Annotated in this window: 50 protein-coding genes, 4 tRNA genes and 1 riboswitch (1 of these 55 running past the window's edge); of the genes, 33 read left to right on the top strand and 21 right to left on the bottom strand. The window is 54.3% G+C overall.

Translation table 11 applies throughout. The features are described from left to right. The first annotated feature begins 363 nt into the window (after window positions 1-363). Window positions 364-855 carry an RNA recognition motif domain-containing protein gene (locus G5367_RS16365; RefSeq protein ID WP_204482057.1) on the top strand — a complete coding sequence of 164 codons (492 nt, stop codon included), beginning with the start codon at window positions 364-366 and terminating at the stop codon, window positions 853-855. Window positions 856-862: 7 nt separating this feature from the next. Here G5367_RS16365 and murI read toward each other — a convergent pair whose 3' ends face one another. The 3 genes from murI to G5367_RS16380 form a co-directional block, all read right to left on the bottom strand. Beyond that, window positions 863-1666, bottom strand: coding sequence for a glutamate racemase (gene murI / locus G5367_RS16370; protein ID WP_421244791.1), 804 nt, complete (start codon window positions 1664-1666; stop codon window positions 863-865). Window positions 1667-1776: 110 nt separating this feature from the next. Continuing rightward, on the bottom strand, window positions 1777-3591 hold the full coding sequence (locus tag G5367_RS16375) for a TonB-dependent receptor domain-containing protein (protein ID WP_421244790.1): 1815 nt from the start codon (window positions 3589-3591) through the stop codon (window positions 1777-1779). Window positions 3592-3642: 51 nt separating this feature from the next. Beyond that, a riboswitch (cobalamin riboswitch) is annotated at window positions 3643-3821 on the bottom strand. 35 nt (window positions 3822-3856) lie between these two features. After that, the gene (locus G5367_RS16380; RefSeq protein ID WP_421244789.1) at window positions 3857-4759 is read right to left on the bottom strand and encodes a LysR family transcriptional regulator; all 903 of its coding nucleotides are present in this window, start codon (window positions 4757-4759) and stop codon (window positions 3857-3859) included. A gap of 109 nt (window positions 4760-4868) precedes the next feature. On the opposite strand from G5367_RS16380, the gene G5367_RS16385 reads away from it, so the two are divergent. The 5 genes from G5367_RS16385 (at window position 4869) to G5367_RS16405 (ending at window position 8637) form a co-directional block, all read left to right on the top strand. Further along, entirely contained in the window at window positions 4869-5795 is a 927-nt protein-coding gene (locus G5367_RS16385; protein ID WP_421244788.1) for a sodium-dependent bicarbonate transport family permease, read from the top strand. 4 nt (window positions 5796-5799) lie between these two features. After that, on the top strand, window positions 5800-6102 hold the full coding sequence (locus G5367_RS16390) for a P-II family nitrogen regulator (protein ID WP_033138869.1): 303 nt from the start codon (window positions 5800-5802) through the stop codon (window positions 6100-6102). A 63-nt stretch (window positions 6103-6165) separates the two neighbouring features. After that, the gene (gene purE, locus G5367_RS16395; RefSeq protein ID WP_421244787.1) at window positions 6166-6675 is read left to right on the top strand and encodes a 5-(carboxyamino)imidazole ribonucleotide mutase; all 510 of its coding nucleotides are present in this window, start codon (window positions 6166-6168) and stop codon (window positions 6673-6675) included. Further along, on the top strand, window positions 6672-7799 hold the full coding sequence (locus G5367_RS16400) for a 5-(carboxyamino)imidazole ribonucleotide synthase (protein ID WP_421244786.1): 1128 nt from the start codon (window positions 6672-6674) through the stop codon (window positions 7797-7799). Before purE ends, G5367_RS16400 begins: the two co-directional genes overlap by 4 nt. A gap of 397 nt (window positions 7800-8196) precedes the next feature. After that, entirely contained in the window at window positions 8197-8637 is a 441-nt protein-coding gene (locus G5367_RS16405; protein ID WP_005342112.1) for a hypothetical protein, read from the top strand. A 35-nt stretch (window positions 8638-8672) separates the two neighbouring features. Here the strand turns inward: G5367_RS16405 and G5367_RS16410 are convergent, their stop codons facing one another. Further along, window positions 8673-12260: an ATP-binding protein gene (locus G5367_RS16410; RefSeq protein WP_421294691.1), complete on the bottom strand. Its 3588-nt coding sequence runs from the start codon at window positions 12258-12260 to the stop codon at window positions 8673-8675. 2 nt (window positions 12261-12262) lie between these two features. Next, window positions 12263-12886, bottom strand: coding sequence for a response regulator transcription factor (locus tag G5367_RS16415; RefSeq protein ID WP_005342116.1), 624 nt, complete (start codon window positions 12884-12886; stop codon window positions 12263-12265). A 595-nt stretch (window positions 12887-13481) separates the two neighbouring features. Here G5367_RS16415 and ecpA point away from each other — a divergent pair. The 5 genes from ecpA to G5367_RS16440 all read left to right on the top strand — a co-directional run bounded on the left by ecpA (window position 13482) and on the right by G5367_RS16440 (window position 19623). Next, a complete protein-coding gene (ecpA, locus tag G5367_RS16420; protein WP_216979768.1) occupies window positions 13482-14066 on the top strand; it encodes a common pilus major fimbrillin subunit EcpA in 585 nt (194 codons plus the stop codon). Between the two features lie 59 nt (window positions 14067-14125). Next, entirely contained in the window at window positions 14126-14791 is a 666-nt protein-coding gene (locus G5367_RS16425) for a hypothetical protein (protein WP_005342120.1), read from the top strand. An 82-nt stretch (window positions 14792-14873) separates the two neighbouring features. Beyond that, window positions 14874-17321 carry a TcfC E-set like domain-containing protein gene (locus tag G5367_RS16430; RefSeq protein WP_421244785.1) on the top strand — a complete coding sequence of 816 codons (2448 nt, stop codon included), beginning with the start codon at window positions 14874-14876 and terminating at the stop codon, window positions 17319-17321. Window positions 17322-17323: 2 nt separating this feature from the next. Beyond that, a complete protein-coding gene (locus G5367_RS16435) occupies window positions 17324-18940 on the top strand; it encodes a hypothetical protein (protein WP_254204533.1) in 1617 nt (538 codons plus the stop codon). Window positions 18941-18954: 14 nt separating this feature from the next. Continuing rightward, window positions 18955-19623: a fimbria/pilus periplasmic chaperone gene (locus tag G5367_RS16440; protein ID WP_421244784.1), complete on the top strand. Its 669-nt coding sequence runs from the start codon at window positions 18955-18957 to the stop codon at window positions 19621-19623. A gap of 547 nt (window positions 19624-20170) precedes the next feature. Here G5367_RS16440 and G5367_RS16445 read toward each other — a convergent pair. The 3 genes from G5367_RS16445 to G5367_RS16455 form a co-directional block, all read right to left on the bottom strand. After that, window positions 20171-21361 carry an MFS transporter gene (locus G5367_RS16445; RefSeq protein WP_421244783.1) on the bottom strand — a complete coding sequence of 397 codons (1191 nt, stop codon included), beginning with the start codon at window positions 21359-21361 and terminating at the stop codon, window positions 20171-20173. Between the two features lie 109 nt (window positions 21362-21470). Continuing rightward, window positions 21471-22202, bottom strand: coding sequence for a LytR/AlgR family response regulator transcription factor (locus G5367_RS16450; RefSeq protein WP_421244782.1), 732 nt, complete (start codon window positions 22200-22202; stop codon window positions 21471-21473). Window positions 22203-22248: 46 nt separating this feature from the next. Next, window positions 22249-23922 carry a sensor histidine kinase gene (locus G5367_RS16455; RefSeq protein WP_162895420.1) on the bottom strand — a complete coding sequence of 558 codons (1674 nt, stop codon included), beginning with the start codon at window positions 23920-23922 and terminating at the stop codon, window positions 22249-22251. Window positions 23923-25006: 1084 nt separating this feature from the next. Here G5367_RS16455 and G5367_RS16460 point away from each other — a divergent pair. The 5 genes from G5367_RS16460 (at window position 25007) to G5367_RS16480 (ending at window position 30560) form a co-directional block, all read left to right on the top strand. Next, on the top strand, window positions 25007-25561 hold the full coding sequence (locus tag G5367_RS16460) for a fimbrial protein (RefSeq protein WP_421244781.1): 555 nt from the start codon (window positions 25007-25009) through the stop codon (window positions 25559-25561). A gap of 84 nt (window positions 25562-25645) precedes the next feature. Further along, the gene (locus tag G5367_RS16465; RefSeq protein ID WP_421244780.1) at window positions 25646-28111 is read left to right on the top strand and encodes a fimbria/pilus outer membrane usher protein; all 2466 of its coding nucleotides are present in this window, start codon (window positions 25646-25648) and stop codon (window positions 28109-28111) included. A gap of 34 nt (window positions 28112-28145) precedes the next feature. Further along, window positions 28146-28889 carry a fimbria/pilus periplasmic chaperone gene (locus G5367_RS16470; RefSeq protein ID WP_421244779.1) on the top strand — a complete coding sequence of 248 codons (744 nt, stop codon included), beginning with the start codon at window positions 28146-28148 and terminating at the stop codon, window positions 28887-28889. 130 nt (window positions 28890-29019) lie between these two features. Next, window positions 29020-29466, top strand: a complete 447-nt coding sequence (locus G5367_RS16475; protein WP_421244794.1) for a fimbrial protein — start codon at window positions 29020-29022, stop codon at window positions 29464-29466. 185 nt (window positions 29467-29651) lie between these two features. Continuing rightward, on the top strand, window positions 29652-30560 hold the full coding sequence (locus tag G5367_RS16480) for a hypothetical protein (RefSeq protein ID WP_421244778.1): 909 nt from the start codon (window positions 29652-29654) through the stop codon (window positions 30558-30560). Window positions 30561-30844: 284 nt separating this feature from the next. On the opposite strand, the gene G5367_RS16485 is transcribed toward G5367_RS16480, so the two are convergent. The 4 genes from G5367_RS16485 to fabV all read right to left on the bottom strand — a co-directional run bounded on the left by G5367_RS16485 (window position 30845) and on the right by fabV (window position 35448). Next, the gene (locus G5367_RS16485) at window positions 30845-32092 is read right to left on the bottom strand and encodes a winged helix-turn-helix domain-containing protein (protein ID WP_216979779.1); all 1248 of its coding nucleotides are present in this window, start codon (window positions 32090-32092) and stop codon (window positions 30845-30847) included. Window positions 32093-32308: 216 nt separating this feature from the next. Further along, a complete protein-coding gene (locus G5367_RS16490; protein WP_421244793.1) occupies window positions 32309-33493 on the bottom strand; it encodes an NAD(P)/FAD-dependent oxidoreductase in 1185 nt (394 codons plus the stop codon). 150 nt (window positions 33494-33643) lie between these two features. Then, window positions 33644-34168, bottom strand: coding sequence for a non-heme ferritin (ftnA, locus tag G5367_RS16495; RefSeq protein ID WP_005339225.1), 525 nt, complete (start codon window positions 34166-34168; stop codon window positions 33644-33646). A 92-nt stretch (window positions 34169-34260) separates the two neighbouring features. Next, complete coding sequence (fabV, locus tag G5367_RS16500; protein ID WP_421244776.1) at window positions 34261-35448, bottom strand: enoyl-ACP reductase FabV; 1188 nt, start codon at window positions 35446-35448, stop codon at window positions 34261-34263. Window positions 35449-35859: 411 nt separating this feature from the next. On the opposite strand from fabV, the gene G5367_RS16505 reads away from it, so the two are divergent. Together G5367_RS16505 and trpS are read left to right on the top strand one after the other, a co-directional pair. Next, window positions 35860-36297: a universal stress protein gene (locus tag G5367_RS16505; protein ID WP_005339229.1), complete on the top strand. Its 438-nt coding sequence runs from the start codon at window positions 35860-35862 to the stop codon at window positions 36295-36297. Window positions 36298-36489: 192 nt separating this feature from the next. Next, a complete protein-coding gene (gene trpS / locus G5367_RS16510) occupies window positions 36490-37503 on the top strand; it encodes a tryptophan--tRNA ligase (RefSeq protein WP_421244775.1) in 1014 nt (337 codons plus the stop codon). On the opposite strand, the gene G5367_RS16515 is transcribed toward trpS, so the two are convergent. Further along, window positions 37482-38441, bottom strand: a complete 960-nt coding sequence (locus G5367_RS16515; RefSeq protein WP_159157892.1) for a LysR family transcriptional regulator — start codon at window positions 38439-38441, stop codon at window positions 37482-37484. The two genes, trpS and G5367_RS16515, sit on opposite strands and share 22 nt — an antisense overlap. 91 nt (window positions 38442-38532) lie before the next feature. Here G5367_RS16515 and G5367_RS16520 point away from each other — a divergent pair, with 91 nt between their 5' ends. Next, window positions 38533-39432 (top strand): DMT family transporter, encoded by a 900-nt coding sequence (locus G5367_RS16520; protein ID WP_005357113.1) that lies wholly within the window; start codon window positions 38533-38535, stop codon window positions 39430-39432. Then, the gene (locus G5367_RS16525) at window positions 39417-39578 is read left to right on the top strand and encodes a hypothetical protein (RefSeq protein WP_421244774.1); all 162 of its coding nucleotides are present in this window, start codon (window positions 39417-39419) and stop codon (window positions 39576-39578) included. The genes G5367_RS16520 and G5367_RS16525 overlap by 16 nt, the downstream gene beginning before the upstream one ends. 124 nt (window positions 39579-39702) lie before the next feature. On the opposite strand, the gene G5367_RS16530 is transcribed toward G5367_RS16525, so the two are convergent. Next, window positions 39703-40164, bottom strand: coding sequence for a DUF6314 family protein (locus G5367_RS16530; RefSeq protein WP_421244773.1), 462 nt, complete (start codon window positions 40162-40164; stop codon window positions 39703-39705). Window positions 40165-40203: 39 nt separating this feature from the next. Here G5367_RS16530 and G5367_RS16535 point away from each other — a divergent pair, with 39 nt between their 5' ends. After that, the gene (locus tag G5367_RS16535; RefSeq protein WP_421244772.1) at window positions 40204-41058 is read left to right on the top strand and encodes a carboxylate/amino acid/amine transporter; all 855 of its coding nucleotides are present in this window, start codon (window positions 40204-40206) and stop codon (window positions 41056-41058) included. 6 nt (window positions 41059-41064) lie between these two features. Here the strand turns inward: G5367_RS16535 and G5367_RS16540 are convergent, their stop codons facing one another. Then, window positions 41065-41928 (bottom strand): GGDEF domain-containing protein, encoded by an 864-nt coding sequence (locus tag G5367_RS16540; protein WP_005342263.1) that lies wholly within the window; start codon window positions 41926-41928, stop codon window positions 41065-41067. A gap of 70 nt (window positions 41929-41998) precedes the next feature. After that, entirely contained in the window at window positions 41999-42712 is a 714-nt protein-coding gene (locus G5367_RS16545) for a 3-deoxy-D-manno-octulosonic acid kinase (protein ID WP_421244771.1), read from the bottom strand. A 203-nt stretch (window positions 42713-42915) separates the two neighbouring features. On the opposite strand from G5367_RS16545, the gene G5367_RS16550 reads away from it, so the two are divergent. The 8 genes from G5367_RS16550 to G5367_RS16585 all read left to right on the top strand — a co-directional run bounded on the left by G5367_RS16550 (window position 42916) and on the right by G5367_RS16585 (window position 50888). After that, a complete protein-coding gene (locus G5367_RS16550; protein ID WP_421244770.1) occupies window positions 42916-43971 on the top strand; it encodes a glycosyltransferase family 9 protein in 1056 nt (351 codons plus the stop codon). A gap of 300 nt (window positions 43972-44271) precedes the next feature. Beyond that, on the top strand, window positions 44272-44898 hold the full coding sequence (gmk, locus tag G5367_RS16555; protein ID WP_421244769.1) for a guanylate kinase: 627 nt from the start codon (window positions 44272-44274) through the stop codon (window positions 44896-44898). Window positions 44899-44978: 80 nt separating this feature from the next. Then, window positions 44979-45254 (top strand): DNA-directed RNA polymerase subunit omega, encoded by a 276-nt coding sequence (gene rpoZ / locus G5367_RS16560; RefSeq protein WP_026456240.1) that lies wholly within the window; start codon window positions 44979-44981, stop codon window positions 45252-45254. A 136-nt stretch (window positions 45255-45390) separates the two neighbouring features. Further along, entirely contained in the window at window positions 45391-47508 is a 2118-nt protein-coding gene (spoT, locus tag G5367_RS16565; protein ID WP_216979783.1) for a bifunctional GTP diphosphokinase/guanosine-3',5'-bis pyrophosphate 3'-pyrophosphohydrolase, read from the top strand. A gap of 44 nt (window positions 47509-47552) precedes the next feature. Further along, window positions 47553-48284: a tRNA (guanosine(18)-2'-O)-methyltransferase TrmH gene (gene trmH / locus G5367_RS16570; protein ID WP_421244768.1), complete on the top strand. Its 732-nt coding sequence runs from the start codon at window positions 47553-47555 to the stop codon at window positions 48282-48284. Then, complete coding sequence (locus tag G5367_RS16575; RefSeq protein ID WP_337073429.1) at window positions 48284-48943, top strand: CatB-related O-acetyltransferase; 660 nt, start codon at window positions 48284-48286, stop codon at window positions 48941-48943. The genes trmH and G5367_RS16575 overlap by 1 nt, the downstream gene beginning before the upstream one ends. Further along, complete coding sequence (locus tag G5367_RS16580; protein ID WP_337073430.1) at window positions 48943-49983, top strand: alpha/beta fold hydrolase; 1041 nt, start codon at window positions 48943-48945, stop codon at window positions 49981-49983. The genes G5367_RS16575 and G5367_RS16580 overlap by 1 nt, the downstream gene beginning before the upstream one ends. 89 nt (window positions 49984-50072) lie before the next feature. Continuing rightward, window positions 50073-50888 carry a Cof-type HAD-IIB family hydrolase gene (locus G5367_RS16585; protein ID WP_005339262.1) on the top strand — a complete coding sequence of 272 codons (816 nt, stop codon included), beginning with the start codon at window positions 50073-50075 and terminating at the stop codon, window positions 50886-50888. Between the two features lie 34 nt (window positions 50889-50922). Here G5367_RS16585 and G5367_RS16590 read toward each other — a convergent pair whose 3' ends face one another. From G5367_RS16590 to G5367_RS16610, 5 genes are all read right to left on the bottom strand, one after another. Continuing rightward, complete coding sequence (locus G5367_RS16590) at window positions 50923-51438, bottom strand: ricin-type beta-trefoil lectin domain protein (protein WP_216979787.1); 516 nt, start codon at window positions 51436-51438, stop codon at window positions 50923-50925. A 178-nt stretch (window positions 51439-51616) separates the two neighbouring features. Further along, window positions 51617-51693 (bottom strand) — tRNA-Pro (locus G5367_RS16595). Between the two features lie 76 nt (window positions 51694-51769). Beyond that, window positions 51770-51855, bottom strand: a tRNA-Leu gene (locus tag G5367_RS16600). Window positions 51856-51875: 20 nt separating this feature from the next. After that, window positions 51876-51951 (bottom strand) — tRNA-His (locus G5367_RS16605). 51 nt (window positions 51952-52002) lie between these two features. Continuing rightward, window positions 52003-52079 (bottom strand) — tRNA-Arg (locus tag G5367_RS16610). A 232-nt stretch (window positions 52080-52311) separates the two neighbouring features. On the opposite strand from G5367_RS16610, the gene G5367_RS16615 reads away from it, so the two are divergent. The 4 genes from G5367_RS16615 to G5367_RS16630 form a co-directional block, all read left to right on the top strand. Continuing rightward, on the top strand, window positions 52312-52908 hold the full coding sequence (locus G5367_RS16615; protein WP_005339267.1) for a TetR/AcrR family transcriptional regulator: 597 nt from the start codon (window positions 52312-52314) through the stop codon (window positions 52906-52908). Then, a complete protein-coding gene (locus G5367_RS16620) occupies window positions 52905-54038 on the top strand; it encodes an efflux RND transporter periplasmic adaptor subunit (protein ID WP_005355753.1) in 1134 nt (377 codons plus the stop codon). Before G5367_RS16615 ends, G5367_RS16620 begins: the two co-directional genes overlap by 4 nt. A 15-nt stretch (window positions 54039-54053) precedes the next feature. After that, on the top strand, window positions 54054-57134 hold the full coding sequence (locus G5367_RS16625) for a multidrug efflux RND transporter permease subunit (RefSeq protein WP_216952542.1): 3081 nt from the start codon (window positions 54054-54056) through the stop codon (window positions 57132-57134). 118 nt (window positions 57135-57252) lie between these two features. Continuing rightward, window positions 57253-57671 carry the 5' portion of an ATP-binding protein gene (locus tag G5367_RS16630; RefSeq protein WP_421244767.1) on the top strand. Its footprint extends 1549 nt past the window's final position, so the window shows 419 of its 1968 coding nt (coding positions 1-419); the start codon lies at window positions 57253-57255; the stop codon falls past the right edge of the window.

The following is a 57671-nucleotide window of genomic DNA, read 5'->3' on the forward strand; positions in this document are numbered from 1 at the left end:
GGCGCCCACTTCGCTAGGAAGCTGGCTCATCAGTTCGGCGTGTTCCGCCGTGCTGGTAGGGGCGCATTATAGGGAGCGGCGCTGCGATGACAAGACTTTTTTTGAAGAAAATCACGAAAATTTCAAATTATTCAATTAGAAACAGCTTATTCAGTGTATATATACAATGTTATCCACAATCCGGTTATTTCACTCCCATTTTAGCGTCATTTATGTCGCCTTCAGTGACCTTGGGAATGCCATACTGGAGCCGATAACCTCTCCCGAGTGGTCCATGGTAGCGCCAATCAGGAAAGCTGGTTACCATGGAGGTGAATATAGTGTTGCACCTTTTTTGCTTTCATTTACAAAAGGTCTTTTAAGATGAATTTATCCAAGTTTCCCGTATATATGCAGGCCGCAATCCTTGCTCTGGTATTGGCAGTGGTTGGCTACCTGGTTGCCCAGGCCCTGCAGTTCTCTTTGAAAGCGGAAGTGATTTTTGCAGCAGGTCTGGCCATCGGCGGTTTCGTAGTACCGCTGTTCCTGAAGCGAACCTCGGCTAATGTCGCTGAGTCGATCGCCAATCAGGAGACTTGCACCTTATATGTAGGCAACCTGCCCTATCGCGCCAATGAGATTGCTGTGCGCGAGTTGTTTGCCGAACAGGGCCAGGTCATTTCCGTGCGGTTGATGAAAGACAAAGCAACTGGCAAGCGCAGAGGTTTCGGTTTCGTGGAGATGCCTGCCGCCGATGCCGCCAAGGCGATTGCCGCGTTGAATGACAAAGAGTACCAGCAGCGCACCCTCAAGGTACGTGAAGCGAATGACAAACGTGATAAAGAGGAGAGGGAAGGTAGCGAAGCTGACGCCTAACTGCTCGTCAGTACCTTACCTCTTCCAGTGATGACAGCCCCCATGCTTGCAAGGGGGCTGTCAGTTTTTGAGCCTCCCCATCCAGCCGGGTACAGTAAGCCCTGGCAATCACCTCTTCTATATGTACAGGCTGCACGGCAGAATGCCCGCCATTACTCAGCAACCAGGCCACCCGTTTGGCAACGGCACTGCCCGAGTCAACAAGCTGGCATTGCGGCATCAGTTGCCCAATCTCTTCATTGAGTAGCGGGAAGTGAGTGCAACCAAGCACCAGCGTGTCCGGCTTCTCTTCCCCCTCCAGCCAGTCGGCCAATACCTCGCGCAGCAGCGCCATATTGACCGGTAGGCCCGCCAGCTTGTGTTCGGCTTCTATGACCAGCTCGGTGGTGCCCTTGAGCAGCACCCGCTTGCCGGGAGCAAACTGGGCGATCAGTTCATGGGTATAGTCGCGGCTGACGGTGCCTGGAGTGGCCAGCAGACCGATACAACCGTTGCGAGTCTGTGCAGCGGCGGGCTTGATGGCTGGCACCACCCCCACCACGGGAATATCCAGAGCCTCACGCAAGGCCGGCAGCGTTATGGTGCTGGCCGTGTTGCAGGCAATCACCACCAGATCGATATGATGACGGGCCACCATGGTGGTCACCAAGCGGGTGCAGGCAGCAATCAGGGCGGGCTCGCTCAATTCACCATAGGGGAAGTTGGCGTTGTCGAAGCAGTAGAAATAGTTGTGTGCCGGCAGAACACGGCGGATCTCGCGGTAGATGGTCAGGCCACCCATACCGGAATCAAACACGAGAATATTGGCCACTTGAGCTCCCCTTTGGTGCAAGGCGGCGATCATACTCCCGCCTGCCGCCAATAGAAAAGGCCCTGCCAATGGCAGGGCCTCGGTTTTTCAAGGATGAACTGGAGAAAGCATCAGAAGCGGTAGTCGGCAGTTACTTTGAACTCGGTACCTGGTGATGCATAGCCTTTAGCGACTTCATAATTGCGATCAAACAAATTATCGATACGACCGCCCAATGTCAGCTGATTAGTAGCGGCGTAGGTAGCACCCAAGTTCACAAGGGTATACGGGCTCAACTCAACATTGCCTACATCGAGTCTTTCACCAACATATAGCACCTCTGTACTCCAGGTCATTTGACCTGTCGTGAAACTGGTCAGCCAGGTACCTTTGTGTTTCGCTCGACGCAAGAGTTGCTGATCATTCGTATTTTTGTCCTTGGCGCGTGTGTAGTCATAGTTGAAGTCATGATGTACAAGCCAAGTATCCAAACCAAGGGCCAACTCGATGCCTTCAATCTCGGCATCAGTATTGCCCTTGGTACAGGTGATATAACCTTTTTGGCACTGAATCAGGTTTTGGATTTGGTTACGATAGAAGTTTGCTGACCAGTCCCAACCGGTGTAACGACCGGAGAAATCCAGCTCCAAATTCTTGCTTTCTTCTGGTTGCAATGCCGGATTCTCATAACCCGGGTAGTAAAGATCCATAAAGGTAGGCGCTTTGAAGCCAGTACCGTAGCTCAGCCGTACATTGTGGTTCTCATCAAAATCCAGCCCACTTGCCGCAGACCAGGTATTGTGACGACCATATTGCTGGTTATCATCAGTGCGGCCGGAAAGTTCCCACAGCAGCGCCTGCCAACGGTAGCTTCCCACGGCAAACAATCCTTTATTGTCACGATCGGGGGCATTAAAGTTTTTGCCATAGCTCCGAGAGTCTGACTTCATCTCCTCACGCTGCCAATCTGCACCGCCTGTCAGGCTGACCCCTTCAATACCACTCCAGCTGTTGATCCAGGATAAACGTGTCAGACCTGTATGAATGGGTTGGCCAGTTTCTTCCCCATTACTCTCCAGCCAGTTCTTCAGCTTGTTTTCACCGTAACTGACTTCAAGTCGACTGATCAGATCCTTACCCTGGAACTTGAGACCACCGTCATATTGGAAAGCCTGTACTCGGCTCTGATCCGCAGACAGATAGGGGTCGTCCGTTTCTGTCAGATTGTCATAACCCTGAGCATTAAAATCAGCGCTCCATGCATCATTAAAAGCGTGGTTCAAACCGATTTGGCCATTGCGGCCGGAGAACCCATCCCGGTCAGGCTGCTGAGCATTGGCTACGACATCAAAACCGTCAGTACGCTCGTAGCCAATCAGCATGTTCATATCGGTTTTTTGGCCAAATGACTGAACTGTTCTTAGCTCGCCCTGACCATAGCCATTGCTGCCAGCACCACCTTTCAGATGTGTCTCGCTGCCATTCTTGGCGGATGTTTTGGTGATGAGGTTGATAACACCGCCGATGGCATCAGAACCATACACCGCAGCGCGCGGGCCACGGATATACTCGATGCGCTCGATATTGCCGAGGGGGATCTGGCTGAGATCCGGCGTACCGGCCACCATGGCCGCGATGGGACGCCCATTCATCAGCACCAGTGAATGGTTGGAGTTGGTACCACGTATGAACAGGCTGCTCATGTGACCTCTGCCACCCAGGGTAGTGATCTGCACGCCGGGCAGCGTCTTCAGCAACGCTGGCAAACTCTGCACCTGACGAGATTCGATCTCGGCGCGATCGATCACCACAACGGGCGCCAGCACCGAGCTAACCGGTTGTTCCACGCGGTTGGCCGTAATGACCAGAGTCGGATTGATAGGGATGGTGGTTTGGGCAAACGCCGCCGTCGGCAACAGGGCAGCCGCCAGAAATTTCTTCGACATGAGAGATCCTTAAGTTCGCGTAAGTATCTACTTCGTGGCCGGTTTCTCTCGGCCCGAAATACGAACTCTGGCAGGTCTTCGGGCTCGGGGGCTGATAGCCTACGGCGACGGCTTCCCGCCTGATGGCAGTGCCCTGATGTCGCTTCGTTCCCCCTTACCGCTGCGCGCCAGCTCCGGATTTTCACCGGATTCCCTATTAAGCATGATGCGCCAAAGCGGGAGGATTATAGGCAGAGCCAAGCTGGATGTATAGCCATCCAGATTTCTATTTCTTGCCAGCCAGCGCCGCCAGCCGCTGCTGGGCCCCCTCCATCACCGCCTGTACCCCGGGGTGGGAGAGATGGCGCCCTGCCGAGACCAGATAATAAGAGAGGGTAACGTCGGTGAGGGCCGCAATTCGCTCCACCCCGTAGAGGCGACCAATTTCGTCAGCCATCGCCAGCGGCGCCGGGAAGATCCCCATCCCCGCCTTGCCGAACGACTTCATCAGAGTGGAGTCATCAAACTGCCCCACCAGATGGGGATGAATGCCCTGCTGGCGATACCAGGCCAGCAGCCGATCGTGGGTAGCCGATTTCTCTCCGGGAATAAGCAACGGCAACCCCTCCAGCGAGGCGGGAAAGCCATCCCGCGCCCGCGCCGCCAGCTCGGGGCTGGCAAACAGCGCCAGCGGGCTGCGCCCCAGCTCGTGGTTGTAGCCGCGCACGCCACTGTCGGGGGGAAGCGGGCGATCGATCAGCACCATATCCAGCTTGTGGCGGGCCAGTTCACTGAACAGCTGCTCGGCCCGCTCCTCGTGACACACCAGGCGCAGCGGGGTCGCCAGCGCCATGGCGGGAGCCAGCAGCTCGAACGCCAGAGTACGGGGTACCGAATCGGCGATCCCCACCTGCATGGTCAGTTCCTGACTGGCGTGGCGCAGGGTGTGCTCCAGCTCGGCACCGAGCGAGAAAATCGTCCCCGCCTGTTCCTGCGCCTGCCGCCCGGCAGCAGTCAGCACCAGACGCCTACCCACCCGGTTGAACAGCGCCACCCCGAGGGACTGCTCCAGCTCGGCGACCTGACCGCTGATGGTCTGCGGCGTGAGGTGCAGCTGTTCGGCAGCTTGTGTCACGCTGCCACTGCGCGCCACATGCCAGAAATAGTAGAGCTGTTTGTAGTTGAGCATGCCGTTCCCTATCAGTTTTTACCGAACAACCATCAGCGAGAATCTGATTTTATCGAAACATTGCGGGCTCTAGCATGCAACCATTATCTGAACTGCCCTGCGAGCCATCATGCTGGACGTCGTTGTTCTCTTCTTTCTGTTTGGTCTGCTGGCCGGTCTGGTGCGCTCCGAGCTCAAACTGCCGCCTGCCCTCTACGATACCCTCTCCCTCTTTTTGCTGCTGGCCATCGGCCTCAAGGGCGGCGTCGGTCTGGCCCAGCAATCCTTGCTGCCCCTGCTGCCGCAACTTGCGCTGGTGATCCTGCTCGGCGTGGTGCAGACCCTGCTCGGCTTTGCTGTGCTGCGCTTCAAGATGAACCGGGTGGATGCAGCCGCCACCGCCGCCCACTACGGCTCGGTCAGCGTCGCCACCTTCGCGGTCGGAGTGAACTGGCTCACCGAGCGGGGCATCAGCTTTGAATCCCAGCTTTCGATCTTCCTCGCGGTGATGGAGATCCCCGCCATTCTGGTGGGCATAGTGCTGGCCCGCGGCATCAGCCGAGAGACCCGCTGGCGCATGCTGGCCCACGAGACCTTCCTCGGCAAAGGGGTGACCCTGCTGCTGGGCGGCATGGCCATCGGCTATCTGGCCGGGCCGGACGGAATTGCCCCGCTCAAACCGTTGTTTGTCGACCTGTTCAAGGGAGCGCTGGCGCTGTTCCTGCTGGAGATGGGCCTCATCGTCGCCCGTCAGTGTCAGGATCTGCGCCACCACGGCCTGTTCCTGCTCGGCTTCGCCCTGTTGATGCCGCTCGCTTCCGCGGGACTGGGATTGGCAGCTGGCCAGCTGATGGGCCTCTCTCTCGGCGGCCTGACCCTGCTGGCCACCCTGGCGGCGAGCGCCTCCTATATTGCCGTGCCGGCCACCATGCGCATCGCCGTGCCTCAGGCCAACCCGGGGCTGTCCCTCAGCGCCGTGCTGGGGGTCACCTTCCCGTTCAACATCATGCTGGGGATCCCGCTCTACCACAGCTGGGCCCGCCACTTCACGGAGTAGCCACATGCAGACCGAGACCCGCACCCTGCTGACCATCATTACGGAAGCCAATCTGGAGCCGACCCTGCTGCGCACCCTCACCCGGGAGGGGCTGCGCGGCTACACCATCACAGATGCCCGCGGCCGGGGGGATCATGGCGAGCGCAACGCCAGCTGGAGCGAGAGCGGCAACATCAGGCTGGAGGCTATCTGCAGCCGGGAGCAGGCGGAGCGGCTGCTGGCCCACCTGCAGAGTCGCTACTACCCCGACTACGCCATGATCGCCTTTCTGCAACCGGTCGAAATAGTGCGACCCGAGAAATTCTGAGCCGGCTTGCCGGCTCTTTTTGTTCACCAAAAGCAAACGTTTAACAACAAGGAACCAATACACATGAACACCCCTCCGTTGATCGGCCTGGTAATGGGCTCCGACTCCGACTGGCCCGTGCTGCAGACCGCCGCCCGCATCCTCAAGGAGCACGGTGTGCCCTACGAGGCACAGGTGGTATCGGCCCATCGCACCCCGGACCTGCTGTTCGAGTATGCCGCCACTGCCCGCGAGCGCGGCCTGCGCGCCATCATCGCCGGAGCCGGTGGCGCCGCTCACCTGCCGGGTATGGTCGCCGCCAAGACCACATTGCCGGTGCTGGGGGTGCCCATCCCCTCCCGCCATCTCAAGGGAATGGACTCCCTACTCTCCATCGTGCAGATGCCCAAGGGGGTGCCGGTCGCCACCTTCGCCATCGGCGAAGCGGGGGCTGCCAACGCCGCCCTGTTCGCGGTCTCCCTGCTCTCGGTCGCCCGGGATGACGACGCCCCCCGTTACCGGCAGCAGCTCGACGACTTCCGCACCCGCGAGCGCGACCGGGTGCTGGCCCTCACGCTGGAGGAATCGACATGATACTGCCACCCGCCACCCTCGGCATGCTGGGGGGCGGCCAGCTCGGCCGCTACTTCGTGATGGCCGCCCACCGCCTCGGCTACAAGGTGGTGGTACTGGATCCCGACCCGGCCAGCATCGCCGGTGCCGCAGCCGATCACCATATTGTCGCCCCCTATGACGACACCGCAGCCCTGCACGAACTGGCCAGCCGCTGCGAGGCCATCAGCTGCGAGTTCGAAAATGTGCCCGCCGCCACCCTGGCACTGCTCGAAAAACAAAAGCCGGTACGCCCGGGCGCCAGCGCGGTGCGCATCTGTCAGGATCGCCGTGAAGAGAAAGCCTTTCTGCGCGGAGCTGACATCACGGTCGCCCCCTATCTGGCGCTACTGCCGGAAGAGCCCATCCCCGCACAGGCCAGCGAACTCTTGCCCGCCATTCTCAAGACGGCCCGCGAGGGGTACGACGGCAAGGGGCAATGGCAAGTGAGCGGTCTGGATGAGCTGGCAACGGTGTTGGCAGCCAGTGGTGTGCCCTGCGTGCTGGAAAAACGGCTGGCGCTGGAGGGGGAGTTTGCCCTGACCCTGGCGCGCAGCCCGAGCGGTGCCATCAGCGCCCTGCCTCTGGTGCAGAACTGGCACAGCGGCGGCATTCTGGACCAGACCCGCTCCCCGGCCAATGTGCCAACGCTGGAGAGCGAAGCCAAAGCAATAACCGAACGGCTGATAGCAGCTCTCGATTACGTTGGGGTACTGACGGTGGAGTTCTTTCTGGTGGAAGGTAGACTGCTGGTCAACGAGCTGGCGCCCCGCCCCCACAACTCGGGTCACCCCAGCATCGACAACGCTGCATGCAGCCAGTTCGAGTTGCAGGTGCGCGCCCTGTGCGATCTGCCGCTGCCGGATCAGATCGCCGTGCGTCCCGCCCTGTTAATCAACCTGCTGGGTGATCTCTGGCAGAACGGCACACCCGACTGGGCTGCCCTGCTGGCGCTGCCCGGCCTGCATCTGCACCTCTACGGCAAGGGCGAACCACGCCCCGGCCGCAAGATGGGCCATATCACGGTAACCGGTGACGACTGGTCAACGGTGGAGGAGACCTGCAGCAAGGCTCGTCAGCTGCTGGGACTCGCACCACCACGATAAATCGTATGAGATATGGCTGACGATCGCGACATCCACCGTATGGGGTTCGGCCAGCAGCAAGATAAGTTACATGACCAACCCCTCATCCGCCATCCTTGCCGTAGTGCGGTAGGTTCTAGAGCCGCAAGTTGCAACAGCGCTGGTGTAACAAGGTAGCGAGTACACTGCCAACGTATCAGGGAAGCCAGATGTCGTTACCAAACACCACAAACAACATCATCTAATTTCCGAGCAAAACAAGAATTCTATATCTATGACTAAAAGGAGAGAACACTGGGTCATATCCCGTGTCAGCGTATTCCGAACAGTGGGGCCCTGATTAAACTTTACAATTATCAGGTCGATAGATAAGAGCTCCCCGGCAGCGGGGTAACTTCGATATCCAGGAGATAATCATATGTCTCAGAAAGGAGTTCTGGTGGCACTACTGACTGTTTGCTACACGATGTCGGCTCAGGCCGACAAGCTAACCTCTCAGATCGCCTGGCCAGCCACCGCCAGCAAAAGTACCGGGATGGAAATCTCACTCACCCACCCGGGTCAACAACAGGTCAATTCCTCGTTCACATCCAGCCCAGTCCAGACCGAGGCCATCAACGTCAGCAACTCGGATTTCAATACCACCTATCAATTGCAGGCCCGCACCCTGTATGCCAGTTTGCCCGAGCAGGCCGATACCGACTTCAAGCTATCTCTCAACGGCCAGCCACTGCCACGACACCATGCCCTGCCACTAACCCAAGCCACCCGTTACTTCCTCAGCTACCAGGCCTCAACCGCCAAACCGGATCAAACCGGCGAAGCGGCCTATGAACTACTGGTCTATTGGCACGGCTGAGCATCCATGAAGGCATGTCCAACATGCCTTCATTTTCATGCCAGTTCTGGCTGCATTCTCATTATCGCTTGCCTGACAATCCCATATGAATACTGCAATTGCTGCAATGCCCCAAGCAATTCCTGTGGCTCAAGCCCGGCCGATTCCGCCTCACTACACACCGCCACCAGTTTCATTGCTCCCATGATCCTGGCCCCGCCTTTCAGGCGATGCACATAATCAAGAAACCGGGCTACCTCACCGTCATCGGCAGCCTGCCGTAGGCACAGCAGATCATCATCACTCGCTCGTGCAAACTCGTTCAACAAAGGCAACATGAGTGCAGGCTGATGACCGGTCAAAGGTCCCAGACACAACTTAATCTCCTGCATGCAATGCTCGATCTCCCTCTGTTCTTCATGTCGCATGTGGCGGCCCAGACAGCACTCCAGCTCCTCCAGTCCCACTGGTTTGAACAGGCAATCGTCCATGCCAGCCGCCAGCCCCTCGCTCACCTGCTCCTGACGGGCATCAGCCGTCAACCCCAAGATAAGGCAACGATGAGCCCCCCTATCCAATTCCAGAGCTCTATATTGGCGAGTCAATTCAAAACCACTCATGCCGGGCATATTGAAGTCGGTGATTATTACGTCAAAGGGCACTTTAACAAGAAGATCCAACGCATCGGCACCCGACTCAACAGCCGTTGCATCATGCCCGAGATACGCCAACTGCTGACTGACCAGCAGCCGGTTAGTAGGGTGATCATCCACGATCATGACCCGTAGCTGACGGGTATAGCCCGTCATCGTGCCCAATGCCACTGGCGATGCAGGCTCGACTGCGCTGGCCAACGGCAACTTCATCTCGATACTGACACAAGTGCCGCGTCCGAGTTCACTCTCAAGCAACAGAGCCCCTCCCATCAACTCACAGAGCGAGCGGGAGATCATCAGACCGAGACCCGTGCCAGAACGCTGGATGTGCTCAGGCTGCCTCGCCTGACCAAAAGGCTGGAACAGCCTGGCTTGATCAGCGGGAGCAATGCCTATGCCCGTATCCCGAATAGCCAGCTGCAAAGTACACCAGCCGTCACTGGCTTTTGATTGCAACTCGACCCGCACCGATCCCTTATCCGTGTACTTTATGGCATTGCTGATAAGATTGGAGAGGATTTGTTTGTAGCAGATACTATCGACCAGAACCCAGCGAGGCTCACTGGCTGCGAGCTCCAGTTGCAAGTTCTTTTGTCTGGCCAGAGCGGTAAATACAGTGACGACCGAAGCCGTCAGCGCCACGATGTCATGGGATTCCGGCCTTAGTTCGAGCCGACCGGACTCTATCTTGGAAATATCCAGAATATCGCCAATCAGGCTCAACAGATCCTTGGCCGAACCATGGGCGATGGAGAGTGAGGCCTTGTCCTCTTCATGCAGTCGAGCACGGCGCAAGGTCAGTTCCAGCAACCCAATAATTGCATTCATGGGTGTACGAATCTCATGGCTCATGGTCGCCAAAAAAGTCGACTTGGCACGATTGGCGTCCTGAGCATCCTGGCTGGCCAGGGCCAGCTCTTCTAACAAACGCAGCCGCTCGCTCACATCGATCCAGCCCCCAATGACCCCTTGAACACTCCCCTCAAGATCAAAGTAAGGTTGAACCCAGTGATAAACATCGACAACGCCTGTTGTCATTGACAAGCGATGATCACCTTGCCTGACACACCGCACTGTACGTGCCATGCTGAAATCCTCTAGCAAGGGAGCCAGGAAAGGCCAGCGCCGTATATCTTCCTCCATGGTAGTGCCCAGCAGACTATCTTTCTCCTCACCAAAAAAACCAGCATAGGAGCTGTTACACAGCACCAGTCTATCCTCCTGATCCCGGGCATAAATGGGATGAGGTGTGCCATCAACCAGATCTTCGATGAACTTGAGCTGCGTGCTCAAGGCCACTTCAGCAGCTCTACGCTGGCGCACCTGCTTGTGCAGGGATAGACCCCACAGACCAATCCAGATAGTCAGCAGCATGATCAAGGCGATGATGCCGCCAAATTCCCGCACCAGTTCCTGCCAAGTTATTGCCTCCTGTTGGGTACTGACGCGCCAGCGATTGGAAAGGCCCTCCAGCTCATCCGGCGGAATCATGGCTATCACTTGATCCAGGATGTCCCTTAGAATCCGGCGCTCCGGGGGAACAGCAAAAGCTGCGCTTATTGGAATAGATTCAAAAAGTTCGCCCGTAATGAACAGGCTGTCCGGAAACTTGCTATTTATGTAGTGCTTGGCAACTCGCAATGGAAGCACGGTCACATCACAAAGCTTGCTTGCCACACAACGCAATGCATCTTCGATGCGATCGAACTGCTTGGCCTTCAACTGGCCATACTCTTCCTCAATCGCCTGTTCGGAAATAAAATCCTTTACCATCGCAACCGTACCGGTTTTAAGTAACGTCTCCGGCACCGTTGCCTCGTGACTGACTCCTACGACATAAGCCAAAGGCTCCAGTACAAAGGCGCGGCTGAACAAATAACTACTTCTACGTGCGTCCGATGGGCTCAATACCGCTATGTCTACCTGACGCTCGTCAAGCAGCTTTAGCATCTGTGTAGTCGTCTTAACCGGTACAATCTCTATTTCAACACCCAGTTTCGCCCGCAGAACTTGCAGCAAGTCAGCAACAACCCCATGCAAGGTGTTATTTACATCTAGAAAGCTAAGCGGAGGAACACCATCATTAACGCCAATTTTTATTTTTTTTTGTTTACCTAGCCAGTTCCACTGCTCGTTACTTAACTCAACCTTACGCGCGCTGATAGAAAGGCCACCTCCATTCCAACGCTTTGCAATTTCCTCACGTTTCCCATCTAGAATTTCCTCTAAAGCAATATTTATAATTTTTTTTAGCCGTTGATTTCTCCTGTCTAAAGAAAATGAAAAACCATGAGTATCTCGATATAGTGGCTTTAATAACTGAATACTGTCTTGGTAAAACTTATTAACAATGAAATTTCCTGAAATCATATCCAGCATCACAGCATCTACTTGCCCATAAGCAACGGCAGCAAGTGCGCTGTAACGAGATGGATACATTTTTATTTGTATGCCTGGTAGATATCGCTTCACATCAATTGTGGGAAGATAATACTCTGGAACAGCCACAGTTCGTATGTCATGTTCATCTACATGTATATTTTTATATATAGCTGGATCATCCGGCATATATTTATCTGTTAACAATAGCTGCTGTTGTTCTTCATAGGCATTAGACGTGCTTAAGAAGTCGATCTCTCCACGTTTCAGCGCCTCAATAGCTTCAGCGCGAGATGGTATACTTTTCACAACGATCTCGATACGCAACAAATGGCTCAACATTCCAACAATGTCAGCGGTAACTCCTTCGTATGCATTAGCGCGTAGTGTAATATCCATAGGAGGATTATCAGGCATTGGGACTCCGAGCACCAAGCGCCCCTTATTTCGCAACCAAAGCCATTCTTCCACATGTAATGGCAAAAAATTTTTATCAATATATTCACTGTCATTTCGCGAATACACATGCAAGAATGGCGACTCAACATGACTTGCTGAGGCAAAAAATGCGCATAATAAAGCCAGAGCGGCTACGTATGATGCTTTCATATTCACAGTAACTCTTGGCGCTTGGCCAGGCTAATCAGGTCAACCATATTGGTCACATTCAGTTTCTGCATCAACCGAGTTTTGTACGTACTGACTGTTTTTTCACTAAGCAACATACTCTCTGCAATTTGTTTGTTGGTATGCCCCTGACATATTTGCATTAACACACTCATTTCTCTATCAGAGAGGACAGATAAGACATCTTCGCGATCAACTTCATGAGCATACCTCGCCCCGGCCATTACATTTCTAGGGAAGCACAGCTGGCCTTTACCAATTTTAACAAGTACATTTTTCAGCAAAGAAAGATCATCTAACTTTGATATAAACCCATCTGCACCAGCTTGCAAGCAGCGCACCATAATATGATGTGTAGCTTGAGCAGATAATATTACAACTTTAATTTCAGCATCCATATCCTTAAGTCTTTTAATAACCTCAACACCATCTAGCTTAGGAATGCCTATATCTAGAATGACTATGTCAGGGTTATTTGTACGTGCAACCAAAATAGCATCCACGCCATTATCAACCTCAGCGACAATATGATGATCGTCTTGCTGCAACAGAATACGAACAGCCATCCTGATGGCTGGGTGATCATCCACTATCAATATTTTTGCCATATATCTACCTACTAAAAATTTGATGCTGCGCATACTAACTATAAATGCAGCATATGCACCATATAGCACCCAGATATTAATAACATGTTACACATTTAAACCATTTGCTAATTTCAGTGCCATCCCCAGCTTGCAATGCTCAATTTTAGCGATATAAATCATAGCGTTATGCGTAACAGATCTCTTTTGGCTCCTTTCTCTCGATATCATTGTCTCTGACGAGTTCATACGATCCACCATAAAAATCACAATGACTATTTGATTTTAAATCAAAGCATAAAAACCATATAAATCAAATAAATAGTGAGCAACAAATCCATCTGTAAAGCCGTCATGTCAGAACTTATTTAAGTTGCATACAACAACCACCTTTTAGGATTTTTCCTACACACCATTAAATCGATCCAGGCAGGTCCGTCCAGTATCTTTGTCGGCGAAAAGATGAGCTGATTGGCGAAGCATCACGCTTCGGTAATCGGCAGAGTTGCTTGGACAAAAGAGTCCTGCAAGCTGGAAAGGGAATGCACCCTGGGTGCGTGGAATCAAACGGGTGGCAGCAAATGCCCCCATCAGAAAATGTGTAGGAAATATCAAGATGAAAAAGACTCTGATTGCGCTGACTGTTGCAGGGCTGGGTTTCACTGCAGCTGCTAACGCCGCTGTAGAAGCAAAAGCAGTTGCGAAATGGAAAGCAACAGCCAAAAAAGACACTGTGTCTGAACTGGTAGTAACACCACTCGACAGCCTCTCTTTCCAATATGCAGAAGGGATCAAGGGCTTTAATACCGTTAGTGGTCTGTTCGATGTAGCAATCCAGGGTGATGACAGCGCAACCGACTTTACGCTGAAAGCCAAGAAGCTGAGCGGCACACTGAACCATCTGAGCGGTGGCTCCACCGTTGATGTCGGCGTGTTCTGGATGGGTCAACCGGTCACCGAAAATGCCTATACCACGCTGATCGATACCGCCGCTGGCAACACTGGCGGTGATCTTTCTCCGCTGGCCAGCTCCTTTAATGTTGGCAATGCAACTGATATTCAGCGTCACACAGCTCAGGGCTCGTTCACTTTCAATATTGAAAGCGCCACGGCCAACGGCGTAGCAGCAGCTTTCGATACCCTGCCGGATGGTATGTGGACCGGGGAAGTCAACGTCGAGTTCGTTGCTAACTGGATCTAATTGCCACAGCGGATTTTACGCAGGGCCCCTCAGGGGCCCTTTTAATCACAGGAGTTCTCATGAACCTGAAAATGCTGATGGCATCCATGCTGTTGCTTCCCATGACCAGCCAAGCTATCAACGTTGGCTCTGTCACGACCTTCATTGATGCTGACAGCCAAGACGCCGCCAAGGAGATCGAAAACGCCAGTTCACAAGCCAGGTTAGTCACCATCTCCGTCAGCCGAATCTCGTCGCCAGAAGAAGGTGGCGAAGAGATCCCTATGGAAGTCGCAGGCGAGTTGATGCTCTCGCCAAGTCGACTGGTATTACCCGCCAATGCCAAAAATAACGTGCGTTTCTTTTATAAGGGCCCACAGGATGGCAAAGAGCGTTACTACCGCATCCGATGGCTGGATACCGCCCTGTCGATGGACGACCAGAAAAACAATCGTCGCCAGGCCGTGGCAACGACCTCAGCCCAGATTGGCACCATTCTGGTTGTAACCCCGCGTCAGCAAAAGTTCGCCTACAACTTGCAAAACGGAGTGCTAACCAATCAGGGAAATGCCTCTTATCGCACTGTGGCCTATGGACCCTGTCTGGACACAAAGCGACAAGAACAATGCAAAGAAACATATTACGACTTGCCCGGTAAAAAGCGTCATTTCAAGAAAGTGGATATGCACAATCCCAAAAGCCACTTGGGCCTATGGCTCGGTCAAGAGTTCATCGTCGTCAAATAACCCGTTTGTACTGGTACAGCCTGTACCACTCGGTCGAGTGGCGGTGTTGTCTTGCCGGAATCTGTAAACCATGGTGCTTGATATGTTGAAGAAAACCTGCCTGTTGCCGCTCTCCATGCTGATAGTTGTTTCTACCTCGGCCAACAGCGCGGCGCCACTCAAGATTGCCAATGTCATCATCCCGGCCAGCTTTGCAAAGGCACTGGAAGAGGGGCTGGCGGTTCCTGTTCGCCTGCAATATTCCGATGAAAACAACGGACTCGACACATTGACAGACAGTCCTATCGGTAATGCAACTCTGCTTCTACAGGGTGGACAGCTCCATTTGTTACGTATCGACTTCAGTGCTGGTGAACAACAGCAACTACTCAACGATGCGCTTACCAACATGCTTGCCAATGAACAAAGGCGTACATTCTCTGCGGAAGGGCGGTTGCAAATAGATAGCAACGCGAGCATGCAGCTTGACCTAGTGTCCATGTTGCTGACGATTCAAGTCTCACGCGAAGCATTTGGCCAAGCCAAACAGCAAGACAACCGGGTTGCATTGACACCAAGCGTTGACACCCTGACAGGAGTACATCGCTACAACATGGGTTACTCTTTCAACAATAACCAACAAAGTGGTCATAGCGACTCGAACTTCCTGCAACTGAACAGCACCGTCGGGCTGGGTGCGCATCATATAGCCATGGATGCCTCTCTTTATAATCTCGGGGAACCAGAACAATCCGGAGACATCTATCGCGTCATGTACGAGCGAGATCTTGATGACCGTCGTATTGCTGCAGGGATGGTGTCGACATGGGACCTTCAGACGCTGAGCGGGGTAACCGCCCTAAGTGCCGGACGTATTTACGGTGCGTCGTATGGCAACCAGGCACAGTCACGCAAGCAGACAGTCAATGAGTCGACCACTCAGGTGCAAGTCTTCATGCCAGCCAATGGCGAGGCCAGGATATACCGAGATGGACGACTGATTGCGTTGCAAAATTTGGCTATCGGCAACCAAAACATCGATACCTCGGCTTTTCCCAACGGGATTTATAACGTCACTGTTGAAGTGTATGTCGATGGGCGCCTTACCAGCACCACAAGCCAACGAGTGACCAAATTAGGTGGTACTCAGCACTTTACCCAAGAGTGGGGATGGCAATTGTGGGGAGGGATGATGGAAGGGACGCAGGAGAATGGCGATTCCCCATTGCTTGGTATGTCGTTGGCTCGTTCGTTTAACACCATTGAGTTGGCCACGACATCGTATGCGTTCAAAGACGCCGCGGTAGGTGAAGCTCGCGCCAGCTGGCAAGTAAACGAACACCTCAATACCCAATTGCAAAGCATGGTGTCTTCCGATCAATCCTGGAGATTCGCATCCGGTCTATCCCTGCAGGCTTATGAAAATGCGTCCCTGTGGCTCAGCCAGGAAAAACTGAAAGTAGGTAATACCCTGACGGTAAGTGACGCGGAACTTTACTCTGCCGGTATTACCTTGAATCTAGGTGGCTGGATTGATGGTCTTGGGCAACTGACATTTAATACCACGCATGACCGTGAAATGAACAGTGAACGTAGCTACGTTGATTACAGCCAGCACCTCTATTCTGGCCGCTATGGCAATCTGTCGATGCGAGCAAGCTTGCAAAGTGACGGCGGGACGTTCAATAGTTTTGATAACAGAAGTATCACGCTCGACTACTCTATTCCATTCGACAATTTATTCAGCTTGGGTATGAGCAGCAACGAGCAAGGCCAGACAACTGCCAACTTGAATTATCAAAAACGTATGGATGGCGTCATTAATCTGGCCTCATTCAACGCCTCTCGAATGGTGCATGGTAGCGATGTTCATAATACAGCGCTCTCCGGAACCTTGGGTTTCGAGAACAAAGCGATTGGTGGTACGGTAACGATGGGACGTGGCCACAGCGGCGATATAAATGGCAATCTCATTGCTCGTGGTGCACTTGTCACAACTCTAGACTCAGTGATTACCTCAAGCCAAAATAGCTCAGGCTCCGGACTCATTATTAACACCGGGATAGATCGTGAAGGACAGATGCTTGCCAAAATCAATGGTCAGGACTACCCCTTAAAAGGCGAGCAAACCTTTTTAGCTCTCTCACCTTATAGTGAATACGAAATCGAGCTGCTCAATAGCAAGCAAGGCAAAGACAGCTATGACATTAATACCGGAAAACAAAAGTACACTTTATTCCCCGGTAACGTAGCAACCCTGGATGCCAGCAATGCTATCAAAGAAATGGTCACTGTATTTGGCATACTAAGAGCCGAAGATGGCTCCCTGATAGTTAATGCACGAATTGATAACCATGTTGGCACCACTATCACCAATGATGTTGGAGAGTTTTCACTGGATGTGGATAAATCCAACCCAATATTGACATTCCGCAACGGCAGTGAGTTTTGTGAAGCGGAACTTGATCTTGAAAAACATTCAGGAGCAGCTTGGGTAGGAATGATAACCTGCCAAGGAATGCCGACCTATGCCATGTTGAGAGATTATTGATTATGAAATTTTCATATAAATTATTTTTTGTTATCGCGCTTGCCGCATGCTGGAATCAAAATGGCAATTCAGCTGTCACTAAGTATAATTTGGTGGATGCTGATCTTCGTCATTTTCTATTCATTGAAAATCAGGAGGACCACAACTTATTTATCACACCAACTGATTACCTTGACCCCCGTTTATCAGGGGGTAATGCTTGGACCTCTGATTCCAGACAGGTGAGTTTGGCATATGCGGATAATGGCCATAACTATAGTGTAACTAACGATAATATAGACATGTGGGAAAATGGGCCAATAAGACACCCATACATTAACCAGCGCTGCATAAAAAGCTGGTCTGGGTGTGATCCACAAACCGCAGAGGCCATTAATAAACCTGCAGAAGTTAACGAATCAGGTTTCTATGGGTTAATGAAAGCAGCTACTGGATATGCACATGCAAAGCTAAGTTCCAGCTTCTTTGACTACCTTAGAAGCATGCCTGTAGGTACGATATTAAATAGAGAAATGAACTTTTGCAGGACAACAAGAGTATATAACGCAGCAGCAGGAGAGCGCTGTATAAACCAAGATAGTGGATCTTGGTATGTAAAAAAAACACAGCACAAAAAAGCGGGGCACTTGCGTTTTATCCAAACCAATGCAATCAGCGAAGTTATTGTTGATAGCAATGGCATGCCATACATACTACCTGGCTCACAAGGTTGTGAAAATTATCGGCTAGGAACTAGAAATGGCGTTTTATGTCGTTTTCTTGACTATGAATTTAATCAAGATGGCAGCCAGTCATTTTCAGACCCCTATATTTACACCAACATAAAAAACTCAACGTTGAATAGTGCCATTGTCAGTGCAGATGTTCAAATGAGCACCAACTTGACCAACTGGGCTCTTAGGGGGGCAGACTACAATGTCAGCTATCTTAAAGGTCAATCATCTATCTATCTTTTTCTATCAAGCAATTTTTTCAAGCAAGTGGTTAGACTTGGATTGCAAGAACAGCTAACTAGAAACTTGATTAACTTTAATATGAGAAATATCAAAGCACCGGAGAGCGGTTTTTATGAGTTCAGTGGTACCACTGAAATAGTTATCAAGCCACGAGATTTTAGCGTCTCTATCCTGTCCTCTGAAGGGGTGAGCTCTCCATACCAGGAGGGTAGCGTAGGAAAAGACATTTTGAATTTCTCTTACAAAATATCGGATAGTGGCCCCATCAGTGCGGACATGTTGGAGATTGCTATTACCCAAGATATCGGGTCACCTTATCAGGGATTTTGCACCTTCTATCCTGCAGAGGACTCGGCCATCGAGCAGGCAGTGCCAATACCGACCAAGTTGGTATTTAATTCAACTACCAATGGGTTATTATCACAGCATAATATCCGTTGCGATGGCACCCCTTTAGACATTCGTGCATTAGGGATCCAGGATAGCACTACACCGCAAGAATGGAATGATCCCATCAGTGGGAAAGGGATTACCCGGTTTTATGAGCTGGCGCTAGAGTTTGATCTAACCGACCCCATGGTACAGCGTACCATTAATGATGAGTTATGGGAGGGAAGTGTACAACAAAGTGGTACTATAACTATAAAGGGAACTTGGCGCTAAATATGGAGAAAGTTATGTATCGTTTTTTTGGCTCCTTGCTAATATTTGCACTCTCTTCAAATGCCTTGGCGATTGACATTGGAGCCATGACAATCGCCATGGATCCAAAAGAAGACTTTATAGTTCGAACTATCACCAACAATAGTAATGTAACAAAAGTGTATGAAGTCCAGATGGAAAAGATAAATAACCCAACAACTAAAGGTGTCACACTCCCAACCATACCAGGCGAACTGTTGTTTTCCCCCAAACGCTTCATGTTACATGCTAATAATGCACAAAATATTAAGCTATATTACAAAGGGCCTGCTGATAATAATGAGCGTTACTATCGAATCACCTTCACAGAGTCACCCGTAGCTCAAGTTGATAAAAACATGCGTAATAGTCTAAAGGGGGCATTAGAGATAAAACTGGCTGTGCAATCTATTTTGGTTGTTCGTCCGCGACAAATAGTCTTTGATTATCTATTTGATGAAAACCAACAGACAATCACTAATTCAGGAAACACTTATTTTGAATTCATGGTTAAGCAAGGCTGTGAACAGCCAGACAGTGAAGCCACAAGCAAGTATTTATTACCCGGTGAAAGATGGCACAACAATAATATTGGAAAAGCAGGAAATCAGCATGTGATCATATATAAAAATAAATTCATACCAGTCGGGAAAGAGTGCAAGTAATTGATTTTCATAAAGATGTTTGATGGTTGCTAAATAGCGTTAAATATAAATAAGCAATGTAGCAACACTATTTAATTATTATCCATCCATGAAACTACCTGGAACCATCACAAAATCAACACCTATGTTTCATGAAGAAAAATATTGGTATGCCTGCATGCTATTTAGTTAAGATAAAATATCAAAAATTCAGCTATAAAACGTTAGCAGCATTTTTTTCGGCGCCTTAACTTTTATGTCTGCCGTATAAAACTTAACAGTCGCATTGATATACCTAGTCATATAAAATCCAACGGAAAATATTTCCCGCTCGGTTCATAATGAAATAATAGATAATGTATTGTCGTTATTACATACGCCACTGCGATTGGTCGAGTATCGGGGCCAGATTGGAGAAATATTAATAAAAAACGCCCCAGGCTATCAAGCCCAGGACGTTGATGATGATGTGTCACTTTAGACGGCAATGCGGCTCAGCTTAGGTGAACAACATTACAGAACTGACATGGGTCGGGTCATGTTATTGCTTGGTGTAGCCAAGAGGCTATCAGGCCCGCTCCACCGCTATCGGAGCCGGCAGACGGATAGTGAGGGAGAGCACCAGCGCCACTACCAGCAATACCAGGATCAGGTGGAAGGTCGCCATAAAGCCGCCAAACAGGGAGGCCACGATGGAGCCGATGATGCTGCCCAGACCAAAGCCCAGATAGATGACGCCGTAGTTCTTGGTCAGGTTGTTGAGACCGAAGAAGTCGCTCACCAGCGAGGGGTAGACGGTGATGGTGCCGCCGAAGCTGAACGCCACACAGGCGACCGCCACGAAGAACAGGTTGGCATTGAGCGGCACGAAGAGCAGCAGCGCCATGCCCGCCAGGGTAATCAGCTGAGCGATGGTGATAACCCGGATGCGGGACATCTTGTCGGAGAGGATACCCAGCACCAGACGGCCACCCAGGTTGGCCATGGCGATGATGGCGACGGCATTGGCGGCGACTACAGCAGGCAGACCCACCATCTTCTCGCCGATATCCTTGGCCACGCCGATGACATAGAGGCCACTCATGCAGGCGGTGAGGAACATCAGCGCCAGCATCCAGTACTGCGGCTTGCGCATCGCCTCAGCCAGAGTGAAGTCACGGCTCTCGCTCTGCTGCACGGAAGCGGCCTGTTTGGGCGCATCCTTCATCAGCATGCCGCCCACCAGCACCATGGACATGGCGATCAGCCCCCACAGCTGGAAGGTGGTCTCAAGGCCGGAGCTGGAGAGCAGCAGCAGGTTGATGTATTTGAAACCGAGGCTACCGAGGCCATAGGCACCGATGGAACAGGCGGAGATCAGCCCCTTGCGCTCCGGGAACCACTTCACACAGTTGGAGAGAGTCATCAGGTAGCCGGTGCCGTCGGCAAAACCGACCAGAATGCCCGCGCAGAGGTAGAGCATCGCCAGATTGTTGGCATGGGCGGTGAGGAAGAAGCCGATACCGAGCAGCACACCGGCGCCCAAGGTCACGTTGCGCACCCCGAATCGCTCCTGCAGCTTGCCCGCCATGGAGGAGGCGACTGCCAGCGAGAGGCTGAGCAGGCCGAAGGCGAAAGCGACCTGACTCACCGGCTCGTCCAGCTTGTCGGAGAGCTGGGCGTTGAACAGGCTCCAGGTGTAGACAGAACCCAGTGCGAACTGGGTGATGATGGTACCGATCAGTGTCAGGTACCGGGTGCGGTTCATCTCTTTGGTCATGATGCGTCTCGGTCGATGGCCTTAAGGAAATTGAGGCCACTATAGGCAAGACGCAGTTCGCGCCGATCGATTAAGGCATGAAATGCAGATCGGCGGGAATGAATGACAATCAGAGCCGCATCAGCTGACGGAACGCCTTGATGTTGCTGCGACTGACCGGCACCTCGAACGGCAGATCATGGAGCCGGATGAGATAGGTGCTGTTAAACCAGGGGACTATTTCGCGGATCTTGTTAATGTTGACGCAGTAGGAGCGGTGGCAACGGAAGAACCCCTCGGCAGGCAGCCGGCTGACAAACTCGCTGATGGTCATGGTCATCACGTAGCGGTCATCGCGGGTGTAGACATAGGTAAGCTTCTCGTCGGCTTCCGCGTAGTAGATCTGCTCGCAGGGGGTGACGATGATGCGCTCCCCCTTCACCAGATTGACGGTGCGATTCTGCGCAGCCCCCGGCTCGCTCCCCTGCCCCGCCTGCGACTTGCCTGCCTGCTCCAGCTTTTGCAGCAGGCTGATGAGGCGCGGCTCGTTGTAGGGTTTGAGGATGTAGTCGAACGCCTCCAGCTCGAACGCCTCCACCGCAAACTCCTTGTAGGCGGTGACGAAGACGATGTGGGGCGGATGGCTCGACTTGTGCAGGTTCTTGGCCAGCAGCAGACCATCGATGGAGGGGATCTGGATATCCAGAAACACCACATCCACCTCGTGATCCTGCAGGTATTTGAACGCCTCCAGCCCATCCTCGAAGCTCGCCACTATCTCGATGGAGCTGTGCTGGTTCACCAGATAGATGAGCTCCTCGCGAGCCAGATACTCGTCTTCCACTATGATCGCTTTCAGCATGACAACACCTCTCGCGGCACCCACTTATCCTCAACCATGATGGCTCTCAGCATGGCATCGACTCCTGATCCGGCAGATAGAAACTCACTTCGGTACCCGGCTCCAGCCGCTTGAGGTGCAGGCCGTCGCCATAGAGCAGTTTGACCCGCTGATGCACGTTCATCAGACCGATGCTGCGGCTCTCCACCCGCCCCGCTGCCACCCCGTCGATCACCTCCTGACTGATGCCGTAGCCGGTATCCCGCACCGATACCCGGATGCCGCCCGCCAGCTGTTTCACCTCGATGGTGACCCGACCTGGCGCGCTACGGGGCTGGATGCCGTGCAGGATGGCGTTTTCCACCAGCGGCTGCAACAGCAGGCTCGGTACCTGAATGTGTACATCGTCCACCTCGAACACCACCTCCAGCTTGTCGCCAAAGCGGGCCTGCTCGATGGCCACGTAGTCGCGCACCTGCTGCAGCTCCTCCTGAATGTCGATCAGTTCATCCCCCTTGTTGAGGTTGTAGCGCAGGTAATCTGCCAGATTGGCGATGAGCTGGCGCGCCTGCTGGGGGCGGATGCGGATCAAGGATGAGATGGCGTTGAGGGCATTGAACAGGAAATGCGGGTTGATCTTGCTCTGCAGCGCGGTGAACTCCGCCTTGCGGGTCATCTCCTTGAGCTGCTCGATGCGCGACACCTCCATCTGGGTGGAGATGAGCTGGGAGAGGCCCACCGCCATCTCCCGCAGGGAACTGGTGATGCTGTGGGTGCGGCGATAGTAGATCTTGAGGGTGCCGCTCACCGAGCCGTTTTCCCGCAGCGGAATAATGATGACCGAGTGGAAATCGGAGAGGTGATACTGGCGCAAATCGTTGTTGATGATGATCTGGTCGAGCAACACTGCCTGCTGGGTCATGCCGCTGATGGCGTGGTGCTCATCCAGCTCGTAATAGTCCTTGCCCACCCCGACATAAGCCAGCACGTCATGGGTATCTGTGATGGCCACCGCATCGGCGCTGATGTCCCGCCGGATCACATCGCATACCTGACTGAGGGAGTGGCGATCGATGTTCTGGAAGAAGGGCAGCGTCTTGTTGGCGATATCGAGCGCCAGCTTGGCCTGCTTGGCGGCAATCAGCTCCTTCTCGTCATCCAGATCCTGCACCAGCTTGATGATGAGGCCGATGCAGAGCGCCCCGGCAATCATCGGATAGGCGATGTGGTTGACGATCTCCACCCCCACTTCGTGGGGCTCAGTCAGCAGCCAGATCAGCAACATAGTGAGCCCTTCGCAGAGCATCCCCGCCAGAATTCCGTAGAGCCAGAGCCGCGACTTTCGACAGCGCAGGTGCAACCAGGTGGCGAGCAGCCCGGCGATGATGCTGGCGATAAGGCAAGGGATGGAAGTGTGACCATCCATGTCGATGAGATAGCGGTGCAGACCGGAGATGACCCCGGCCGGAATGCCGACCCAGGGGCCAAACAGAATGCCGCCAGAGATAATTGCGATGATCCGCACGTTGATCAGCGCCCCCTCCACCGGAATGCCGGTATAGGTACTGAACACCGCAAACAGGCCGAAGATGGAGGCTACCAGCACCAGCTCCGCCGGGGTGTGATCCCGCTTCTGGAACAGCCGCTGGAACGGCCGGGTGCGGGTCAGGAAGAAGAGGGTCATCAGCATCAGCGCCGCCCGTTCGAACACCGCCAGCAGCATCATCTGATTTTCAAGCACAACTGTATTCCTGCATTAACCAAGAGTACTCCGGATCATATCCTATTTGCTGGCAATGTACTGATTTCGAAACAGGATGAAAGTGGCCTAACCGTACGAATAAAACGAAACCATGTCTATGGATAACGAGTCAGCACAAGTTACTGGCTACTAACTTGCCAGCTAAAAAAACAGCTCACGGTTAATGTAATGGCATCCGTCATCCAAGCTCCACGCACAACAAAATCCTCTATCAACCATACTTTTAGAGATAATTACCTGTACAGTGCAAAACTGAATATATTCAAAAGCCATCTCTGAATCCCAGCCTCAAAAACATCCTTTCAAAAATCATTGATGATTTATTTAACATAGGAAATAGTCTACTCAAGTAGACAATCTTAATTTCTCTACTCATCATTGAAGACTTGCCACTTTATTTTGCTATCTGTGAGATTGGTACCCTTGATACCAAGCTAACTTTTTGGATAAAAAAAACATCATTTACCGCCTATAAAATGATAGGCGTGATGCACGCACCAGTAAAAATAAAACCCACTGAATTTTTAATCACCCTGATTGCTATACGCTTACTAAACACCACCAATTTAAATGAGTGACCGACTTCAGAAAGCAATTTAATATAAAAGATCTAAAAACAACATAAAATATATCAGTGCAAATAAGTTGTTATTTTCCTCGCTTTATCAAAAAAATCACAAGTTCAAACCAACATGCCAGTCACCATCATGAATCTCCAGGTACTTTGCATGCCAACCCTAAAGGGGTAGAAACAATACACCAAAAAACAAAATATATTAAATTACATAAAACACCATGACTTCCCCCCCTCCTTTTCAACATCACAAAGAAACAATAAGATCTTGTTTTTATTGGTATTTTTTTGTATTTTTAGATATTTTGAAAACCACTACCCCCGGTGATTAAATAGCCACCGAAATCAGTCATCAACATGTCTCTGATGACATGACACAACAATAAATCTTCTAATAAAAATTTGTTGCTTTCTCAAAACTTGTTTCATTTTTGACAACCTTAGTCTTGTCAAGAATGAAACTCTCAATTCAGATTAAAAGGGTAAAATATGAAAAAGGCTATTGTAGCTTCTGTATTACTAGCTGTGTTCTCTGGCGCCAGTTATGCTGAAAATAGTGCAACTCCAGCAGCAACTGATCAAGGCCATGGCGTGATCAAATTTATTGGTGCAATTGTAGATGCCCCCTGCTCTATCGCCCCGGAAAGCGTAGATCAAACCATAAATATGGGACAAATCTCCAACAGTGTACTCGAGCATCAAGGTGAGGGTCCTCTGCGTCCGTTCGATATTCATCTTGAAGGCTGCTCTCTTGATACCGCCAAAACTGCCGTGATTACCTTCAACGGCATTCCTGATGATACTGAGAAAAAACATTTAGCTATTAATGGTTTCGCAAAAGGTGCGGCTATCGCCATGATTAGCCAACTGGATGGTTCTGAAGTTGTTTTGGGCACCCCGACCAAGGCTGCCACTCTGGTTGAGGGTGACAACCACCTGAAATTTGGTGCCAAGTTGGTAAGCAATATCAAAGCGGGTGACGGCGGAAAAGCAATCCCGGGTGAATTTAGTGCAACCACTGACTTTATCATGACCTACCAGTAAATATTTAAATTTAATCAAACATTTATCCAGTAATTACGCGCAGGGAGGCGCGTTTCCTTTTGTTTACCTTATAAATTGAAATCTATGAAACAATCTTTATTATCGTTGGCCATTTTTTTCATTTTTATGAGTGTGGCAAAAAGTTCTCACGCAGGTGATATTGAGTTCAATACTGACCTGTTGGATGTTAAAGATAAAGAAAGCATTGAATCAGGTGCTTTTAAACAGGCGGGTTATATTGTACCCGGTGAATACACCATGCAAATGGTGGTAAACGATGCCTTTATTGGCGAGCGTAACGTCAAGTTTCAAGCAACCTCCAGCAACAGCTCACAGCTGTGTTTGACCGTTGCGCTGGCCAATGAATTGGGCCTTAAAAAGCACGATCTGGAACGTCTGCTGACTAGTGGGAAGAGTGGCTCTTGCCTTAATCCTGACGAACTCGAAGGAATAGTGATCAAGGGCGATATCAGCAAAGACACGCTTCTCATTTCTGTCCCTCAAGCATATCGGGATTATGTGAGTGACTCCTGGGATCCCCCGTCACGTTGGGATGAAGGGGTCAATGGTGCCCTGCTCGATTATGGCATCAATCTGCAAGAGAACCATTCGACCCATGGTAATGGTGACACAACCAATGTCAGTGCCTATGGTGTGGCAGGTGTCAATATGGGGGCCTGGCGGCTGCGGGCTGACTGGCAGGGTCGTTATGAGCGTAACAAAGAGCAAGCAGGCTCCCAAAGTGAGCTGGATGTCAGTCGTGTGTATGCCTATCGCGCCTTACCCGAACTCAGCGCCAAGTTGACGATGGGCGAACTCGATCTGGGTAACTCCATGTTCGATAGCTTTCTGTATACAGGCGCCTCTGTAGTTAACGATGACAACATGTTGCCCCCCGACTTGCGTGGCTACGCCCCGGAAGTGGTAGGTATTGCCAAGACCAACGCCAAGGTGGTGATTAGTCAGCAAGGGCGCGTTATTTATGAAACGCAGGTGGCTTCCGGGCCATTTCGTATTCAGGATTTGAGCAGCGCAGTCAGCGGCACCCTGGATGTCAGAGTAGAGGAGCAGGATGGATCGGTGCAGACTTTTCAGGTCAACACCTCTCGCATCCCCTATCTCTCCCGACCAGGCTCGATACGCTACAAGTTCAATAGTGGCAAGATCAGCAGTCAACCCCATCGCTTGGATGGACCGGCCTTTGCCAGCAGTGAATTCTCTTGGGGCGTGAGCAATGGATGGTCACTGTTGGGAGGGGCTCTGCTCAGTGAGGGTTACGATGCACTCTCTGTCGGGGTTGGACGTGATTTGCTGCAATTAGGTGCTATCTCTTTCGATATCACTGAATCTCGTGCCCAGTTGGCAGAGGGCTCAAAAACTGGCAGCTCTTATCGAATCAACTATTCAAAGAACTTCGAAGAGTATGACAGCCAAGTGGCGTTTGCCGGTTACCGCTTCTCGGAGCGGGATTTTATGAACATGAATGACTTTATGGCCGCCCGCAAGATTGGCCAACCATACAGGGGCGGCTCCAGAGAACTTTATAACGTGAGGCTAAGCAAGCAATTCAAAGCAGCTCAGCTGGGAGCATATATCGATTACACCCATCAGTCTTACTGGTCCCAGACAGATAGTGAGCGTATCAGCCTCTCTCTGTCTCACTATTTTGATGTAATGGAGTGGCGTGGCCTGGCGACCTCGCTCACCACCTATCACAACGAGCAGGGCCGTCAGACTGATAATGGCATGTACTTCACACTGTCGATTCCCTTTGGGCTGAACAAACATGTGAGTTACAGCGCCTCAACCATGGGGGGCAAAACCACCAACAATATCAGCCTCTTCAACCGGGTGGATGACCGTAACAGTTACTCAGTCACGGCCTCAACCTCGCCAGCAGGTGAAAGCGCCAGCGGTTTCTATACCCACACTGGCGACAAAACCACCCTGATGGCCAACGTTAGTCACCAGGCAGGTAGTTCAACAGCCGCAGGACTCTCCATCAATGGCGGAATTACTGCGACCAAAGAGGGGATTGCCATGCACCGGGTAGGCATGATGGGGGGCAGTCGTATCATGGTAGATACTGACGGGGCCAGCGGTGTGCCTGTACACACCGGCGGGCCAGTCACTTTCACGAATCAAAATGGCAAGGCGGTTGTAGCCGATATATCCAGCTACTATCGTCAACGGACCAGCATCGACATCGATCAATTGAGTGATGACATTGAACCAATTGGAACACCTGTTGCCATGGGGACACTGACCGAAGGAGCTATCGGTTATCGTCACTTCGATATGTTGTCAGGCGGCAAGCGCATGTTTGAGCTGGTCAAAGCAGATGGCAGCCCAGTTCCATTCGCCGCAGAAGTCGTCAATGACAAGGGGCAACAATTGGGGATGGTCGGTGATGATGGCATGGCCTATCTCGCAGGCCTGCATGAAGGAAGTCCTGTGGAGGTTCGCTGGGGCAGCGAGCAGCATTGCCGCTTTTATTTGCCTTCACCGCTACCAGAAGTCAACACGACGGCGAGACTGACTTGTCAGTGATCGATTTTGTATAACCAGATTGAGATAAACCGATATGACCAAGAAACTGTTGTTCACTCTGCCGCTGCTGTTGGCCATGGTCGCCAGCCAGGTTCAGGCTGCCGTCTCATTGGATCGTACCCGGGTGATCTACCCGGCGGGAGCCAATTCAATGAGCCTGACGATCCACAATAACAACAAAACACTGCCTTACCTGGCCCAGGCCTGGCTGGAAGATGCCAATGGCAACAAGATAAATAGTCCGTTCACCCTGTTGCCACCGGTTCAGCGGCTGGAGCCGGGTATGGAGAGCCTGGTCAAGGTGCAAGCATTACCCGCTGTCGCTCTGCTGCCCCAGGATAAAGAGAGCTTGTTCTACTTCAACTTGCGGGAGATTCCCCCTCGCAGCGACAAGCCAAACACCCTGCAGCTTGCACTGCAAACCCGGATCAAGTTCTTCTACCGCCCCGCAACTCTGCTGGTTGAGCCGGGCAGCAACCAAGCGCCGTGGCAAGAAAAAGTTACCCTGCAAGCGGTAGGAGGAAAATACCAGTTGACCAATCCGACCCCTTACTACATCTCCATTGTGGATGGGGCCCGCACACTCAATGCGGGTAGTACTACGGGATTTGAGCCAGTCATGATTGCCCCCAATAGCAGTGCCATGGTCAATCTTGGTGTGGCCCAGCTTGGCCAGCAACCCACTTTTACCTATGTGGATGACTACGGCGGCCGTCGAACCCTGAGCTACCGCTGCACCGGGATCTGCCATTTGTTGCCCGCTCAAGATGCAAAATAGAGAGATAAATATGTCGCCAGGCTCTTCTCCGCGCGCGGCCCACTCAGGTGTTCGTTACCTGTGGTTCATATTGATCACATTGCAGGGCATGCTTCTCCCGTCTCAAGCTCAGGCGGGGAGTGATAACTTGATGATTAATGTTGTCGCAGAGGTAGTCAATCAAGCCTGTTCGCTGCGCCCCGGTGATGAAACCATCACCGTCAACTTTGGCAATATCGTGAACAAAGAGTTATTGAGGGACAAACGCACACCAAGTAGAGAGTTTCAGCTTCATCTTGAAGAGTGTGACCCCGATATCTCCAAGGGTGTGAAGGTGACATTCAGTGGTCAAGGAGTGCCAGACAATCCGGACTTGCTGGCGCTGATGGGGGACAGTACCGCCAAAGGGATTGCCATCGGACTGGAGCATCAGGGAAAGGCATTACCCCTCAACAAAGCAAGCCGTGCATTGATGTTAACTGCTGGTGACAACGTACTGACCTTTGCGACCTATGTGCAATTGCTACCATCGGGACAAACGGGCTTGGTATCAGGTACGTTTAGTACAAGTGCCACCTTCAAGCTAGAGTATGAGTAAAGATACTGAGTTAAAATTAGAATCCACAGTGTTCCTTCTCGAGATTTTCGACGACCCCCCGTGGCTTACTAAATTTCTACATGTGGTGGTGGATAAGTCTTAAACTTAAGTTAAGCATCATGCTCCATGCTCTCTTAATAGCAATTTTTAGCACCTTATTAATATTTATGTGATACTGAGGTTATATGGTCTTTTTTTTCGAAATAATACGAGGTGTATTTAGCACCAGTGATTTTAAAAAACACCTTGGTTACTTTTGGTGCTTCATAACAAATGTTATGTTTGTTTTTTTACTTGGCATAACAAATACCTATGCATCTAGCCTTTCCATTTCTTTAACCGAAGCTCCAGGACTTACAACGAAAGGCGATCCATATATGAAAGCGGTAATTATTGGGGGAGATAATAATGATCTCACGCCTAATTTATGTGCTGGTAAGAAATGGGGTGATTGTTCCATATTAGCTTGGTTAGTTGAAAGGTCATGGCCAAACAAACAACTTGATGGGTATAAATCATATGATGCCGGTGGCATTAACTCAGAGTCATGGCGAAGCTGTGTAAATTCCAATGAAAATAAAACGTTAGGAAAGGTTATTTCTTGCTGGCGAAATAATGGCGTACTTCAGAGACCCTTATATGATACTATCGGTAGTCGTAGACTTAAATCAGGCCCTGATTTATGTCTTTTTTATGGAAGAGATACAGTACAATCAGCCTCATATCCTGGACCAATATCAAATTGCGTATCAGGTTATAAACCAGCTGAGAGTTGTAAATTTGGCCCTAACATTTCCATAAATGCAAAAGGTACAGCAAGCGAATTTAAAAATATGTCTGCAAGTGCAGAAAGTTACTTAGAGTGTACGAATACAACCTCAGGCACAATTAAATTAACCGATGAAAAAGGTCAATTGGTTTTAGATGGTGGAGGTTATTGTAATCTTGATTTAGGTTCTGGTCCAAATAAACCTCATAAGTTAACAGTGCAATATGGAATGCGGAAAAAAGTGATCGCTAAATGCCTATTTTCAGGCGTGAATACTCTAGGTTTACATCGAGGTGCGGGAATAATTGTATTTACGGTAGATTAAATGCCCAGAAAATTTGGAAGTGCTGCTTCGGCTCGTTACATATAAAGTAAAGGTTAAGTTATAATTTGATATCACTTTGACGCTGATATCAGATTGTAACTTGACACATACGCTTTATATATTAGCTTTTACTTATAACTCCATATAAAAACAAGCATTCTTATTCTGACTTTATTAACATCTCATTACCGATAATTCTATTTACAAAACAATGTATCAGTCATTTCTCTATCTGGCGACAAGTAATCATCCATATTTATGAGACTCTCAACTTTCTTAAAGCACTAACTATTTTTACCATTGAATACTTTTGTATAAAATAAAACCCCACCAAAAAGACTGGTTACATGAACAATCTCATTTTTTATCTTAATTGTGCGCAAATAAGCATCATCCTGTGTAAATTGATCAAAAATGGTATAAATTTGAGGATCGACTTGCAAAATATCTTGCTGTATCGATTTGACCTTCAATGACTTATTCTCAAGATGTCTCAAACCATTCTCATAAAAATGCACGCGAGAAATCTTTTTTATTTCAAACACCATGTTTTGCTTTGCATCGTTAAACATCAAATCTTGAGCCCATGCGGCTTGTTCAACATTATCATTATCAATGCCGGTAGTTTTGATCAACATATAACCGATATAGTCTGCTTTAATCTGGCATGGGCGATAGAATCTCAAACGCACAAATCCCATCCCAGGAATATCGTGTACATTGATCGGTGAAACAGCTTCAAGATTAATATTCTGAGCAATGCATTCCAGCTGTTTCTTTATGTCCAGCCGCTTATCCATTAAAAATGTTTTTTGCCAAACTATATTATCTTTTATATTAAAGTCCAAATATGAGAATGCATCTTTTGATGCAAGAGCATAAAAGTTTCGGTCTTTTTTTATCAACTTTTCAATATATTTATACTCGTCAGGGGAACGAATATCCTCTGTATACATAACAATACGATTAACACTTGGTGTTGCTAATTCCTTTATCTTTTCAAGCTTTCTAAATTCTAATGAAATCTCATCTTTTTCTGTCAAAATATAATATGATGTAATAGCTGAAATGATAGTAACAATAAAAACAAAGAACATTAATATATATTTATCAAGTCGACCGCGATCAAAGAGTCTTTGTTCCTCGTTTGCATCAACATCATCGGATTCCTCAGTCTTTGTGATCACCTCCGTACGGTGTGACAATTCATCACCATGACCAAGTTCAACCTCCAACTTGAAAATGTAACCCACACGAGGAATTGTTTCTATGGAATTGAAAATCCCGATAGACTCAAACTTCCTACGTAGTAGAAGAATTGTTTTGTTGAGACTAATATCCCTGCTTTCTGTTTCACCCCAAATATCATCAAGTATTTTTTTTCTTTCAACAACTCGCAGACTATTATCACAAAGCACTTCCAGCAATACGGTTTCTTTTTGACTGAGCTTTATTTCTTTCTCGTCAAGAATAATTCTGTATGTCTCAGGTTCAAATGTGAACGTGTCGTTATACTTATATTGCTTTGTCATGATTTTATTTAATCTCAACGTTCTGTTGAACTACATTGTATATGATTTTATATACCTTACAGGAATTTTCTAGGGAATGCGGTAACACGTAATCATGAACAGATAACTGTAGGCACAGCCCCAGGCCGACATACTCGACCTCCAGTATGTCGGCAATGAAGAACCACACTTATACATAATGTTCTCTTGGGCTCTCCAACAGGGGATATGTCCGAATTAGCAGTACTGACCGGCCACCCAGCCGGAGGACCAGGCCCACTGGAAGTTGTAGCCACCGAGCCAGCCGGTCACATCCACCACTTCACCGATGAAGTAGAGGCCGGGCACCTTGCGCGCTTCCATGGTCTTGGAGGAGAGCTCGTTGGTATCGACGCCACCCAGGGTCACTTCTGCGGTGCGATACCCCTCGGTGCCGTTGGGCAGGATCTGCCAGTCACCCAGCAGGTTGGCGAGCGCCTCAAGTTCCCGCTCGTTGTATTGGCGCATCGGCTTGCTGACCAGCTGGCCCAGCTCCACCAGCTTGTCGACGAAACGCTTGGGCAACTCGCGTCCCAGCACGGTTTTCAGCTCCTGCGCCGGGTGCGCCTGCGCCCATTCACGCAGGGCAGCCGGAATATCCAGCTCCGGCAGCAGGTTGATGTGGATCTTCTCGCCGGCATGCCAGTAGGAGGAGATCTGCAGGATGACGGGGCCGGAGAGGCCGCGATGGGTGAACAGCATCGCCTCCTTGAAGCGGGTGCCATCCTCGGCGGTCACCGCTACCGGCAGGCTGATGCCCGCCAGATCGGCAAAGGCCTCTTTCTCCGCCTGATGGAGGGTAAAGGGCACCAGACCGGCACGGGTCGGCAGCACCTTGAGACCGAACTGCTCCGCCAGCTTGAAGCCATACGGGGTCGCGCCCAGCTTGGGCATGGAGAGACCGCCGGTCGCCACCACCAGCGAGTGGCAGCCGATCTCACCCTTGCTGGTGGTCAACACAAAGCCTTCATCCTGTTTGCTGACGGTGAGGATCTCGGTCTGGAACTGCAGGGTCACCCCGGCCCAGTCGCACTCAGTGAGCAGCACATCGACGATATCCTTGGCACTCTCGAGGCAGAACAGCTGCCCCAGGGTGCGCTCGTGATAGTTGACCCCGTGGCGGTCCACCAGATCGATGAAATCCTGCTGGGTATAGCGAGCCAGCGCCGACTTGCTGAAGTGAGGATTCTCCGACAGGTAGGCGTGAGCGCCAGCCTGATGGTTGGTGAAGTTGCAGCGGCCACCGCCACTGATGAGGATCTTGCGGCCCGGTTTCTTGGCGTTATCGAGCACCAGCACGGAGCGGCCACGGTAGCCCGCCTGCGCCGCACACATCAATCCGGCCGCACCGGCCCCGATCACCACCACATCGACCTGCTTCATCATCACTCACTTATCAAAATAGAAACGGCACCTGGCCAGAACCGTGATTACCTCTGGCGGAACACAACCATAGTGGCTGCCCACCAGAATAAACAACGGCCCTTAAAAGGGCCGTTATTGTACTGGCTGAGCACTAAGTGTCCACGACTATCAGGCGTTGCTGTCCATGATGCTGGCAGGGGCGCCCTTGGCCAATTCGGCCAGCTCCTTGTCGATGAAGTAGAGGCCTTTGCCATCTTCACCCACCAGACCCAGACGGTCGACGATGCTCTTGAACAGCTTCTCCTCTTCATGCTGCTCGGCCACATACCACTGCAGGAAGTTGAAGGTGGAGTAGTCCTGGGTGGTGAAGGCCACGTGAGCCAGACCATTGATGCACTTGGTGATGTGGTACTCGTGCTCCAGGGTGGTACGGAACACGTCGCCCAGCGACTTGAACTCGTGGGGAGGGGCATCGATGGCACCCAGCTTGGGCATGGCGCCGGTCTCGCTCACATAGGTGAACAGACGCTCCATGTGCTGGCGCTCCTCGACCGCGTGCTGGCGCAGGAAGGTCGCCGCCCCTTCAAAGCCCTTGTCTTCGCACCAGGCGCTCATCTGCAGATAGAGATTGGAGGAGTAGAACTCCAGGTTAATCTGCTCGTTCAACTTCTCGATCATGGCTTGGGCCAGCATCTTGTTTCTCCTCAGTGATTTGGTATCGATTGTCGCCACACTCCCGCCGCGAATCAACCCGCCAACAAGAGGGAGATCCCGTTTCTTTCAGCTCAGGGGGTCAGCTCGCCAAGGGAGGCGACATCCACCGGCGCAGCATAATCGACGCCCGGCAGCTCGAAGCCGTTGAGTTGCATGAAGTCCTGCCGCAGCCCTGCAAAGTCCCCCAGCGCGTGGAAATTGTCCGGCGTCACCTTGGGCCAGAGCGCCGAGACGGCGGCCTGAATGGCCGGGTCGAGCTCGTGGTCATCCATCCGGATCAGCCGGTTACCATCGGCCACCACCCCATTGGCCCCGTACATCTTGGCGGCAAACAGTCGCTGCATCTGCTCGATGCAGCCTTCGTGCACAGCGCGCTCCTTCATCACCCCCATCAGCAGGCCCAGATAGACCGGCAGCACCGGGATATAGGCGCTCGCCTTGGTCACCAGCGCCTTGCAGACCGACACCCAGGCGTGACCACCAATCTCGGCCAGCTGCAGGTTGATGGTCTCGGCGGTGGCGTGCAGATGCTCCTTGGCATAACCGATGGTGCCGTCCCGATAGAGGGGATAGGTGGATTCCGGGCCAATGTAGGAGTAGGCCACGGTTTGCGCGCCAGGGGCGAGACAATCCGCCTGCTGCAACGCCTGCATCCAGAGCTGCCAATCCTCGCCCCCCATCACAGTGACGGTATCGCGGATCTCCTCCGGCGTGGCGGGCGCCAGCGACTGCTGCACCAGCGTATCGCGCTCCAGATCCAGCCCCCAGCCGCTGAACGGCTGGCCGGTAGTCTTGAGCACGGAGCGCACTTGCGTGCCGTCAGGCAGCACCCGGATGCCGCTCGCGAGCGAATAGATCACCAGATCCACCTGCCCCAGCTGCTGGCGGATGGTGTCGATGGCCTGCTGGCGCATGCCGTCGGAGAAGGCATCACCAATCAGGTTGATGGCTATACGCCCCTCCTGCTCCGCCTCCTTGCGAAACCAGATGTTGTTGTACCAACCGGCACTGCCCAGCCCCTTGTCGGAGGGGCCCCGCTCGAACGAGATGCCAATGGTGTCGGCACCGGCACCGAAGGCGAGCGCAATGCGCGACGCCAGCCCGAACCCGGAGGAGGCCCCCAGCACCAGCACCCGCTTGGGGCCGTTGAACGGGCCGGCGGCCTTGATCCGTTCGATCTGCTGTTGCACGGCGGCGCGGCAGCCGATGGGGTGACAGTTGCGGGCAACACAACCTTGAATCTGGGGATGAATGATCATGAGAAGGCCTCCAAAGAAACTGGCTACAGCATAACCAAGTCGCGGGAGATTAACTTGATGCCGGATCTCTATCAGCAAGAAAACGGCAAGAAAAGCAGCAGGAAATGAGGCAGAAAAACAAAAGGGAGCACGTGGCTCCCCAAAGCGGTATTCAGATGCTTTTTGTTGTTTTGTGTTCATTGCGAAGCACGGGCACATCCTATGCCTCTCACTGGCTGCGGGCAATAGAGTGGGTGTGACCTGGCTCAAACTCCTGTTTAATTTACGAGCAAAAAGTGATTATTAATTGAGTCAATTGCAACCGTCAGCTGGAAATTAAACTCGTTCAAATCCCTAAACTGTGCCCAAGGCACCATTTTAGTTTCAGCAGAGATTGGTATAGTGAGTGAAGGATCGGTAAGGAGACATCCCATGAGTGGTACAACCTATTACAAGCACATTCTGGCCGCGATCGACTTGTCGGAGGATAACCGCAAGGTGATCGACAAGGCGGTGGACAGAGCCCGTTCCAACGGCGCCAAGCTGTCGGTTATCCATGTCGATGTGGACCTCAAGGATCTCTACACCGAGATGATCGATATCGACATCGACAACGTGCAGGATCAGGTGATCGCCGAAGCGAAAGAGAAGCTGGAGGCCTTCCTCGCCTCGGTGGACTACCCCATCGAGAAGAAGCTGGTCATCTGCGGCGATCTGAGCGAGCGGGTCAATCAGGCAGTCAAGGAGTACGAGATCGACCTGCTGGTGTGCGGCCATCGCCAGAGCTTCTGGAGCCTGCTCACCTCGAGCGCCCGTCAGCTGATGAATACCGTGCCCTGCGATCTGCTGGTCGTTCCCTTGCAGAAATGATCAAACAGGCGTAGTGTGATTTGCTATGAATATGACCTCATTCAATCACAACTACTGGTGGTGCTGCTCTTAAACAGGCGGCACCGCGTTTCTATTGTAAATTTCCCAAAGAAAACACCGTGACCGCCGAGAGGCGGTCAACTGTTTTTATCCCTTTGTCGCCTCCCGGCTCACCCAACTGGAGAGAGTGACATGCACAACCCCGTTATCCTGACTGGCGATCGTCCCACCGGCAAACTGCACATCGGCCACTATGTCGGCTCCCTGCGCCAGCGCGTCGAAGCACAGCACCACTACCGTCAATTCGTGATGATCGCCGATCTGCAGGCACTGACCGACAACGGCCACAATCCGGCCAAGGTGACCGACAACGTGCTGGAGGTAATGGCCGACTATCTGGCGGTCGGCCTCGACCCGGCCAAGACCACCTTCTGTCTGCAGAGCGCCCTGCCCGCCCTCGCCGAGCTCACCTGCTACTACCTCAATCTGGTCAGCGTCGCCCGGCTGGAGCGCAACCCCACCGTCAAGGCGGAGATCCAGCAAAAAGGGTTCGAACGCACGCTGCCGGCCGGTTTTCTGGTCTATCCGGTGAGTCAGGCCGCCGACATCACCGCCTTTCGCGCCAGCCATGTGCCGGTCGGGGAGGATCAGCTGCCGATGCTGGAGCAGACCAACGAGATCGTCCGCCGCTTCAATTCTCTGGTAGGCAAAGAGGTGCTGACCGAGTGCCAGCCGATCCTGAGCGACACCGGCCGCCTGCCCGGTATCGATGGCAAGGCCAAGATGTCCAAGTCTCTCGGCAACACCATCGAGCTCGGCATGTCGGCGGAAGAGGTCAAACAGGCGGTGTTCGCCATGTATACCGACCCCAACCACCTCAAGGTGAGCGATCCGGGTCAGGTGGAGGGAAATACGGTGTTCGCCTATCTCGATGCCTTCCACCCCGACAAGGCGCTGGTAGCCGAGATGAAGGCGCACTACCGACGAGGCGGACTGGGGGACATGCGCTGCAAACAGGTGCTCAATGACTGCCTGCAAACCCTGCTCGCCCCGATGCGGGAGCGCCGTGCTGCGGCCATCGCCGACAAGAGGATGCTGCTGGAGCTGCTCTATCAGGGCACCGAGCAGGCCCGCATCATCACCGATGAGGTATTGGCGGAGGTGAAAGGCGCCATGGGGCTGGATTACTTCGCCAGCATCCGCTGAGCGGGGGTCCCGAGTGCATCGTCGCCGTAGAGGTCGAACACCAGCTGGTGCAGCAGGCTCTTGAACCAGCCGATCGCCTCGTCATGGGCGGTGAGCGGGTGCCCCGCCATCAGGTAGACGATGGGGATGGCGGGGTCTAGCTGGTGCATCCGCAGCGGGTAGTAGCGGCAGAAGTGGCGCCCGATCATCTCGGGCACCACCACCAGATAGCGGCCGGTCGCCATCAGTGGCGGCACCGCCATAAAGCTTGGCAACCGCACGCCCAGCTCCCGCTCCACCCCGAAGCGGGCCAGCCAGAGCTCCACCATCGCCTGACTGTGACCCCAGCTGGAGGTGTGGATGTGGGGGCGGCTCACCAGCTCGACCGGAGTCAGCACATCGGGCAATTCGCTGCCGAGCGGCGACAGGCAGACCAGCGGGTTGTTGAACCACTCCTCCCGCCACAAGCGGGGTGAGAGATGATTCGCCCCGGCGAAGCCGATCACCAGATCCAGCTCCCCCTTCTCCAACTCCCGCTCGTAGTTGCTGTCGGCCAGCTCGCACACCTCAAGACGACAGTGAGGGGCCTGCCGATGGAGCCGCTCCACCAGCACCGGCACCAGCCCGTGCTCTACCGAACCCGGGGTGGCAATACGGAAAATCCGCCGCGCAGTGGCAGGTTCGAATCCCTTGGCCTGCCGCAATCCCTGCTCCAGCATTGCCAGCGCCTGGCGCACCGGCCCGGCCAGCGCCTTGGCCCGCTCGGTCGGCATCATCTCGCGCCGACTCATCACGAACAGCGGGTCATCCAGCGCCACCCGCAGCCGCCCCAAGGCGTGACTGACGGTGGATTGGGAGAGATGCAGCCGTTCGGCGGCACGGGTGACATTGCGTTCCTGCATCAGCATGTCGAATACGGCGAGCAGGTTGAGGTCGAGACGGGCGAGCGAGCTATCCATCGATATTAGCCATAGTTAAATGCCAACAATTCATTTTTACCATAGTAACAGATTGCCTAGAATGCGCTGGCTTAATACATCGGAGATTCAAATGCGTAGCTATCTGTTATTGCTGGCCATTGGCCTGCTGTGGGGTTCCCAATTCATTTTCATGCACCAGGCCGTTGCCGAGTTGCCCCCCATTCTGGTGGCTGCCGGTCGTGCCCTGTGCGGCAGCCTGACCCTGGGTCTGCTCTGCCTGTTCATGCGGCTCAAGAGTGAGCATACCCCGTGGCGCACCTATATGCTGATCGCCCTGCTGGATGCCACCATCCCCTTCATCATGGTCGCCTGGGGCCAACAGTATGTGGATAGCGCCATCGCCGCCGTGGTCATGGGTTGTATCCCGTTTGTGACCATTCTGGCTGCACCGCTGTTTATTTCTGGTGAAAGAATCACCAAAACCGGACTGCTTTCCGTGATCATCGGCTTTGCCGGTGTACTCACCCTGTTCTGGCCGAAACTCTCCCAGGGCATGAACGCCGGTCTGCTCGGTGCCATGGCCATCCTGCTGGGTGCCAGCTGCTTCGCCATCGGCCTGCTGATGATCAAGCGCTTCGCCAAGGACCATCCGGTCGTGGTCGCCCGCAATATCCTGATCTCCTCGGCAATCCAGTTGCTGCTGGTCGCCCCCTTCATGGTTGATCTCGGCAGCCTGACCCTGCCGAGCACCCAGGCCCTGAGCGCGATTACCGTGCTGGGTACCCTCTGTACCGGTCTGGTCTACTTCCTCTACATGGCGCTGATCCAGAAGGCCGGCCCGACGTTCGCCTCCTTCAGCAACTATCTGGTGCCGCTGTTCGGCGTGATGCTGGGTGCCCTGTTCCTCGGCGAGCAGATCCATCCCACCACAGGTGTTGCTCTGGCCCTGATCCTCGGCTCGGTCGCCATGAACCAGTGGGCGCAACAGCGTCGCATGCAGCGCGAGGTCTCCCTATGTCAGGCATCCTGACCACACTGTGCGGTGGTCTGGTACTGATTGCCGGCTGGCAGTATCGCCAACGGCTGGCCGGGATCCTGGGCCTGCTGATGGTAATGCTGCCCTGGTTCTTCGATAGCAAGCTGCAAGCCATGCTGAGCTATGCCCTGAATGCCTGAAGTCCATCTCTGAATGTGTGACGAGAGTCTATCTCTCCTGTTTTTGGGACTGTTTTAAAAAACCTCCGATTTGTCCCCCGCTACCGGCGCTCTGCGCCGGTTTTTTTATGCCTGCCAGCCGGCGTCAGAGCAGATAGCGATAGCTGAGTCGCTCGTTCTTGCGCGGCCCGATGATCTGCCAGCTCAGCAGAAAACCGCCGTCTATCTCGGTCAACTCGGCGCTGTAGTGATCCGCCCCGCACAGATGGGGTTCGGCGGTCAGCCAGCGGCCATCTCCTTGCGGCAGCAGCTCGAACAGCTCGACCGGCGCTTCATAACGCAAATGGGAGAGACGGATCCCCCGTTCGCTGCGCTGCCACCAGAAGCGGTTGTGCATGGCGAGTTCCCTGCCATGGGGCGTGATGTAACGGCCCTGCTCGTTAAACAGCCAGCCCCCCTGATGATCGATCACCGCCACAACCCCCTCGCCACGACCATTCCAGTCGGTCGCCGACCCCTCGCCATTGCTGGCGGTAAAGGAAAATGCTCCGACCTGTGGCAATCGCCCCCATAAACGCTGGATTGCCGCTTCCATCTCGGCCATCATAGCCCCCTTAAAATTGACAACTGACGATAAATCAAACACATGAACTACTTGATAGGGGTCACCCTGCTCTGGTCATTCTCCTTCAGCCTGATCGGGGTCTACCTCGCTGGTCAGGTCGATGCCTACTTCTCGGTGCTGACCCGCATCGCCCTCGCCAGTCTGGTGTTTCTCCCCTTCCTGCGCCGCCGCTGGCTGCGCCCCGATCTGGTGGCCAAGCTGATGGCGCTGGGCGCCATCCAGCTCGGCATCATGTATCTCTTCTACTACCACTCCTTCCTGCTGCTGACGGTGCCGGAAGTGCTGGTCTTTACCATCTTCACCCCCATCTACGTCACCCTGCTCCACGACCTGCTGGAAAGGCGCTTCAAGCCCACCTATCTGTGGGGCGCCCTGCTGGCGGTGATCGGGGCTGCCGTCATCCGTTTCGATGGCCTTACCGAAAGCTATGTACTGGGATTTCTGGTGGTGCAGGGGGCCAACCTCTGTTTCGCCCTGGGTCAGGTGGGCTACAAGGTACTGCTGGCAAGGGAGGCGGAGCAACCGCCGCAACTGGCAGTGTTCGGATGCTTCTATCTGGGTGCGCTGGTGATCGCACTGCCCGCCTGGTGGCTGCTGGGCAAGCCGCAATATCCGACTTCAGGGTTGCAGTGGGGTATTCTGCTCTGGCTGGGGGTGGGTGCCTCCGGTCTCGGCTACTTCCTCTGGAACAAGGGGGCGACGCTGGTCACCAGCGGGGTGCTGGCCATCATGAACAATGCGCTCATTCCGGCCGGCTTACTGGTCAATCTGCTGCTCTGGGGCAAGGATACCGACCTGACCCGACTGACCATCGGCGGCCTGCTGATGCTGGCCTCGCTCTGGGTCTGCCAGCGTGACAAACGCAGCCAGCCCTGACCGCACTCAGCCGACGACTGTGTTGTGCTCCCGTCTGGCCTGGCTGTGACAGCTGGCCAGCCGGGCCAGCAGATGATCGAGCTGCTCGCCAGCCTGACTCTGCACCAACCCGATGCTGACGGTGACCGGCCGCTGCGGCAGCAGGCTGGCATCGGCAATCTCGAGGCGCAGTCGCTCGGCAATCTCCAGCGCACTCATCCGTTCGGTCTGGGAGAGCATCAGGATAAAACCATCCTGATCCCAACGGGCGAAGGGATCTTCCCGCCGCAGCTCGTGGCGCACGATACGCGCCAACTTGGCCAGCATGGCGTCGCAAGCTGCTTCGCCAAACAGTTGCTGGATTTTGGCCATGTGATCGACCGAGAACTGCAGCAGGCTGAAAGTCCCGCTCTCGGTCGCCAGCCGCTCCTCCAGCAGTTGCTCGAAACGGCCACGACTCTCCAGACCGGTCAGCGGATCGGTGCCGTGCCGCTCTTCCACCAGCACCACTGCGGGATCGAGATGGCGCACCACGCCAAACAGATGACCCCGCTCGTCACGACGCATCCGCTCTTCCAGCCGGATGTAGTGGCCGTGGTGGTGAAGAATGCGGTATTCGAGGCGCAGACCACTGCTGCGGCCACTCTGACAGGCGAGCAGGGCATCTTCCAGCCGGGCAACATCGTCGGGGTGAACCCGATCCAGCCAGCCGAGATCATCCGGCCAGCTCTCTCCCAATCCCAGCAATCGCAGGCAGGAGGGATCACGCTGTAGTCCATGTTGGGCTGACCAAGTCCAGATCCCCGCCTCCAGCAGCGCCATGGCATCAGACAGCAGACCCGGATCAAGCCGGGCAGTCACATCGACCAAAGGTGTCTTGAGCATTTCCATGGGGCGCCTCGAAACAGGATCTGAATACCTGCTCAATAAGTAACATTGGCGTTCACGCCGAGCAACAGGGTCAGAGCGCTTTTCCCTGATACCCGTTCATCAAGGTCTGCCAGTTCTCCGGTACGAAGTGGAAACTGGTATGCAGTTGAGACTCTTTATTGAATGAACGAAGCAAGCGTTCCAGATTGGCCTTCTGCCATTCGCCGGGGGAACGGATCGCACCCTTGTCAAAATCGATCACCCACACCTTGCCCTCTTTATCGAGCAGCAGGTTGTGACTGTTGAGATCGGCGTGATAAACCCCGGCATCGTGCAGCTGACGCACCGTCTGACCTATCTTGTGCCACACCTCGGTCACCACCGGCCCCTGCTTGAGCAGCGCCACCATATCCTTGGCACCGCGAATTCGCTCGATCAGGATATCGGCGCGATAGAAGGGGCCCTGTTTGACCATACGGGCGCCAAACGGACGCGGCACCGGTAACCCCAGCTCACACAACTTGGCCAGCAGGGTGTATTCGGCCATGGCGCGGCTCGACTCGACCCCTTCGAACCAAAAGCGATCCCGCACCACCTTGCCCACCATGCCGCCGCGATAGTAGTGGCGCAGCACCAGATGGCGGGACTCATCCTTGACGAACCAGGTCACTCCCCGTCCGATGGCGGTTCCCACCACCTGACGGTTGTTCTGCCACCAGGCAGGATCGAATAACTGGGGAGATGGGTCGCGAAAGGCCCCTTCGGCATACCAGCAGATCTGGTTGTGTTCGGTCTGTACTCGCATCGTGGAGATCCCGCTCGGTGGGTCGTTGATCGCCCCTGTTTATGGGCGATGAGGCTGCGACTGTGGCATGCCCGCAACATGTGCCAGCCATGGCGGCTGCTATTCAGGTGGCAAAGCCCGGCTGACGATTGTGCGCAATTTTACAATCCAGAGGGGAGTTTGCATAATGCCATCCACCCTTTTTGCCAGCCGTGCGCCACAACATGCCGCTATTTCAAACGCCTCCCTCCTCCATCTGCATCCTGCGGCTCTCCGCCATCGGGGATTGCTGCCACGCACTGGCGCTGGTGCGCGTCATCCAGCGGGAGTGGCCACAGACCCGTATCACCTGGATCACCGGCAAAATCGAGGCAACCCTGTTTGCCGATCTGCCCGGGGTCGAGGTGATCCCCTTCGACAAGAGCAAGGGGTGGCGCGGCTATCGCGATCTCTGGCATACCCTCAAGGAGCGCAAATTCGATGCCCTGCTCCACCTGCAGGCGGCGATGCGGGCCAGCATCGCGACCCTCGGCATCAAGGCCAAGGTCAAACTCGGGTTTGATCGGGAGCGGGCCAACGACGGCCAGTGGCTGTTCACCAACCACAAGGTGCCATCCCCTGCCTCTCCCCACGTGCTGGACGGTTTCCTCGCCTTTGCCAAAGAGCTCGGCATCAAGGATCTGACCCCGGATTGGCAACTACCCATCAGCGCCGAACACCAAGCCTGGGCAAAGGAGAAAACTGGCGGCAAACCAACCCTGCTGATCTGCGCCGCCGCCAGCAAGGAGTTCAAAAACTGGACGGCTGCGGGTTATGCCGCACTGGCGGATCACGCTGCCAGCAAGGGTTTTCAGGTCTATCTCTGTGGCGGGCCGGCCAAACTGGAGCGGGATCTGGCTGCCGACATCCAGCGCTTAAGCCAGAGCAAGCCGGTCGATCTGGTGGGGCAAACCAACCTCAAGCAGTTATTGGCACTGATTGGTGAGGCGAGTCTGGTGCTGGCCCCCGATACCGGCCCCACCCATATGGCAACCCTGGTCGGCACACCGGTGATCGGCCTCTATGCCCACCACAATCCTGCGCGCACCGGCCCCTATCTGTGCCGCGACTACGTGGTCAGCGTCTATCAGGAGCTGGTCGAGCAGGAGACCGGCAAGCCGCTGGCCGAATTGAGCTGGCGCACCCGCCTCAAGGACCCGGAGGCCATGGCCAAGATCACCCATGAGCAGGTGATCGCCGCCTTCGAACGTCTCTGCGCAGATCGTCAGCTGCCGAACTGACAGGGTAACTCGGGAATTCCGAGCCATCAGGCAGGGATAACCTGATGGCCCCTGCCCTCAGCCAAAGGCACAATGCAGGCTGATGTGGGTTACGCTCCCGCAGCAAGCTACGAATACTTTGATCGGCTGGAATATGATTCCGGCCGTTTTTTTATTCGCCGCATTCTGGTAAAATTCGCCGCCTTTACATCCTCCTGACTCAAGAATTTTCCGCGTTTTGCGTTTGGCTGTCTCCCTTTCGGGCACAAGACGGCGGTCTCTGCTACAACCAAAACAGCGGTTTCGATTAAAGGTAATAACATGGCGCAACAAGGCACTCTCTATATCATCTCTTCTCCGAGCGGCGCAGGTAAATCCAGTCTGCTCAATGCCTTGCTGACCAACCACAATCAAGCTGGCAAAATGCAGCTGTCAGTTTCCCACACCACGCGCGCTACCCGCCCGGGCGAAGTGCACGGCGTCCACTACCACTTCGTCCAGGTGGAAGAGTTCAAGGCGCTGATCGAACGCGGTGATTTTCTGGAGTGGGCCGAAGTGTTCGGCAACTACTACGGCACTTCACGCGCCGCCATCGAAGCCTGTCTGGCCAAGGGGATCGACGTATTCCTCGACATCGACTGGCAGGGTGCCCGCCAGATCCGCGAGCAAATGCCGACCAAATCCATTTTCATCCTGCCCCCCAGCCGCGAAGAGCTGGAACGCCGCCTGATTGGGCGCGGTCAGGACAGCGCCGAAGTGATTGCCGGCCGGATGGCGAAAGCCATTGCCGAAATGGTGCACTACGACGAGTATGACTATGTCATTATCAATAAAGACTTCGAGCAGGCGCTGTTCCAGCTCAGGTCCATTATTGAGTGCCAACGGCTGGAGATGCGTCATCAACAGCAGGCACAACAAAACTTGCTGCAACAGTTACTGGCAGAATAAGCCAAAAACGAGTAAACTTTTGCGTCATTTTTAAACACCGCTTTTCTAAACACAGAAAGCCCACATAACTGGAGTCCTGCATGGCACGCGTTACTGTAGAAGATGCTGTAAAACAGGTTGGTAACCGTTTTGACCTGGTGCTGGTCGCCGCACGCCGCGCCCGTCAAATCGCGGTTCAAGGCAAAGATCCGCTGGTTGAAGAAGAGAACGACAAGCCGACCGTGATCGCCCTGCGTGAGATCGAACTGGGTCTGGTGAACAACCAGGTAATGGACACCCAGGACCGTTACGAACAGCAAGAGCAGGAAGCCGCCGAGCTGGCTGCCGTTGCTGCCATCGCCGAAGGCCGCGGTTAAGTAAGTCTTTTCCCATAGTCGGCACCCGCCTGGGTGTCGACTGTTCATCCCCATTTACAACCGCTCGAAAACCTCGCAAACTCAGGGCTATACCCTCAATTCCACGAATTGCCGTTTTACCACTGCGGGGACTGTCTTGTATTTATTTGAAAACCTTAAAGAAATAGCCAGTTCCTACCTGCCGCCCGAGCAGGTCGAGAAGCTCAAGCAAGCCTATGTGGTGGCCCGTGATGCTCACCAGGGCCAGATGCGTTCCAGTGGCGAGCCCTATATCACTCACCCTGTCGCCGTAGCCCGAATTTTGGGCGATATGCGCCTCGATCATGAAACCCTGATGGCCGCCGTGCTGCACGATGTCATCGAGGATACTCCGATCACCAAGGCCGATCTGGCCGAACAGTTTGGCGATGCGGTCGCCGAGCTGGTGGCCGGGGTCTCCAAGCTCGACAAGCTGAAGTTTCGCGATCGCAAAGAGGCGCAGGCCGAGAACTTCCGCAAGATGGTGATGGCGATGACCCAGGATATCCGGGTCATTCTGATCAAGCTGGCCGACCGCACCCACAATATGCGCACCTTGGGCTCGCTGCGGCCGGACAAGCGCCGCCGCATTGCCCGGGAAACCCTCGAAATCTTCGCCCCAATAGCCAACCGCCTCGGTATTCACACCATGAAGAACGAGCTGGAAGAGCTGGGCTTCGAGGCGCTCTATCCGATGCGATCGCGGGTATTGCGCGAATCGGTGCGCCGCGCCCGTGGCAATCGCCGCGAGATCATCGACTCCATCCAGAGCGAAATCAGCGGTCGCCTGAAAGAGGCGGGGATCGAACATCAGGTCAGTGGCCGCGAGAAGAATCTGTTCTCCATCTACAACAAGATGGAGAAAAAAGAGCTGCAATTTCATGAGGTAATGGATATCTACGCCTTTCGGGTCAAGGTGAAGGACATAGATACCTGTTACCGGGTGCTGGGGCAGATGCACAGCCTCTACAAACCGCGCCCCGGCCGCTTCAAGGATTACATCGCCATCCCAAAGACAAACGGCTACCAGTCGCTGCACACCTCGCTGGTGGGGCCGCACGGGGTGCCGGTGGAGGTGCAGATCCGCACCGAATTCATGGATCAGATGGCCGATAAGGGGGTTGCCGCCCATTGGGCCTACAAGCAGGATGGCGACAGCTCGGGCACCACCGCCCAGATCCGCGCCCAGCGCTGGATGCAGAGCCTGCTGGAATTGCAGCAGAGCGCTGGCAGCTCCTTTGAATTTATCGAAGGGGTCAAGACAGACCTGTTCCCCGATGAGATTTATGTCTTTACCCCGGAAGGGCGCATCATGGAACTGCCCGCTGGCGCTACGCCGGTGGACTTCGCCTACACGGTGCACACCGACATCGGCCACGCCTGTGTCGGTTCGCGGGTCGACCGCCACCCCTACCCGCTCAGCAGTCCGCTGCACTCGGGCCAGACGGTGGAGATCATCACGGCGCCGGGCGCCCGCCCCAACGCAGCCTGGCTCAACTTCGTGGTGACCACCAAGGCACGCTCCAAGATCCGCCAGTTCCTCAAGAACCTGCGCACCGAAGAGTCGGTAGTGCTGGGTCGCCGCCTGCTCAACCACGCGCTGGGCGCCAAGAACATCGAAGACATCCCCGAGCCACGCATAAAGCAGGTACTGGCTGATACCAAGCACGAGAACCTGCAGGGGCTGCTGGCCGATGTAGGCCTTGGCAACGCCATGAGCGTCATGGTGGCGCGCCGCATGCTGGGGGATGAACTGCCGCCGGAGGAGCAACCCAAATCCAGCAGCAAAAAGATGCCAATAAAGGGTGCTGACGGCATGCTGGTCACCTTCGCCAACTGCTGCCGCCCCATCCCGGGGGATGCCATCATCGCTCACATCAGCCCGGGCAAGGGTCTGGTGATCCACCAGGAAGCCTGTCGCAACATCAAGGGCTACAGCAAGGAGCCGGACAAGTACCTGCCGGTGCAGTGGGAAGTGGACAAGGAGCAGGAACAGGAGTTCCGCACAGGCATCAGCATCGAGATCGTCAACCATCAGGGTGCGCTGGCCGAGCTGGCCAACGTGATTGCCGCCACCGGCGCCAATATTCACGCCATCAGCACCGAAGAGAAGGATGGCCGGGTCTATCAGGTGAGCCTGCTCATCACCACCAAGAGCCGCATCCATCTGGCCAACATCATGCGCAAGATCCGCGTGATGCCAAACGTGCTCAAGGTGAGCCGACAGAAGAACTGAACACAGGCGGCGCAAGCCGCCTGCTGCTTTTATAGAGACAAGCCATGACCCCCGAACGCTTCAAGCGCATCACCGACATGCTGGCCCAGCGTCAGCTCGATTTGACCGTCTGCATGGAAGAGGTCCATAAACCTCACAATCTGGCCGCTATCGTGCGTACCGCCGATGCCATCGGCATCCACCGGGTACACGCCGTCTGGCCCAAAACCTGGATCCACAAGCGCAAGGGCACCGCCCGCGGCAGCCAGAACTGGGTAGATGTAAAACTGCACCCGGATATCGGAAGCGCGGTCGCCGAGCTTAAAGCCTCCGGCATGCAGATCCTGGCCACCCACCTCTCCGACAGCTCGGTCGATTTTCGCGCCATCGATTACACCAAACCAACCGCCATTCTGGTGGGTCAGGAGAAGCACGGCATCGGTGAAGAGGCGCTGGCGCTGGCCGACCACCATATCGTCATCCCCATGGTGGGCATGGTGCAGTCCCTCAACGTCTCGGTGGCTGCAGCCGCCATCCTCTACGAGGCGCAGCGCCAGCGCGAGCTGGCCGGCTGCTATCAACGCGGCTGCCCGCTCACGCTGGAGGAGCAGAACAGCATCCTGTTCGAGGGGGGTTATCCTATCTATGCCCAGCTCTGCAAAGAGAAAGAGATGCCCTACCCCCAGCTCGGCCCGGCCGGTGAAATTCTGGCGGACGAAGAGTGGTGGCAACGGATGCTGCTGACCCGCAAAGGGTGGGCGCAGCAGAGCGAACAGGACGATCCGCAGGAGGAGTGATGGATAACCCTTTTGGCAGCTGGCTGGAATCGCAAATCATCCGTGATCACCTGACCAACCCGAACATAGAGGCCGGCGACTACAGCTACTACTCCGGCTACTACCACGGTAAGCCGTTCGAGGATCACTGCGTCCGTTACCTGCTCGGCGATGGCTCGACCCGCGACACCTGGGAGAGCGGCCTCTGGGGCGAAGTGGACCGGCTGATCATCGGCAAGTTCTGCTCCATCGGCTCGGGCGCCACCTTCATGCTGGCGGGCAATCAGGGCCACCGGCTGGATTGGGTCTCCACCTTCCCGTTCAATCCCGACACCTTTGGCGAAGGGGCCCGCAGCGGCTTTCTGCGCAAGGGGGACACCCGGATTGGCAACGATGTCTGGATCGGCTCGGAAGCGATGATCATGCCCGGCATCACCATAGGTGATGGCGCCGTCATCGCCACCCGCGCCGTGGTGACCAAAGATGTGGCCCCTTACACCATAGTCGGCGGCAACCCGGCCCAGCCGATCCGCCGCCGTTTCAGCGATGAGCAGATCCTCATGCTGCAAGAGATGCAGTGGTGGGACTGGCCCCTGCCTCGCTTGCAAGCCTGCATGGCGCTGCTCTGCTCGGAGGATATCGCTGCCCTTTATCACCATTGGCAACAGGAGTGTGCCTGATGAAACCCCTCTCTCTTTCCCTGTTGGCCCTGACCCTGTTTTCTGCCGGAGCCCTTGCCGTGACCAATCCTTATGCGCTGACCAGCGAAGCCGATGTGCCCACCCTCTACCAGCAAACCCTGCCCGACTTCTGGCGCCAGCATGCGGTTGAAGGGGAGTTCAAGGGCAAGGATGGGGTGACCATCCGCTATGCCGCGCTACGGCAAGCCAAGGTCGATCGCGCCATCCTGATCGTCAATGGCCGGGTCGAGAGCTACCTCAAGTATCAGGAGCTGGCGTGGGATCTCTGGCGTCAAGGCTACAGCCTCTATCTCATCGACCATCGCGGTCAGGGGATGTCCGATCGGATGCTGGATGACCCGCAGAAGGGATATGTCGACCAGTTCGACGATTATGTGGTCGATCTGAAGCAATTTCACGACCAGATCATCATGGCGGACCAGCCTGCCAAGCTGTTCCTGCTGGCCCACTCCATGGGCGGCGCCATCTCGGCCCGCTATCTGGAACGCTGGCCCGATGATATCAAGGCGGCCGTGCTCTCCTCCCCCATGCTGGGCATCAATCTCGGCGGTCTGCCCAAGTGGCTGGCCAAGGGATTGGCGAGCACCATAGGCACGGTCGGCGGCTGGCTTGGCGAGCCTCCCTACGGCCCCGGTCAGGGCGCCTATCAGGATCACGGCTTTGCCGATAACGAGCTGACTCACAGCCAGCCCCGCTATCAAGCCTTCCGCCAAATCTACGAGCAGCACCCGCAGATCAAGCTGGGTGGCGCGACTGCCCACTGGATTTATCAGGGGATCACCGGTGCCGATGCCGCCATCGCCGATGCGGGCGCCATCAAAACCCCGCTGCTGGTGCTGCAAGCTGGCAACGACAGCGTGGTGGACAATGCCGCGCAGGAACGCTTCTGCACCATAGCCAAGTGCGAAGGGGGCAAACCGCTGCGCATCGAGGGGGCCTGGCACGAACTGTTTATCGAATCCGATGACAAACGCCAGCCCGCCCTGACCGCGATGGTCGACTTTTTCGCCCGCTTCTGAGCTGGCTATTTTTTGTAACCCTAAATAAATGGGGTGACAGTGCGGGCTAAGGTAAACTGCCCCTGTTTTCAATCGATGCCGAGGTAATGATGTTCAAGGTAGTTGTATCCGATCTCGATGGCACTCTGCTCAACAAGCAGCACCAGATCTCTCCCCGTACCCGGGATACCCTGCACCGCCTGGTAGAACAAGGTGTGAAATTCGTGGTCGCCACCGGCCGTCATCACGTTGACGTTCGCAGCTTCCGCGATGCGCTGGGGATGGACATCTACCTCATTACCTCCAATGGCGCCGTGGTCCATGACAAACAGGACCAGCTGATTTTCAACCAGCCGCTGCCGACCGAGATCGCCGCCGAACTGATTGCACTGGAGCGAGATCCCTCTATCCACCTCAATGTCTATCAGGGTGATGATTGGGTGGTGGAAGAGGAGCTGCCCTGGTTGCTGCAGTTCCACGACGAGTCAGGGTTCACCTACCGTCTGGTCGATGACCTGAAACAGGAACCGAAAGAGCAGATCAACAAGGTGTTCTACATCGGTGACCACGAGAAGCTGCTGAAGATTGAGGCGCACCTCAACCAGCGCTATGGCGATCAGCTCAATGTAACCTTCTCCCTGCCGGACTGTCTCGAAGTGATGCACGCCGGGGTGCATAAGGGCAATGCGGTGCGTGCCGTGCTGGAGCAGAACGGGTTCGATATGTCGGAGGCGATCGCCTTCGGCGATGGCATGAACGACTTCGAGATGCTGACCATGGTGGGACGCGGCATCGTGATGGGCAACGCCCATGACCGCCTGAAAATGGCGCTGCCGGAGTATGAGCAGACCCTCACCTCCGATGAAGATGGCGTCGCCGTCTATCTGGAGAAGCTGTTCGAGCTGGAGAGCGTCAGCGCAGCCTGATCCTCTTCAGCCCGCCATCCGATTCAGCAAAGCCTCACCATGTGAGGCTTTGTTTTTTCAGGGTTTCCAGCCAGGGATTGGGCCGCTGCCAGCTGAAGCTCTGGTTCGCTCCGCCGTAGCATTCAGCCAGCCGCAGCGGCGTGCCGGGGGTATGGCGTCGCCCGGCCACATCGAGGCAGCGAGAGACCTTGCTGTTGAAAAGCCTGTCTTTCTGCCACTCCCACTGCGCCTGACCGTCACAGGGTGCCAGCATCACTTCGCTGTCGTTTTTGGCTTGCAAACAGAGATCCTGCAGACGCAACTCACCCAGATCCCACTCGAACAGTTGATCGTCTTTTCCGCTGCAAGGTTGTGCCAACACCTTCTGTTGGGACACCGCAACGCAAAAATCACCGCTGGTCAGCAAGGGGGAAAGCACCCGGTCCTCCGACGGTATCGAAGCGATTGAGTCCATCATTTCATCGGTTGATGGCGGCTTGATGGTACATCCTCCCAGCAACAAGGCGACCAGCAGGGCGGGAGAGCAAGCAAGGGAAATTTTGTTATTCATGGAAAATGCCTGAAATGGGCCGATGACATCCGTTTGTCAGTGACTCGAGGCTGAAGCATAACCGAAAGGTGGGGCACTCTGCCCTGATAGAGTGTAAACAGACGTAACAGAGAAAGCGTGCAGGCGCAGTAAAGGCCGGAAAGCAAAAAACCTCGCCGAAGCGAGGTTTTTCTAAATGTGGTCGGTGATAAAGGATTCGAACCTTTGACCCTCTGGTCCCAAACCAGATGCGCTACCGGACTGCGCTAATCACCGAGGCTATTTCTTTCAAAATAGTTTACTTCAAAAAAACAAAGACGACCTGATGGTCATCCTCGTCATACAGCAAGTATGGTGCGAAGAGAGGGACTCGAACCCTCACACCCGGGGGGCACTAACACCTGAAGCTAGCGCGTCTACCAATTCCGCCACCTTCGCGTACCTGACAAGCTGTAAAATGGGGTGGCTGATGGGGCTCGAACCCACGACAACCGGAATCACAATCCGGGACTCTACCAACTGAGCTACAGCCACCACAGCTGTTTTCGTTCCACAACAACGCCCGTTTAACCGACGCACTTTTGATGGTGCGCCCGACAGGATTCGAACCTGTGACCTCTGCCTCCGGAGGGCAGCGCTCTATCCAGCTGAGCTACGGGCGCTACGCTGTCGAACGGGGCGCATTATTAATGATGGTTGCTGGTTTGTCTACACTTTTCTGTCACCGAAACACCGTTCGTTGTTTTTTCAAGCACATTGCGCACTTTTCTTCCACTATTCCCCTGCTGACAGCCAAAAAGGGGCAGATCGCAGTCGCAAATCGCCTTGCTGCCTTGACTTGATTTGATGCCCATCTAGAATGAATGAACGTTCATTCAATCGAAAGTCACACTGATGATTCTGGATAAAAAAGAGAGCATCTTCAACGCGGCCCATGAGGTGCTGGGTGAACGGGGTTTTCATGGTCTGTCGATTGCAGAAGTCGCCAAGAAGGCCAATGTTGCCACCGGCACCATCTATCGCTACTTCGGCGACAAGGATGATCTGATCCGGCAACTGCACCAGCACACTATCTTGCAGTGTGTGCCCATGGTCATGGCCGATGTAGCAATCGATAAAGTTTCATTTCAACAATTTCGCCAATTATGGCTCAATATTCATGCCATTTTTGTTAACGAACCCAACGCTATCCGGTGCAAATTGCAGTACGAGAGCTCTCCGCTAGGGGCAGAATTGGAGACCAATCCTGTCATTCTGGCCGCCTGGGAGCCTCTGGACCGATTTTTTGAACAGGGCGTTGAACAAGGATTGTTTATTGATTTACCGATACGGGCACTCCAGGTGTTGAGTCTGGACAGTGTCATGCATCTGGCCCTGCAGTGCAGGGTGCACAACATCACGCTGACCGAATCGCAGTTGGAAACCGCGATCCGGGCCAGCTGGAATGCCATTTTATCCCCCAATCTTTCCACCTCAGGAGCCTGTTCATGAAAAAGTGGATGGCCATTATGTTGCTGATAGCGATCGCCTTGTTTGGCAGCGTCATCGGCTTCAATTTGTTCAAACAGAAGATGATTGCCCAATATATGGCCAACCGGCCGGAACCCGAGTTCCCCGTCACCGCCATGGTGACCAAGGCGCAGGATTGGGTACCGACCATCGAAGCGATCGGCTTCATCGAGCCGAATCAGGGGGTGACCCTCTCCACCGAACTGGCCGGTACCATTGACGCCATCACCTTCGAGTCGGGCAAACCGGTCAAGGCTGACCAGCTGCTGCTCAGCCTGGACTCCACCGTGGAGCGGGCCAATCTGCGCGCCTCCCAGGCCAAGCTGCCGGCGGCAAAAGCCAAGTTCGATCGTTTCCAGAACCTCTACAAGACCAGCTCCATCTCCAAAGAGCAGCTGGATGAGGCGGAAGCGGCCTATCGCTCACTGGAAGCAGATATCGAGAGTCTGAAGGCGACCATTGCCCGTCGTGAAGTCCGTGCGCCCTTTAGCGGCGTGGTCGGCCTGCGCAATGTGTTCCTCGGTCAGTATCTGCAGCCGGGCACAGATATCGTGCGCCTGGAAGATACCAGCGTGATGCGCCTGCGCTTCACCGTGCCCCAGACCGATATCTCCAAAATCAAGCTGGGCCAGACCATCAAGATCAATGTGGATGCCTATCCGCAAACCCAGTTTGACGGTCATATCACCGCCATCGAGCCTGCGGTCAACTTCCAGAGCGGCCTGATCCAGGTACAGGCAGACATTCCGAACAACGACGGTCAGCTGCGTTCCGGTATGTTCGCCCGCGCCAGCATCATTCTGCCGACGGTGAAAGATCAGATCGTGATCCCGCAGACCGCTATCTCCTTCACCCTTTACGGTCAGAACGTCTACGTGCTCAAAGAGGGCGAAGAGACCGACAAAGAGGGTAACAAGGTGAAAGTGCTGCGAGCCAAGCAGGTTGTGGTCAAGGCCGGTGAGCGCCGTGGCAACGATGTGCATGTGCTCTCCGGCATCCAGGCCGGTGACCAGATCGTACTGTCGGGTCAGGTTCGCCTGAGCAACGACACCAAGGTGCATGTGGTCGAGAACGATGCCCTGGCCGTTCCGGCACAAACCCCGATGCTGTAAGCGCGGAGATCTGCGATGCGATTTACTGACATATTTATAAAACGGCCTGTGCTGGCGATCTCGCTCAGCTTCCTGATCGCCTTGCTGGGCTTTCAGGCCATCTTCAAGATGCAGGTACGGGAATACCCCGAGGTGACCAACACGGTGATCACCGTCAGCACTGGCTACTATGGCGCCAGTTCTGATCTGATCCAGGGGTTCATCACCCAGCCGCTGGAACAGGCGGTCGCGCAAGCCGACAACATCGACTTCATGACCTCCTCCAGCCAGCTGGGTAGCTCCACCATCACTGCATACATGAAGCTCAATACCGACCCCAACGCCGCGCTGTCCGATATACTGGCGAAGGTGAACTCGGTGCGCTCTCAGTTGCCGAAAGAGGCGGAAGACCCCTCGGTCACCTCCTCCACTGGTTCAACCACGGCGGTGCTCTACCTCGGCTTTACCAGCCCGGAGCTCAACTCCAGCCAGATCACCGACTATCTGGAGCGGGTTATCAAGCCACAGCTCTTTACTGTCGGCGGGGTCTCCAAGGTTGACCTCTACGGCGGTGTCGAGTTTGCCCTGCGGGTATGGCTGGATCCGGCCAAGATGGCGGCCTTCAACCTGACTGCCAGCGACGTGATGACGGTGCTCAACAGCAACAACTATCAGTCCGCGACAGGTCAGGCGACCGGTTACTTCACCCTGTTCAATGGCAATGCCGAGACCCAGGTCAAGGATGTCGACGAGCTGAAGCGACTGGTGGTGGCCACCCGCGACGGCAAGGTGATCCGTCTGGCGGACATCGCCAAGGTAACCCTCGAGAAGAGTCACGATGTCTATCGTGCCAGCGCCAATGGTCGCGAAGCCGTGGTCATGGCGGTCAACGCCGCCCCGACAGCCAACCCCATCAATATCGCCCGCGATGTGCTGGCACTGCTGCCGAGCCTTGAGCGCAATATGCCGAGCACCATGCGTCTCAACGTGATGTATGACTCCACCGTGGCGATCAACGAGTCCATCCACGAGGTTATCAAGACCATCCTGGAGGCAGCCGCCATCGTTCTAGTGGTCATCACCCTGTTCCTCGGCTCGTTCCGCGCGGTCATCATCCCGATCATCACCATTCCGCTCAGTCTTATCGGCGTGGTGATGATGATGGATATGTTCGGCTTCTCGATAAACCTGATGACCCTGCTGGCGATGGTGCTGGCGATCGGTCTGGTGGTGGATGACGCCATCGTGGTGCTGGAGAACGTCGACCGCCATATCAAAGAAGGTGAAGAGCCGTTCCGGGCAGCCATTATCGGTACCCGTGAAATTGCGGTGCCGGTCATCGCCATGACGGTTACCCTGGCTGCGGTATACGCGCCTATCGCCCTGATGGGGGGCATCACCGGCTCCCTGTTCAAGGAGTTTGCCCTGACCCTGGCTGGCGCCGTGTTCGTCTCGGGCATCATCGCCCTGACCCTGTCACCGATGATGTGTTCCAAGATGCTCAAAGCCAACGAGCAGCCGGGCAAATTCGAGAGCACGGTCCACCACCTGCTGGAACGGATGACCGATCGCTACGACAGCATGCTGCACGCCGTGATGAAAAAGCGCCCCGTCATCGTGGTGTTCGCCGTCATCGTGTTCGCCAGCCTGCCGTTGCTGTTCAAGTTCATCCCGAGCGAACTGGCACCGTCAGAGGACAAGGGGGTAATGGCCGTGCTGGGTACCGCACCGTCCAACGCCAACCTGGACTACATCGAAAACACCATGGCGGATGTGAACAAGATCCTGGACGAGCAGCCCGAGATCGCCTTCTCCCAGGTCTTCTCAGGGGTGTTCAACGCCAACCAGGCGTTCGGTATCGCCTCCATGGTGCCCTGGAGTCAGCGTGAAGCGAGCCAGAAAGAGGTGCTGGATCGGGTCGCCAATCTGGTGAAAGACATCCCGGGTATGGCCATCACCACCTTCCAGTTCCCGGAACTGCCGGGAGCATCGAGTGGTCTGCCGATCCAGTTCGTCATCACCACCCCGAACAGCTTCGAAAGCCTGTTCCTGGTGGCCGGTGAAATTCTGGCCGCGGCGCAGAGTAACGGTCAGTTCGTCTATTCGGATCTCGATCTGAACTACGACTCCGCCACCATGAAGATCCGCATCGACAAGGACAAGGCGGGTGCCTACGGCATCACCATGCAGGATATCGGTATCACCATGGGCACCATGATGGCGGACGGTTACGTCAACCGTATCGACCTGGATGGCCGCTCCTACGAGGTGATCCCGCAGGTCGAGCGCAAATACCGTCTCAATCCGGAGTCCATCAAGGGCTACTACGTGCGGGCCGCAGATGGCAAGTCGATCCCGCTCGGCAGCCTGATCACCATTGAAGTGGTTGGCGAGCCCCGCGCCCTGCCCCACTTCAACCAGCTGAACTCCGCCACTATCGGTGCCGTTCCGGCTCCGGGTGTGGCCATGGGTGATGCGATCAACTGGTTCCAGACCACCGCCGACGAGAAGCTGCCGCAAGGCTATCGTTACGACTTCATGGGTGAAGCCCGTCAGTTCGTCACCGAAGGCAATGCGCTCTATGCCACCTTCGCGCTGGCACTGGCGATCATCTTCCTGGTGCTGGCGATCCAGTTCGAGTCGGTGCGTGACCCCTTGGTAATCATGGTCTCTGTCCCGCTCGCCATCAGTGGAGCATTGATTGCCCTGGCATGGGGACTGGCGACCATGAACATCTACTCCCAGGTGGGCCTCATCACCCTGGTGGGTCTGATTACCAAGCACGGCATCCTGATCTGTGAAGTAGCGAAGGAAGAGCAGCTGCTGCGCGGCATGAACCGGATGGAAGCCGTGATGCAAGCCGCCAAGGTGCGTCTGCGTCCGATCCTGATGACCACCGCCGCCATGATTGCCGGTCTGATCCCGCTGCTCTACGCCGCAGGCGCCGGTGCAGCACAACGGTTCAGCATCGGTATCGTCATCGTGGCAGGCCTTGCCATCGGTACCCTGTTCACCTTGTTCGTACTGCCGGTGATCTACACCTATCTGGCTTCCGAGCACAAACCCTTGCCGGTATTCGATGAAACCATTCCGCCCAAGGCAAACGGCGGACACTGATCATCAATCACTTGCCAAGGCCCCGATACGGGGCCTTTTTTATGGTTCGCAGGAAAGACGACATAAGTCCATGAAGCAGTTAAACTAAAAAACACAACATCCAGACCGCAAGGACGCCATGTCAGGACTCATCTCCAAGACCGCCGAGGCCATAGGCCGCAACGGACTCTCATACCGCCTGCTCTCCTATATTCTGGTGTGTAGTACCGTATTGGCGATGATCATTACGGTGCTGCAACTCGCCTGGGATTACCGCAAGGATGTCGCCGTCATCGAAGACAGCATCGGCCAGATCGAAGCCTCCTTTTTGCAACCTATTGCCGCCAGCTTGTGGAACCTCGATGAGGAGCAGGTCAAAGTGCAGATCGAAGGGATCATGAACCTGCCCAACATGCAGTTTGTGATGGTCAAGGAGATGCTCGGCAACTCCGAAGTGCCACTGTTGACCCAGGGAGTGGAACGGGAAAGCTATGACATCTCCCAGGAGTTCAATCTCACCTATCAGGGGGAAATTGTCGGCAAGCTGTTTGTCGCCGC

This window comes from Aeromonas sp. 604282, from assembly GCF_049170575.1.
Lineage (GTDB): Bacteria > Pseudomonadota > Gammaproteobacteria > Enterobacterales > Aeromonadaceae > Aeromonas > Aeromonas veronii_A.

Bases quoted from the DNA above. Each gene is read 5' to 3' on its own strand.
- G5367_RS16450 (WP_421244782.1), bottom strand. From the start codon at position 22,202: ATGCTGAAAGCGATCATAGTGGAAGACGAGTATCTGGCTCGCGAGGAG.
- G5367_RS16505 (WP_005339229.1), top strand. From the start codon at position 35,860: ATGAGTGGTACAACCTATTACAAGCACATTCTGGCCGCGATCGACTTG.
- G5367_RS16485 (WP_216979779.1), bottom strand. From the start codon at position 32,092: ATGACAAAGCAATATAAGTATAACGACACGTTCACATTTGAACCTGAG.
- G5367_RS16540 (WP_005342263.1), bottom strand. From the start codon at position 41,928: ATGGAAATGCTCAAGACACCTTTGGTCGATGTGACTGCCCGGCTTGAT.
- trpS (WP_421244775.1), top strand. From the start codon at position 36,490: ATGCACAACCCCGTTATCCTGACTGGCGATCGTCCCACCGGCAAACTG.
- purE (WP_421244787.1), top strand. From the start codon at position 6,166: ATGAACACCCCTCCGTTGATCGGCCTGGTAATGGGCTCCGACTCCGAC.
- G5367_RS16480 (WP_421244778.1), top strand. From the start codon at position 29,652: ATGGTCTTTTTTTTCGAAATAATACGAGGTGTATTTAGCACCAGTGAT.
- rpoZ (WP_026456240.1), top strand. From the start codon at position 44,979: ATGGCACGCGTTACTGTAGAAGATGCTGTAAAACAGGTTGGTAACCGT.
- G5367_RS16410 (WP_421294691.1), bottom strand. From the start codon at position 12,260: ATGAAAGCATCATACGTAGCCGCTCTGGCTTTATTATGCGCATTTTTT.
- G5367_RS16385 (WP_421244788.1), top strand. From the start codon at position 4,869: ATGCTGGACGTCGTTGTTCTCTTCTTTCTGTTTGGTCTGCTGGCCGGT.
- G5367_RS16520 (WP_005357113.1), top strand. From the start codon at position 38,533: ATGCGTAGCTATCTGTTATTGCTGGCCATTGGCCTGCTGTGGGGTTCC.
- G5367_RS16380 (WP_421244789.1), bottom strand. From the start codon at position 4,759: ATGCTCAACTACAAACAGCTCTACTATTTCTGGCATGTGGCGCGCAGT.
- G5367_RS16530 (WP_421244773.1), bottom strand. From the start codon at position 40,164: ATGATGGCCGAGATGGAAGCGGCAATCCAGCGTTTATGGGGGCGATTG.
- G5367_RS16435 (WP_254204533.1), top strand. From the start codon at position 17,324: ATGAAATTTTCATATAAATTATTTTTTGTTATCGCGCTTGCCGCATGC.
- gmk (WP_421244769.1), top strand. From the start codon at position 44,272: ATGGCGCAACAAGGCACTCTCTATATCATCTCTTCTCCGAGCGGCGCA.
- G5367_RS16470 (WP_421244779.1), top strand. From the start codon at position 28,146: ATGACCAAGAAACTGTTGTTCACTCTGCCGCTGCTGTTGGCCATGGTC.
- G5367_RS16430 (WP_421244785.1), top strand. From the start codon at position 14,874: ATGTTGAAGAAAACCTGCCTGTTGCCGCTCTCCATGCTGATAGTTGTT.
- G5367_RS16440 (WP_421244784.1), top strand. From the start codon at position 18,955: ATGTATCGTTTTTTTGGCTCCTTGCTAATATTTGCACTCTCTTCAAAT.
- G5367_RS16415 (WP_005342116.1), bottom strand. From the start codon at position 12,886: ATGGCAAAAATATTGATAGTGGATGATCACCCAGCCATCAGGATGGCT.
- G5367_RS16620 (WP_005355753.1), top strand. From the start codon at position 52,905: ATGAAAAAGTGGATGGCCATTATGTTGCTGATAGCGATCGCCTTGTTT.
- G5367_RS16580 (WP_337073430.1), top strand. From the start codon at position 48,943: ATGAAACCCCTCTCTCTTTCCCTGTTGGCCCTGACCCTGTTTTCTGCC.
- fabV (WP_421244776.1), bottom strand. From the start codon at position 35,448: ATGATCATTCATCCCCAGATTCAAGGTTGTGTTGCCCGCAACTGTCAC.
- G5367_RS16460 (WP_421244781.1), top strand. From the start codon at position 25,007: ATGAAAAAGGCTATTGTAGCTTCTGTATTACTAGCTGTGTTCTCTGGC.
- G5367_RS16400 (WP_421244786.1), top strand. From the start codon at position 6,672: ATGATACTGCCACCCGCCACCCTCGGCATGCTGGGGGGCGGCCAGCTC.
- G5367_RS16475 (WP_421244794.1), top strand. From the start codon at position 29,020: ATGATTAATGTTGTCGCAGAGGTAGTCAATCAAGCCTGTTCGCTGCGC.
- G5367_RS16405 (WP_005342112.1), top strand. From the start codon at position 8,197: ATGTCTCAGAAAGGAGTTCTGGTGGCACTACTGACTGTTTGCTACACG.
- G5367_RS16590 (WP_216979787.1), bottom strand. From the start codon at position 51,438: ATGAATAACAAAATTTCCCTTGCTTGCTCTCCCGCCCTGCTGGTCGCC.
- G5367_RS16535 (WP_421244772.1), top strand. From the start codon at position 40,204: ATGAACTACTTGATAGGGGTCACCCTGCTCTGGTCATTCTCCTTCAGC.
- G5367_RS16465 (WP_421244780.1), top strand. From the start codon at position 25,646: ATGAAACAATCTTTATTATCGTTGGCCATTTTTTTCATTTTTATGAGT.
- G5367_RS16425 (WP_005342120.1), top strand. From the start codon at position 14,126: ATGAACCTGAAAATGCTGATGGCATCCATGCTGTTGCTTCCCATGACC.
- G5367_RS16550 (WP_421244770.1), top strand. From the start codon at position 42,916: ATGCCGCTATTTCAAACGCCTCCCTCCTCCATCTGCATCCTGCGGCTC.
- G5367_RS16575 (WP_337073429.1), top strand. From the start codon at position 48,284: ATGGATAACCCTTTTGGCAGCTGGCTGGAATCGCAAATCATCCGTGAT.
- G5367_RS16525 (WP_421244774.1), top strand. From the start codon at position 39,417: ATGTCAGGCATCCTGACCACACTGTGCGGTGGTCTGGTACTGATTGCC.
- G5367_RS16365 (WP_204482057.1), top strand. From the start codon at position 364: ATGAATTTATCCAAGTTTCCCGTATATATGCAGGCCGCAATCCTTGCT.
- G5367_RS16625 (WP_216952542.1), top strand. From the start codon at position 54,054: ATGCGATTTACTGACATATTTATAAAACGGCCTGTGCTGGCGATCTCG.
- G5367_RS16390 (WP_033138869.1), top strand. From the start codon at position 5,800: ATGCAGACCGAGACCCGCACCCTGCTGACCATCATTACGGAAGCCAAT.
- ftnA (WP_005339225.1), bottom strand. From the start codon at position 34,168: ATGCTGGCCCAAGCCATGATCGAGAAGTTGAACGAGCAGATTAACCTG.
- G5367_RS16490 (WP_421244793.1), bottom strand. From the start codon at position 33,493: ATGAAGCAGGTCGATGTGGTGGTGATCGGGGCCGGTGCGGCCGGATTG.
- G5367_RS16515 (WP_159157892.1), bottom strand. From the start codon at position 38,441: ATGGATAGCTCGCTCGCCCGTCTCGACCTCAACCTGCTCGCCGTATTC.
- ecpA (WP_216979768.1), top strand. From the start codon at position 13,482: ATGAAAAAGACTCTGATTGCGCTGACTGTTGCAGGGCTGGGTTTCACT.
- G5367_RS16445 (WP_421244783.1), bottom strand. From the start codon at position 21,361: ATGACCAAAGAGATGAACCGCACCCGGTACCTGACACTGATCGGTACC.
- G5367_RS16585 (WP_005339262.1), top strand. From the start codon at position 50,073: ATGTTCAAGGTAGTTGTATCCGATCTCGATGGCACTCTGCTCAACAAG.
- G5367_RS16545 (WP_421244771.1), bottom strand. From the start codon at position 42,712: ATGCGAGTACAGACCGAACACAACCAGATCTGCTGGTATGCCGAAGGG.
- G5367_RS16615 (WP_005339267.1), top strand. From the start codon at position 52,312: ATGATTCTGGATAAAAAAGAGAGCATCTTCAACGCGGCCCATGAGGTG.
- G5367_RS16375 (WP_421244790.1), bottom strand. From the start codon at position 3,591: ATGTCGAAGAAATTTCTGGCGGCTGCCCTGTTGCCGACGGCGGCGTTT.
- trmH (WP_421244768.1), top strand. From the start codon at position 47,553: ATGACCCCCGAACGCTTCAAGCGCATCACCGACATGCTGGCCCAGCGT.